Origin of the sequence: Streptococcus sp. 9903 (assembly GCF_013276625.1) — a bacterium.
Classification (GTDB): Bacteria; Bacillota; Bacilli; order Lactobacillales; family Streptococcaceae; genus Streptococcus.
Genome location: NZ_VMLI01000005.1, coordinates 1 through 57,671 on the forward strand (window position 1 = coordinate 1; position 57,671 = coordinate 57,671).

49 protein-coding genes and 1 pseudogene are annotated in these 57,671 nt (G+C 39.9%); 9 read left to right on the forward strand and 41 right to left on the reverse strand.

The features are described from left to right. Positions 1-124: 124 nt before the first annotated feature. The 8 genes from HT696_RS02485 to rpsL all read right to left on the reverse strand — a co-directional run bounded on the left by HT696_RS02485 (position 125) and on the right by rpsL (position 10,197). Positions 125-355, reverse strand: coding sequence for a GlsB/YeaQ/YmgE family stress response membrane protein (locus HT696_RS02485; protein WP_000901572.1), 231 nt, complete (start codon positions 353-355; stop codon positions 125-127). A gap of 9 nt (positions 356-364) precedes the next feature. Next, positions 365-1,606, reverse strand: a complete 1,242-nt coding sequence (locus HT696_RS02490) for an aminopeptidase (RefSeq protein WP_173282981.1) — start codon at positions 1,604-1,606, stop codon at positions 365-367. Between the two features lie 195 nt (positions 1,607-1,801). Then, a complete protein-coding gene (locus HT696_RS02495) occupies positions 1,802-2,080 on the reverse strand; it encodes a type II toxin-antitoxin system YafQ family toxin (RefSeq protein ID WP_042900272.1) in 279 nt (92 codons plus the stop codon). Then, complete coding sequence (locus tag HT696_RS02500; protein WP_000047863.1) at positions 2,073-2,336, reverse strand: type II toxin-antitoxin system RelB/DinJ family antitoxin; 264 nt, start codon at positions 2,334-2,336, stop codon at positions 2,073-2,075. Before HT696_RS02500 ends, HT696_RS02495 begins: the two co-directional genes overlap by 8 nt. A gap of 102 nt (positions 2,337-2,438) precedes the next feature. Beyond that, complete coding sequence (locus tag HT696_RS02505; RefSeq protein ID WP_173282982.1) at positions 2,439-6,830, reverse strand: PolC-type DNA polymerase III; 4,392 nt, start codon at positions 6,828-6,830, stop codon at positions 2,439-2,441. Between the two features lie 103 nt (positions 6,831-6,933). Further along, positions 6,934-9,015: an elongation factor G gene (fusA, locus tag HT696_RS02510; RefSeq protein WP_000090345.1), complete on the reverse strand. Its 2,082-nt coding sequence runs from the start codon at positions 9,013-9,015 to the stop codon at positions 6,934-6,936. 278 nt (positions 9,016-9,293) lie between these two features. After that, positions 9,294-9,764 (reverse strand): 30S ribosomal protein S7, encoded by a 471-nt coding sequence (rpsG, locus tag HT696_RS02515; RefSeq protein WP_000087873.1) that lies wholly within the window; start codon positions 9,762-9,764, stop codon positions 9,294-9,296. A 19-nt stretch (positions 9,765-9,783) separates the two neighbouring features. Beyond that, positions 9,784-10,197 carry a 30S ribosomal protein S12 gene (rpsL, locus tag HT696_RS02520; protein WP_001142332.1) on the reverse strand — a complete coding sequence of 138 codons (414 nt, stop codon included), beginning with the start codon at positions 10,195-10,197 and terminating at the stop codon, positions 9,784-9,786. Between the two features lie 274 nt (positions 10,198-10,471). Between rpsL and HT696_RS02525 the strand changes: the two are divergent. After that, positions 10,472-10,632 (forward strand): annotated as a pseudogene (locus tag HT696_RS02525) (helix-turn-helix domain-containing protein); the annotation flags it as partial. 257 nt (positions 10,633-10,889) lie between these two features. Here the strand turns inward: HT696_RS02525 and HT696_RS02530 are convergent. Then, on the reverse strand, positions 10,890-12,887 hold the full coding sequence (locus HT696_RS02530; RefSeq protein WP_173283274.1) for a thiol-activated cytolysin family protein: 1,998 nt from the start codon (positions 12,885-12,887) through the stop codon (positions 10,890-10,892). 579 nt (positions 12,888-13,466) lie between these two features. Here HT696_RS02530 and HT696_RS02535 point away from each other — a divergent pair. Beyond that, complete coding sequence (locus tag HT696_RS02535; protein WP_173283276.1) at positions 13,467-17,378, forward strand: pullulanase; 3,912 nt, start codon at positions 13,467-13,469, stop codon at positions 17,376-17,378. A gap of 99 nt (positions 17,379-17,477) precedes the next feature. On the opposite strand, the gene HT696_RS02540 is transcribed toward HT696_RS02535, so the two are convergent. From HT696_RS02540 to ruvB, 9 genes are all read right to left on the reverse strand, one after another. Then, the gene (locus tag HT696_RS02540; protein ID WP_173283278.1) at positions 17,478-18,527 is read right to left on the reverse strand and encodes an LLM class flavin-dependent oxidoreductase; all 1,050 of its coding nucleotides are present in this window, start codon (positions 18,525-18,527) and stop codon (positions 17,478-17,480) included. A gap of 118 nt (positions 18,528-18,645) precedes the next feature. Next, positions 18,646-20,454 (reverse strand): glutamine--fructose-6-phosphate transaminase (isomerizing), encoded by a 1,809-nt coding sequence (gene glmS / locus HT696_RS02545; protein ID WP_173283280.1) that lies wholly within the window; start codon positions 20,452-20,454, stop codon positions 18,646-18,648. A 190-nt stretch (positions 20,455-20,644) separates the two neighbouring features. Beyond that, positions 20,645-22,024: a 6-phospho-beta-glucosidase gene (bglA, locus tag HT696_RS02550; RefSeq protein ID WP_173283282.1), complete on the reverse strand. Its 1,380-nt coding sequence runs from the start codon at positions 22,022-22,024 to the stop codon at positions 20,645-20,647. Positions 22,025-22,122: 98 nt separating this feature from the next. Then, positions 22,123-23,976: a proline--tRNA ligase gene (locus HT696_RS02555; protein WP_173283284.1), complete on the reverse strand. Its 1,854-nt coding sequence runs from the start codon at positions 23,974-23,976 to the stop codon at positions 22,123-22,125. A gap of 12 nt (positions 23,977-23,988) precedes the next feature. Further along, positions 23,989-25,248: an RIP metalloprotease RseP gene (gene rseP, locus HT696_RS02560; protein WP_173283286.1), complete on the reverse strand. Its 1,260-nt coding sequence runs from the start codon at positions 25,246-25,248 to the stop codon at positions 23,989-23,991. 21 nt (positions 25,249-25,269) lie between these two features. Continuing rightward, positions 25,270-26,073, reverse strand: coding sequence for a phosphatidate cytidylyltransferase (locus HT696_RS02565; protein WP_173283288.1), 804 nt, complete (start codon positions 26,071-26,073; stop codon positions 25,270-25,272). 8 nt (positions 26,074-26,081) lie between these two features. Further along, positions 26,082-26,840 (reverse strand): isoprenyl transferase, encoded by a 759-nt coding sequence (locus HT696_RS02570; protein ID WP_120769750.1) that lies wholly within the window; start codon positions 26,838-26,840, stop codon positions 26,082-26,084. A 343-nt stretch (positions 26,841-27,183) separates the two neighbouring features. After that, positions 27,184-27,756, reverse strand: coding sequence for a nucleotidyltransferase family protein (locus HT696_RS02575; RefSeq protein ID WP_173283290.1), 573 nt, complete (start codon positions 27,754-27,756; stop codon positions 27,184-27,186). Beyond that, positions 27,737-28,735 carry a Holliday junction branch migration DNA helicase RuvB gene (ruvB, locus tag HT696_RS02580; protein ID WP_084930181.1) on the reverse strand — a complete coding sequence of 333 codons (999 nt, stop codon included), beginning with the start codon at positions 28,733-28,735 and terminating at the stop codon, positions 27,737-27,739. Before ruvB ends, HT696_RS02575 begins: the two co-directional genes overlap by 20 nt. 133 nt (positions 28,736-28,868) lie before the next feature. Here ruvB and HT696_RS02585 point away from each other — a divergent pair, with 133 nt between their 5' ends. Continuing rightward, positions 28,869-28,961, forward strand: a complete 93-nt coding sequence (locus tag HT696_RS02585) for a type I toxin-antitoxin system Fst family toxin (protein ID WP_000969508.1) — start codon at positions 28,869-28,871, stop codon at positions 28,959-28,961. 581 nt (positions 28,962-29,542) lie between these two features. On the opposite strand, the gene HT696_RS02590 is transcribed toward HT696_RS02585, so the two are convergent. The 13 genes from HT696_RS02590 to HT696_RS02650 form a co-directional block, all read right to left on the reverse strand. Continuing rightward, positions 29,543-29,959, reverse strand: a complete 417-nt coding sequence (locus HT696_RS02590) for a GNAT family N-acetyltransferase (protein WP_173283292.1) — start codon at positions 29,957-29,959, stop codon at positions 29,543-29,545. A gap of 11 nt (positions 29,960-29,970) precedes the next feature. Next, a complete protein-coding gene (locus HT696_RS02595; protein ID WP_077804385.1) occupies positions 29,971-30,666 on the reverse strand; it encodes a GNAT family protein in 696 nt (231 codons plus the stop codon). 297 nt (positions 30,667-30,963) lie between these two features. After that, positions 30,964-32,196: an acyl-CoA thioesterase/BAAT N-terminal domain-containing protein gene (locus HT696_RS02600; protein ID WP_173283294.1), complete on the reverse strand. Its 1,233-nt coding sequence runs from the start codon at positions 32,194-32,196 to the stop codon at positions 30,964-30,966. A gap of 56 nt (positions 32,197-32,252) precedes the next feature. Further along, the gene (locus HT696_RS02605; protein ID WP_077804387.1) at positions 32,253-32,708 is read right to left on the reverse strand and encodes a MarR family transcriptional regulator; all 456 of its coding nucleotides are present in this window, start codon (positions 32,706-32,708) and stop codon (positions 32,253-32,255) included. 175 nt (positions 32,709-32,883) lie between these two features. Beyond that, positions 32,884-35,385 carry a leucine--tRNA ligase gene (leuS, locus tag HT696_RS02610; RefSeq protein ID WP_173283296.1) on the reverse strand — a complete coding sequence of 834 codons (2,502 nt, stop codon included), beginning with the start codon at positions 35,383-35,385 and terminating at the stop codon, positions 32,884-32,886. Positions 35,386-35,735: 350 nt separating this feature from the next. Beyond that, a complete protein-coding gene (locus HT696_RS02615; RefSeq protein WP_112444601.1) occupies positions 35,736-36,824 on the reverse strand; it encodes a glycerol dehydrogenase in 1,089 nt (362 codons plus the stop codon). 17 nt (positions 36,825-36,841) lie between these two features. Continuing rightward, positions 36,842-37,510 (reverse strand): fructose-6-phosphate aldolase, encoded by a 669-nt coding sequence (locus tag HT696_RS02620; RefSeq protein WP_173283298.1) that lies wholly within the window; start codon positions 37,508-37,510, stop codon positions 36,842-36,844. Positions 37,511-37,528: 18 nt separating this feature from the next. Next, a complete protein-coding gene (locus tag HT696_RS02625) occupies positions 37,529-39,967 on the reverse strand; it encodes a glycyl radical protein (RefSeq protein WP_000247406.1) in 2,439 nt (812 codons plus the stop codon). A gap of 161 nt (positions 39,968-40,128) precedes the next feature. Continuing rightward, complete coding sequence (locus tag HT696_RS02630) at positions 40,129-41,418, reverse strand: PTS sugar transporter subunit IIC (protein ID WP_173283300.1); 1,290 nt, start codon at positions 41,416-41,418, stop codon at positions 40,129-40,131. A 16-nt stretch (positions 41,419-41,434) separates the two neighbouring features. Further along, positions 41,435-41,743: a PTS sugar transporter subunit IIB gene (locus tag HT696_RS02635; RefSeq protein WP_000238723.1), complete on the reverse strand. Its 309-nt coding sequence runs from the start codon at positions 41,741-41,743 to the stop codon at positions 41,435-41,437. A gap of 33 nt (positions 41,744-41,776) precedes the next feature. Then, positions 41,777-42,097: a PTS lactose/cellobiose transporter subunit IIA gene (locus HT696_RS02640; protein WP_000402908.1), complete on the reverse strand. Its 321-nt coding sequence runs from the start codon at positions 42,095-42,097 to the stop codon at positions 41,777-41,779. A gap of 197 nt (positions 42,098-42,294) precedes the next feature. Beyond that, positions 42,295-43,275, reverse strand: a complete 981-nt coding sequence (locus HT696_RS02645; RefSeq protein WP_173283302.1) for a sugar-binding transcriptional regulator — start codon at positions 43,273-43,275, stop codon at positions 42,295-42,297. A gap of 12 nt (positions 43,276-43,287) precedes the next feature. Then, positions 43,288-44,034, reverse strand: a complete 747-nt coding sequence (locus tag HT696_RS02650) for a DeoR/GlpR family DNA-binding transcription regulator (RefSeq protein WP_000824972.1) — start codon at positions 44,032-44,034, stop codon at positions 43,288-43,290. Between the two features lie 121 nt (positions 44,035-44,155). On the opposite strand from HT696_RS02650, the gene HT696_RS02655 reads away from it, so the two are divergent. The 6 genes from HT696_RS02655 to HT696_RS02680 all read left to right on the forward strand — a co-directional run bounded on the left by HT696_RS02655 (position 44,156) and on the right by HT696_RS02680 (position 51,432). Further along, on the forward strand, positions 44,156-44,932 hold the full coding sequence (locus HT696_RS02655) for a glycyl-radical enzyme activating protein (protein ID WP_000406173.1): 777 nt from the start codon (positions 44,156-44,158) through the stop codon (positions 44,930-44,932). Between the two features lie 174 nt (positions 44,933-45,106). Continuing rightward, positions 45,107-46,756 (forward strand): histidine kinase, encoded by a 1,650-nt coding sequence (locus HT696_RS02660; RefSeq protein ID WP_173283304.1) that lies wholly within the window; start codon positions 45,107-45,109, stop codon positions 46,754-46,756. Beyond that, entirely contained in the window at positions 46,749-47,522 is a 774-nt protein-coding gene (locus HT696_RS02665) for a response regulator (RefSeq protein WP_172923459.1), read from the forward strand. The genes HT696_RS02660 and HT696_RS02665 overlap by 8 nt, the downstream gene beginning before the upstream one ends. A gap of 111 nt (positions 47,523-47,633) precedes the next feature. Next, positions 47,634-48,680, forward strand: a complete 1,047-nt coding sequence (locus tag HT696_RS02670; protein WP_023946787.1) for an ABC transporter substrate-binding protein — start codon at positions 47,634-47,636, stop codon at positions 48,678-48,680. A gap of 12 nt (positions 48,681-48,692) precedes the next feature. Further along, entirely contained in the window at positions 48,693-49,784 is a 1,092-nt protein-coding gene (locus HT696_RS02675; RefSeq protein ID WP_173234365.1) for an ABC transporter ATP-binding protein, read from the forward strand. Beyond that, positions 49,774-51,432 (forward strand): iron ABC transporter permease, encoded by a 1,659-nt coding sequence (locus HT696_RS02680; protein ID WP_173283306.1) that lies wholly within the window; start codon positions 49,774-49,776, stop codon positions 51,430-51,432. The genes HT696_RS02675 and HT696_RS02680 overlap by 11 nt, the downstream gene beginning before the upstream one ends. A 102-nt stretch (positions 51,433-51,534) precedes the next feature. On the opposite strand, the gene HT696_RS02685 is transcribed toward HT696_RS02680, so the two are convergent. From HT696_RS02685 to HT696_RS02730, 10 genes are all read right to left on the reverse strand, one after another. After that, positions 51,535-52,227 (reverse strand): histidine phosphatase family protein, encoded by a 693-nt coding sequence (locus HT696_RS02685; RefSeq protein WP_050261297.1) that lies wholly within the window; start codon positions 52,225-52,227, stop codon positions 51,535-51,537. 244 nt (positions 52,228-52,471) lie between these two features. Further along, a complete protein-coding gene (locus HT696_RS02690; RefSeq protein WP_173234359.1) occupies positions 52,472-53,809 on the reverse strand; it encodes a PFL family protein in 1,338 nt (445 codons plus the stop codon). A 9-nt stretch (positions 53,810-53,818) separates the two neighbouring features. Beyond that, positions 53,819-54,085 carry an ACT domain-containing protein gene (locus tag HT696_RS02695; protein ID WP_000644124.1) on the reverse strand — a complete coding sequence of 89 codons (267 nt, stop codon included), beginning with the start codon at positions 54,083-54,085 and terminating at the stop codon, positions 53,819-53,821. A gap of 263 nt (positions 54,086-54,348) precedes the next feature. Next, entirely contained in the window at positions 54,349-54,735 is a 387-nt protein-coding gene (gene rplQ / locus HT696_RS02700) for a 50S ribosomal protein L17 (RefSeq protein ID WP_000331493.1), read from the reverse strand. An 11-nt stretch (positions 54,736-54,746) separates the two neighbouring features. Then, positions 54,747-55,682 carry a DNA-directed RNA polymerase subunit alpha gene (locus HT696_RS02705; RefSeq protein ID WP_000568988.1) on the reverse strand — a complete coding sequence of 312 codons (936 nt, stop codon included), beginning with the start codon at positions 55,680-55,682 and terminating at the stop codon, positions 54,747-54,749. Positions 55,683-55,724: 42 nt separating this feature from the next. Then, positions 55,725-56,108 carry a 30S ribosomal protein S11 gene (gene rpsK / locus HT696_RS02710; RefSeq protein ID WP_001118385.1) on the reverse strand — a complete coding sequence of 128 codons (384 nt, stop codon included), beginning with the start codon at positions 56,106-56,108 and terminating at the stop codon, positions 55,725-55,727. A 17-nt stretch (positions 56,109-56,125) separates the two neighbouring features. Then, positions 56,126-56,491, reverse strand: coding sequence for a 30S ribosomal protein S13 (gene rpsM / locus HT696_RS02715; RefSeq protein WP_000090781.1), 366 nt, complete (start codon positions 56,489-56,491; stop codon positions 56,126-56,128). Positions 56,492-56,508: 17 nt separating this feature from the next. Further along, entirely contained in the window at positions 56,509-56,625 is a 117-nt protein-coding gene (gene rpmJ / locus HT696_RS02720) for a 50S ribosomal protein L36 (RefSeq protein ID WP_001808836.1), read from the reverse strand. 24 nt (positions 56,626-56,649) lie between these two features. Continuing rightward, complete coding sequence (gene infA / locus HT696_RS02725) at positions 56,650-56,868, reverse strand: translation initiation factor IF-1 (RefSeq protein ID WP_001029883.1); 219 nt, start codon at positions 56,866-56,868, stop codon at positions 56,650-56,652. Positions 56,869-56,984: 116 nt separating this feature from the next. Next, positions 56,985-57,623, reverse strand: a complete 639-nt coding sequence (locus tag HT696_RS02730; RefSeq protein ID WP_084927969.1) for an adenylate kinase — start codon at positions 57,621-57,623, stop codon at positions 56,985-56,987. Between the last annotated feature and the right edge of the window lie 48 nt (positions 57,624-57,671).

A 57,671-nucleotide genomic window follows, 5' to 3' on the forward strand; every position in this document is an offset into this window, starting at 1 on the left:
TCAAAACAGTGTTTTGAACTGACTTCGTCAGTTTCATCTACAACCTCAAAGCAGTGCTTTGAGCAACCTGCGGCTAGTTTCCTAGTTTACTCTTTGATTTTCATTGAGTATCAGATTTAAGAAATTAACTTCCTCGTCTCCAGAAAATCGCTAAGACAATCATGGAACCTAGTACTGCCGGAATGATGGCAGTTCCTGCTATTATCGGTCCCCAAGTCCCAAAAAGCAAATGCCCTATAAAGGCACCAATCCAACCGAGAAACATTTTCCCAAAGCAACCCATTCGCTCTCCACGATTGGTTAGAGTACCTGCTAAAAATCCCACTAGGAGACCAACGAACATACTTCCTAACATATTATCTCCTTAATTTGCCCAATCTCCGTTACGGAAGAGTGGTACACGTGTCCCGTCCTCACGGATACCATCGATATCCATTTGGTTAGAACCAATCATAAAGTCTACGTGAACATCTGAACGGTTAAGCCCCGCAGCTTCAAGCTCCTCTTCGCTCATCTCCGCTCCACCAACAACGCTAGTTGCATAGGCTGCACCGATAGCCAAGTGATTTGACGCATTTTCATCGAAGAGGGTGTTAAAGAAGGTAATGCCTGACTGAGAAATTGGGCTTGGATCTGGTACCAAGGCACATTCACCTAAGGCACGCGCACCCGCATTTTCAAAGACAAGGTCTTTCATGACTTGATCGCCCTTCTCAGCAGTGATGTCAACGATTTGTCCATCCTTAAAGGTTACCTTAATACCTTCGATGATATTTCCATTATAGCTAAGCGGTTTTGTAGAAGTGACATAACCATCTGCACGACGAAAATCAGGCGCTGTGAAGACTTCTTCTGTCGGCATATTTGGCAAGAATCCTTCGCCCTGTGCATTGATAGCACCAGCTGATTCCCAAACGTGGTTCTTTGGCAAACCAAGTGTCAAATCTGTCCCTGGCGCTGTGTAGTGAAGTGCTGAAAATTGTTCTTTATTGAGCATATCTGCTTTGCTCTTAAGGATAGCTACATGCTCTTCCCAAGCCTTAACAGGATTTTCTTCGTAGACACGGCAAGTTTTGAAGATTTGGTCCCAAAGGAGATCGACTGCTTCTTCGTCGCTCGCAGCATTTGGAAAGACTTTCTTAGCCCACTCAAGTCCAGCAGCGGCTGCCACAGTCCAGCTAACCTTGTTGGATTGAGTTGCGATGCGCATTGGCTTCATAGCAAGTCCCATAGCTTTAGCAGAAGCTGAAAGCTTGTCAGCGTCCACACCATTCAAAGCACCTGGATCAGATGAACGAACTCCGAGACGGCTAGCTTTGTTCTCCAAAAGATAGTTCATCTCAGCAATCTTGTATTCTGGCACATTGTCCAGACGCTCCATCGGAGCATGGAGGAATTTCTCACGGTTAATAACATCATCTGTCCACTGAACGATAACCTCATGCGCACCCAAGGTATAAGCTTCCTTCACGATTAGATGCGCCAACTCACGTTGCTCCACATCGATAGAAAGAGCCAAGGTGTGACCAGGTTGCACATTGATTCCATTCGCAACCAATAATTTCGCATATTTTTCTAGATTTTCTTTAAAATTTGGTAAAACCATGTAATTTTCTCTTTTCTATTTTTATTTTTCTTTCAAAGCAGAGAATAATCCTGCTAAAGCAATGGCACCTGACAAAAGTGCTGTTGATAGAAGAATTGTCTGATCAGCAAGTTCTAATTGATATTCAAATATCTTCTCAGCCGGCTTATCTTCCGCGAATATTCTTAAGTTTTTTCCTGAACTCCTTAAAATAGATTAAAATAAATCACTATGACTGCCTGTCCTCAGTAAATTTAAAATCAATTCTTCCTTGTCTACTTTATAAACCAAAAGCCAATCCGGCTGGATATGGCACTCACGAACTCCTTGAAAATGCTTGGATGCCGTCAATTGATGATCACGATATCTAGCAGGAAGTTCTTTTTCTTGAACAAGAAAATTTAAAACTTCTTCTAATAATTCTGCCTTCAAACCACGCTTCATAGCCAACTTAAAATCTTTTTTAAACTGTTTATGATAACGAATCTTAAGCACGCAAATCCTCCATCAAGTCAGAGACTGATTCAAAGGATTGGCTCATATTACGATTTTGGTCTAAATCCGTTAATACCTCAAGCAACTTCCGATTTTCGTCTAGTCTAACATCAAAAGGTAAACCCTGATATTGAATAGCCTGACGAAGGAAAATATTAATAGCTGTTGTCATATCCATTCCCAGATTACTAAACACCTGTTGGGCCTGCTCCTTGACCTCACTATCCAAACGGATACTCATGCTCGTCTTTGACATACTCTCACCCTCTTTCTATAGACTATTTTAACAAAAAAGAAGGCTAATGTAAATCTATTAGATATACGTTAGCCTCTTTGAATAGATGATTAAACAATTTTTTTAAAACAACTCATCAAACAAACTCAACTGGTTATCCTCTGGCATATTGCCCAGAATCCCCATTTCATCCATCTTTTCAACCAAGGTTGATGAGAGTCCGCCACGCTTGCGTAGTTCTGTTTTAGAGAGGAATTCTCCCTCTTCACGCGCTCGCACCAACTGCTTAGCAACGTTCTCTCCCAGACCATCCATAGCAACAAATGGCGGGATGAGGGTATCCCCATCGATAAGGAACTCTGTCGCCTGACTACGGTAGAGATCGAGTTTGCCAAACTTAAAGCCACGCTCCCACATCTCATTGACAATCTCAAGAGTTGTATAGAGATCGATTTCCACATTAGAGGCTTCATTATTCTTCCGTTTTTCAGAGATTTCTTCCATTCTGCGTTTGATGGCATCCAAGCCCGCCCCCATGGTTTTGATGTCAAAAGCCTTAGCACGAATGGAGAAGTAAGCACAGTAGTAATAAATGGGATGGTGAACCTTGAAGTAAGCTACACGCAAGGCCATCATAACGTAGGCTGCCGCATGGGCTTTAGGGAACATGTACTTAATTTTCCCACAAGACTCGATATACCACTCTGGCACCTTATTAGCTTTCATGGCTTCGATGTAGCCATTTCTCTCCTCTTCGGAAATCTTGAGCCACAAGCCCTTACGTACCCGTTCCATGATGGTAAAGGCCATCTTCGGTTCGAGACCCGCGTGCATGAGGTAAACCATGATGTCGTCTCGACAACCGATAACGGTTGATAGGTCCGCAATTCCTTGCTTAATCAGATCCTGAGCATTTCCCAACCACACATCGGTACCATGGGATAGACCTGAGAGCTGTAGCAACTCCGCAAAAGTCGTCGGATGCGTCTCATCGACCATGCCTCGGACAAAGTTGGTTCCAAATTCTGGAATCCCCAACATACCCGTAGGCGTTCCAATTTGTTCAGGTGTTACCCCTAGCACATCAGTCCCAGAAAAGAGAGCCATCACACCTTCGTCATCCATAGGAATTTTATTAGGGTCAATACCAGACAAATCCTGAAGTTTTCGAATCATGGTCGGATCATCATGTCCCAGTACATCGAGTTTGAGGACGTTCTCGTCGATATCATGGAAGTTAAAGTGAGTCGTTTGCCATTCAGCCGTCACATCATCCGCTGGATACTGGACAGGCGTAAAGTCGTAAACATCCATGTAGTTCGGAATAACAACGATTCCCCCCGGGTGTTGGCCTGTTGTCCGCTTGACACCAGCAGCTCCATGGGCTAAACGTTCCACCTCTGCATCACGATAAAACTTGCCATAATCTCTCTCATAGCCCTTGACAAATCCATAAGCGGTCTTGGCAGCTACTGTACCAACTGTTCCTGCACGGAAGGCATATTCTTCACCAAAGATATCACGCACATCCAAGTGGGCGCTAGGCTGATCTTCTCCCGAGAAGTTCAAGTCAATATCGGGAACCTTGTCCCCATCAAAACCTAGGAAGGTCTCAAACGGAATATCCTGCCCATTTTTGCTGAGTTTATGACCACAGTTTGGACAGTCCTTATTGGGCATATCAAATCCTGAACCGTACGAACCGTCTGTGATAAACTCGCTGTATTGACACTGACCACAGACATAGTGAGGAGAGAGAGGATTGACTTCGGTAATCCCAATCATGGTCGCAACGAAACTAGATCCGACAGATCCACGAGAACCAACCAAGTAACCCCGTTCATTGGAACGTTGCACCAGCATCTGCGATGCCAGATAAATCACAGCAAATCCATTCCCCAGAATGGAAGTCAGTTCTTTTTCAATCCGCAAATCGACAATATCTGGCAGTGGATTTCCATAAATCTCAAAAGCTTTCTTATAGGTCAACTCAGCGATTGTTTCTTCAGCCTTCTCGATGAAAGGCGTGTACAAGTCCCCCTTAACAACCTCAACGGGTTCAAAGATTTCTGCCAAGGCATTGGTGTTTTCAATAACCAGTTTACGAGCTAGTTCTTCTCCCAAAAAGGCAAATTCATCTAACATTTCATTGGTCGTTCTAAAATGAACCTTGGGAAGAGGTGCTGGTTGAGCATGTTCACCATGACCGATAGTTCGGTTAATCATCGCCCCCTGTCCCAAACTACGGACGATAATTTCACGGTAAATTTCTTCTTCTGGTTCGATATAGTGGACATTTCCCGTAGCCAAAACGGGCTTGCCAAGACGGTCGCCGACCTCTATCAAACTCTTGATAATGGTCTGGAGTTCTTCCATATCCTTGACCTGCTCCTTAGCAATCAAGGGAGCATAGATAGCTGGTGGCATGACCTCGATAAAGTCATAATACTTGGCCACCTCAACCGCCGCATCCACACCTTGGGAAACGACTGCATCAAAAACTTCACCTTCAGAGCAAGCTGAACCTAAAATCAAACCTTCCCGATGGGCATCTAAAACCGTTCTCGGAATCCGTGGCACCCCTTCAAAGTACTTAGTATTGGACAAAGAAACCAGTTTAAAGATATTTTTTAAACCTACCTGATTCTTGACATAAATGGTCGCATGCTTAATCCGAGCTTTTTTATAAGAATCTGGACTAATCAAATCAATGTTAAGTCTAGCTAAATCGGTCACACCATGTTTTTCTGCTACCTCTTTGATAAAGATGAAAAGCAGGCGACCTGTAGCTTCCGCATCGTAGTTGGCCATGTGGTGATGTTCTAAGGCCACACCAAAACGCTTGGTCAAAGGCCCCAAACCATGACGTTTATACTCAGGATAGAGATTTCTAGCAAACTCAAGTGTATCAATAACTGGCTGACTAATCTTTGGCAGACCATGACGCTCATAGTTGGCATTCATAAATCCAACGTCAAAGGTCGCATTGTGGGCAACTAAGACCGTATCTTTGCAGAATTCTTGGAATTCTTGCAAAACTTGTTCCAGTGGTTTGGCATTTTTGACATGGTCATCTGTAATTCCAGTCAACTCAGTAGTAAAATCTGACAAGGGATGCCCAGGATTGATAAATTCATCAAATTCGGCAATAACATTCCCCTTGTACATCTTAGAGGCCGCAACCTGAATCAAATCATTATAGATAGCTGAAAGCCCCGTCGTTTCCACGTCAAAGACCACGTAGGTTGCTTCCGACAAGTCCATCTCCACTTCGTTATAGACGATAGGGACACGGTCCTCCACGATATTGGCTTCCATTCCATAGATTAGCTGGATTCCCGCTTTCTTAGCCGCCTTATAGCCGTGTGGGAAGGATTGAACATTCCCGTGGTCCGTGATAGCAATCGCCTTGTGTCCCCACTTAGCAGCTGTCGCAACGATTTCTTCAACCTCTGGTAGAGCATCCATGGTCGACATATTAGTATGAGCATGAAACTCAACCCGCCGTTCTCCTTCTGGCATCAAATCCTTCCGCTCATAGTGAACAACTTCCTGCACATCCTGCACGTTCATAGTTAAATCACGTGTGAAGTTATTCATCTCCACATTCCCACGGACTCGGAGCCAAGAATTTTTCTTGATGAGGTCAAATTTCTGAGCCTCTTCTTCATTCTTAACCCACTTTTGCATAGAAAAACTTGAAGTGTAGTCCGTCATTTTAAAGTTGATCAAAACACGCCCTGTTCTGGTCACTTTTTGCTCCACATCAAAAACAACCCCTTCAAAGACCAAACGATTTTCCTCCGTCGTCACTTCAATCATAGGAGTAATCTCTGCCTTATCCAGCTTCGGTTTAGCTGCAGCTTTTTTAGCTTGAAAATCAAAGGATGGTTTCTCTTCCGCTGGAGGAGGTGCCATCTGTTCTAGTTGTTCCATAGCACGGAGCGCTTCCTCATTGGCCGCTTGAACAATCTGCTCATTTTCAGCATGAAATGCTTCTTCCTGCTCTTGAGTCAGCACATCATTCTTCTCGACTTGACAATTAAAAGTTGGAAAACCAAATTTTTCAAGTTGTTTGGCTAAATTAGGAAGATGATTTTTCTTAAAGTGTTCCTTATCAATCGCCTCAGAGCCTTCAATAAAGAGCTGATTGCCCTCCGCACGAACTTGCAAATTTTGATAAAGGGACTTAAAACCTTGACTAGCACATGGCCCCTCAGAAAAAGCCTCTCTATAATAGGCCTGCAAGAGTTGATTTGAAAATTCTTGAGACAGAGCCTTGATTTCGAAAACAGCTTTATTGCCTGTCTTAGAAAATTCTTCGCTCAAACCTCTCTTTAATTCTAAAAAGATTTCAATCGGTAAAATATTAGAAAATACGAAATGAAACTCCCATACCTTACTAATTTTATGAACCACAACTCGCTCAATATCAGCCTGTGATAAAACAGGAGCCTGTCTCATTTCAGCAGGCATCCCCAGTTGATTCATCAAAATTTCAAAACTATTTGACATTCATTTTCCTCACATTATTCTCCTACTATTTTACCATATTTAGAGGTATTTTCTAAAGACAAAAGGAAGCCACTAAGTGACTTCCTTCTAAAGTGAGGACAGATTAGTCTTCACCTTTGTTTTTCTTAATGATTTCTTCTTGTACTGACTTAGGTACATCTTCGTAGTGGTCAAATACCATCATGAATGTACCACGTCCTTGAGATGCAGAACGAAGAACTGTTGCGTAACCGAACATTTCAGCAAGTGGAACGTAAGCACGAACGATTTGGCTGTTACCATGTGCTTCCATACCATCTACACGTCCACGACGAGCAGTTACGTGACCCATAACATCACCAAGGTTTTCTTCTGGAACAGTGATAGTTACAAGCATCATTGGTTCAAGGATAGCTGGTTGTGCTGATTTAGCAGCTTCTTTAAGGGCAAGTGAAGCCGCGATCTTGAAGGCAGTTTCAGATGAGTCGACATCGTGGTATGAACCATCGTAAAGCTTAGCTTTAACGTCAACCATTGGGTAACCTGCAAGAACACCGTTAGCCATAGATTCTACCAAACCTTTTTCAACCGCTGGGATAAATTCACGAGGAACCACACCACCGACGATTGCGTTTTCGAATTCGAATCCTTTACCTTCTTCGTTTGGAGTAAATTCAATCCATACATCACCAAATTGACCTTTACCACCAGACTGACGTTTGAAGAATCCACGTGCTTGAGTAGAAGCGCGGAATGTTTCACGGTAAGATACTTGAGGAGCACCTACGTTCGCTTCAACTTTGAACTCACGGCGCATACGGTCAACAAGGACGTCAAGGTGAAGCTCACCCATACCAGAGATAACTGTTTCACCAGTTTCAACGTTTGTTTCAACGCGGAATGTTGGATCTTCTTCAGCCAATTTTTGAAGGGCGATACCCATCTTGTCTTGGTCTGCTTTAGATTTTGGCTCAACCATCAATTGGATAACTGGTTCTGGAACGTTGATTGACTCAAGGATGATTTTAGCTTTTTCATCTGTCAATGAGTCACCAGTTGTAGTATCTTTCAAACCAACGGCAGCAGCAATATCACCTGAGTAAACAGTGTCGATTTCTTGACGGCTGTTGGCGTGCATTTGAAGGATACGTCCGATACGTTCACGTTTACCTTTAGAAGTGTTCAATACGTAAGAACCTGATTGAAGCACACCTGAGTACACACGGAAGAATGTCAAACGACCTACGAATGGGTCTGTCATGATCTTGAAGGCAAGAGCTGCAAATGGCTCTTCGTCAGATGCTGGACGAGTTTCTTCAGCGTCTGTATCTGGGTTAATACCTTTGATCGCTGGGATGTCAAGTGGGCTTGGAAGGTAGTCAATAACCGCATCAAGCATCAATTGAACACCTTTGTTTTTGAAGGCAGAACCACACAATACTGGGAAGAATTCAACGTTGATAGTCGCTTTACGGATACCAGCTTTCAATTCTTCGTTAGTGATTTCTTCACCTTCAAGGTATTTCATCATCAATTCTTCGTCAGTTTCAGCAACTGCTTCAATCAATTTTTCACGGTATTCTTGAGCTTGGTCAAGGTATTCAGCTGGGATGTCTTCTTCAAGGATATCTGTACCAAGGTCGTTCGTATAGATTTCAGCTTTCATCTTAATCAAGTCGATGATACCACGGAAGTCATCTTCAGAACCGATTGGCAATTGGATTGGGTGTGCATTTGCTTGAAGACGATCGTGAAGTGTGCTTACAGAGTAAAGGAAGTCAGCACCGATTTTGTCCATTTTGTTGGCAAATACGATACGTGGAACTCCATACTCAGTTGCTTGACGCCAAACTGTTTCAGTTTGAGGCTCAACACCTGATTGTGAGTCAAGAACGGTAACCGCACCATCCAATACACGAAGAGAACGTTGTACTTCGATTGTGAAGTCCACGTGTCCTGGTGTGTCGATGATGTTTACGCGGTGGTTGTTCCATTGAGCTGTTGTTGCAGCAGATGTGATAGTGATACCACGTTCTTGCTCTTGCTCCATCCAGTCCATTTGTGACGCACCTTCGTGAGTTTCACCGATTTTGTGGATTTTACCAGTGTAGTAAAGAATACGCTCAGTAGTTGTTGTTTTACCGGCATCGACGTGAGCCATGATACCGATATTACGAGTTTTTTCAAGTGAAAATTCGCGTGCCATGAGGTTTGTTTCTCCTATTTATTTTTGATTTCTATTCTATTATAACACGATTTTAATAAAAACGGATAGGCAGGACCTACCCGTTCTCAATCTTTTCATGCTATTGTTGGTTTCGACTTACGAGATGGTAAGTTGAGTTATAGCTAATACTAATCGATTTAGCTAATTTGAACCCGGGCTAAAAGCTCGGAAAATAGATAAGCTCTCCTAGAATCTTCGATTCTTCGTCAAGCTTCCTAATTTTCAGTCGCTTTTTTAACGCCCTTAGTATCTTAATCTTACCAACGGAAGTGTGCGAATGCACGGTTAGCTTCAGCCATACGGTGAGTGTCTTCACGTTTCTTAACTGCTGCACCAGTGTTGTTAGCAGCATCCAAGATTTCTTTTGCAAGACGGTCTTGCATTGTGTGTTCACCACGAAGACGAGCGATTGTTACCAACCAACGAAGCCCAAGTGTTGTACGACGTTCTGGACGAACTTCAACTGGGACTTGGTAGTTAGAACCACCAACACGACGTGCACGTACTTCAAGTACAGGCATGATGTTTTCCATAGCTGTTTCAAATACTTCAAGTGCATCGTTGCCAGTAGCTTCTTTGATTTGCTCAAAAGCACCGTAAACGATTGAAGCAGCTGTACCACGTTTACCATCAAGCATAACGCGGTTGATAAGACGAGTAACTAGTTGTGAATTGTAAAGCGGATCTGGCAATACGTCACGTTTTGGAGCTCTATTTTTACGACTCATTTCTCTTTATCCCCTTTCCTTATGCTTTTGGACGTTTAGTACCGTATTTAGAACGGCCTTGTTTACGATCGTTAACACCTGCAGTATCAAGTGCACCACGGACGATATGGTAACGTACCCCTGGAAGGTCTTTTACACGTCCACCACGAAGAAGAACCACGCTGTGCTCTTGCAAGTTGTGTCCGATACCTGGGATGTAGGCAGTAACTTCGATAAGGTTGCTCAAACGTACACGAGCGAATTTACGAAGGGCTGAGTTAGGTTTTTTAGGTGTCATTGTTCCAACACGAGTTGCAACACCACGTTTTTGTGGTGAAGAAACGTTTGTTTGAACTTTTTTATGACTGTTGTAACCAACGTTCAAAGCTGGTGATTTAGATTTTTCTACTTTTGATTTACGCGGTTTGCGAACCAATTGGTTAATTGTAGGCATCTACATACTCCTGTGTTTTTTTATTTTTGGTGATGATACACTTGGTGACAGCTATCATCTGTGTGTACTTTTGCAACATTTGTCAGCACGTCCCTGTACACTTTTGAGAGACCAAAAGTAAAAAGTACCGTCTATTATTGTAACAAAATTTTCCCTTGCTTGTCAAGATGTTTTTCTTTTTTATTGCTAATCTTTTCACTGGCTAACTTCTCAAACTAACTTCCACTTGATTAGCCGAAGTGGAAATTAGTCTAAAACGGATTTTTATGGTGGAATTAAGTGTGAGACTTTCCGTTCCATCGTTGAGAAGATGGGAAAAGGTCCGTCAACGATTTCAAAGGAAATTAAGCGCAATCGCATCATGCATCCAACATCCGTCAAATCTGATTGCACGGATTGCCCACTTCTCAAAAAGCTCCTTATGTCTGTAACAACGCGTTTTTCTCATACTAAAAGCTAGGTTGTGGAAAACTGGAAGTTAGTTTTATATTGAATTGAAATAAGACATGAACAAATCTATTGGGAAAGTCAACTTAATTTCTAGAAATGTTTTAATAGCAGCAACGTACTATTCTAGTTTCAAGCTGCTATAGAAGTTACCCTTTTCATTCTCTCAAAAGTCAATCATAAAAGAGGAGAAATCGAAGTTCCTCCTCTTCACTGTTTACTATCGAATCAAGTAAATCAAATCGTTACTCATTCACAATTTTTTCATCAACTTTAGGGTTTAGAGTTGTTCCCCAATGTGTAATTGTACGCTGTTGTACTAGTGGTAAGTCTGTGCGGTTGTAAACTGTACGCCATGGTTCCCATACAAGACCCGTCTTTTCTTGAACCTTGATGCGAAGATTACGGACATTTCCTTTAAATTGAATCTCTGTTTGGAAGCCTGAAGTTCTGTTTTTTCCGTTATCTTCCCATTGACGTGAACGGATTTCTGGATTTCCTTGTTCATCATATGTAATTTCATCCCAATAGATGTAGTAACGCGCAACATAAGCACCCTTATGATGAAGTTTCAAGAAGCCATTTTTGTAAGAAGTAACCTTCGTTTCGATATAGTCTGTACTATTTTGTAAAGTTGCTTGGGCATTATCTTTTAGGAAGGCAGTCTTATATGAGATTGGCACAGCTGGACTTTGAGCGCTAAAGTTAGCTCCTTCTCTGATGAGTTCCTTCAAGTTTTCGACTGTTCCTGTGACAACTTTGGCGGCACCGCTAGCATTACCTCCTACAATTACCGCTGTTACAGAAGTATTCTTCAATAGACGGCTCCATTCAGAATTTGGAGCAATTGTTGCGCCTTTGATAACCGCATTGATAGCTGCTTTTAATTCAGTAGACTTACTTGTTGACTCAAACTTAACATAGATTTGACGTCCGTAAGAAACGTTTGATACATATACAGGTGGAGTTTGTGAATCAACGCCTCTTTGTTTTAAATCTTCAGGTGTCAAACTCTTGTCAAATACAGCCGCTGGATTGGTCGGTGCATCAAATGTCGCTGTATAGTAGATTTGTTTGAAGTTTACAACTTCAATTTGCTTTTCACCCTTTTGCACAGCCTCAAAGTCAATCTTGAGCGGTGCACCTGCTTTTTCAAAGTCTGCACCAAATTTTGCTTTCAATTGGTTCATGCTATAGGCTGTAGTTGATTCATACTGAACACGGGCAGGAACGGAATGGCTAGATGAGTAATTCTTTGTCCATCTTTCAACCAAGGTATTCATCGCAGACTGCATACCACTAGTTGTAGGATCTGCTTCAATTCGGCTGTCAGACTGAATCATACCAGGTAAATCGACGCTGACTGTCCCCTTTGCACGGGCAAGACTAATCAATTCTGGCTGATTTTCTAGCAGATTTTGGTTTGCCTTATACAAGCCACCTAGGAAGACATTTTGATTTCCATTGATGGAAACATCTGCTGTGCCTGTAGAGAGGGTTTTCTTGATTTTTTCTACAACGACAAACTCTCCATTTTGTTCCTTAGCACTTGTGTTGTAGCGATTTTCTAAGGTTTCTCCTTTGCGAGTTAAAATATCCAAAGGATTATAAGTCAAGCCAAAAAGGTAGTCTTTCAGTGCTGATGTTTGATCTACTACTGGTGCAGTTCTATCCTGTCCAACTTGAGTTGTTGCTGAACGGAATACTTCCACTTCTGCCAAACTCAATGGGGTATTTTTAGTTTTCAACTCCACTTTTACATAACGAGCGCCTTTGGCGGTGAAGAAAACTTCAAGTTCTGCCTTCCCATTCAAACTATCAAAGTGTTGACGAGCAACTTCTTGTTTTGCTTCATTTAACAAAACAACATCAAAATTGGAAAGACGATTAGCTACATTCCCATCTCCACGATTGTAAAGTTTAACTTTTCCAACATTCTCTGTTTTTCCAAGATCAACTTGCCACCAAGCATTGTCTTCAAAGTTTGTATGCGTTACAGAATGGTGCCCATAATCACTATCAACATTACCATCCACTGCTCGTGTAGCAGCTCCTCCATAAGCAGTAGAACTTTGACTAGCTTGTTTTCCACGAGCAATGTTTTCTGTCTCAACTGGACGATTCCCTTGCTCTGTAGCCAAAGCTACTCCCTGAGCGTTCAATAAAAAGGCCGCAACAACAGCACTACACACACCGAGTCCACACTTTTTGACAAAGCGATGCAAACGTTTTTCTTGATTCATTCCTTATTCCTCCGTTTTTAAATGAATACGTTTTCCTATTTGTTTATAGTCTATCAAATTTCAAGTAAAAGTCAAGCACAAACCAGCAAAAAAGTCAAGAAAATAAGAAGAAAACGTTTGCTGAATTTTTCTGATATTTTCTTTAGATTTCCAGTAAATACTATAGTTTGGAAACTAGATAAAACTTGAGAAGCGCTAGCTTTTTCTCTTCCTATTTATAGTTTCGCTAGATGAACTTTTTAAAGAAATATTAGAGAGCAATTTCTGAATAAAAATAGCTGAGAACACATCCTCTTCCTAATAATACGTCTTGTCTTATGTGACATTTTTATACTCTTCGAAAATCTCTTCAAACCACGTCAACGTCGCCTTGCCGTACTCAAGTACAGCCTGCGGCTAGTTTCCTAGTTTGCTCTTTGATTTTCATTGAGTATTATCTCCATCATTTATACTGATATATAAAATAGTACGGAAAACTTCTCAAAAGTAAGAATTTCTTTTACAAATCAAAGAAAACGCTTGCACTATTTCCTACTGCATGCTATACTGGTATAAAAATTTATTGATTGGAGAATCATTATGAGAAAAACACCAGCTCAAACTGAGAAAAAAATGGTCTACAGCATCCGTTCCCTCAAAAATGGAACTGGTTCTGTCCTTATCGGCGCAAGCCTTGTCCTACTTGCCATGGCCACACCAACTATCTCAGCCGACGAAAGTACAACAACCACTAACGAACCCAGCAACGGAAATACAACCATCCTTGCCCAACCTCTTACTGATACAGCAGCTGGCTCTGGTAAGAAGGAAAGTGATATTTCTTCACCCGAAAATGCAAACGCTTCCCTAGAGAAAAAAGAAGAAAAACCTGTAACAGAGCCAACTACTCCTGTTGCAAGCCCAGCCGATTCAGCACCGCAAACCGGACAAGATCGTTCAAGTGAGCCAACTACTTCTACTAGTCCAGTAGCAACTGAAACTAAGGCAGAAGAACCCATCGAAGACAACTACTTCCGTATCCATGTCAAAAAACTTCCTGAAGAAAACAAGGATGCTCAAGGACTATGGACTTGGGACGATGTTGAAAAACCATCTGAAAACTGGCCTAACGGAGCCTTGTCCTTTAAGGATGCCAAAAAAGATGACTACGGCTATTACCTAGATGTCAAATTAAAGGGAGAACAAGCCAAGAAAATTAGCTTCCTCATCAATAATACAGCTGGAAAAAATCTAACCGGCGATAAATCTGTAGAAAAACTAGTTCCACAAATGAACGAGGCTTGGTTAGACCAAGATTACAAGGTTTTCTCTTACGAACCACAACCTGCAGGAACTGTTCGCGTCAACTACTACCGCACAGATGGCAACTATGACAAGAAATCTCTCTGGTACTGGGGAGATGTGAAAGAGCCAAGTAGTGGTGAATGGCCTAACGGAACAGACTTTACGGCTACTGGCAAATATGGTCGCTATATCGATATTCCACTCAAAGATGCAGCTAAAGATCTTGGATTTTTATTACTAGACAGAAAGAAACAAGGAGACGACGTGAAAATCCGTAAAGAAGATTATAAGTTCACAGATTTGAAAAATCATAGCCAAATTTTCCTAAAAGACGATGACGAATCGATTTACACAAATCCATACTATGTCCATGATATCCGTATGACAGGAGCCCAACACGTAGGCACTTCTAGCATTGAAAGTAGTTTTTCAACACTTGTCGGTGCTAAAAAAGAGGATATCCTCAAGCACTCCAACATCACTAATCACCTAGGAAACAAGGTAGCTATCACCGATGTTACAATCGATGAAGCTGGTAAGAAAGTGACCTACAGCGGAGATTTCTCTGACACAAAACATCCCTATACTGTTAGCTACAATTCCGACCACTTCACTACCAAAACAAGCTGGCGTCTGAAAGATGAGACTTACAGTTATGATGGCAAACTGGGAGCTGACCTAAAAGAAGAAGGAAAACAAGTTGATTTGACCCTTTGGTCACCAAGTGCTGATAAGGTTTCTGTCGTTGTCTACGACAAGAATGACCCTGACAAAGTAGTTGGAACTGTCGCTCTTGAAAAAGGGGAAAGAGGAACTTGGAAACAAACTCTAGATAGCACAAACAAATTAGGAATCACGGATTTCACTGGATACTATTATCAATACCAAATCGAGCGTCAAGGGAAAACTGTTCTTGCACTCGATCCTTACGCTAAATCTCTCGCTGCTTGGAACAGCGATCTTGCAAAAACAGACGCTTCCCATAAAGTGGCTAAAGCTGCCTTTGTAGATCCAGCCAAACTAGGACCGCAAGACTTAACTTATGGTAAGATTCACAACTTCAAGACTCGTGAAGATGCCGTTATCTACGAAGCTCATGTGCGTGACTTCACTTCAGATCCTGCCATCGCAAAAGATTTGACTAAGCCATTTGGTACTTTTGAAGCCTTTATCGAAAAACTAGACTACCTCAAAAACTTGGGTGTAACCCACATCCAGCTCCTTCCAGTCTTGTCTTACTACTTTGTCAATGAGTTGAAGAACCACGAACGCTTATCTGACTATGCTTCAAGCAACAGCAACTACAACTGGGGATATGACCCTCAAAACTACTTCTCATTGACTGGTATGTACTCAAGCGATCCTAAGAATCCAGAAAAACGAATCGCAGAATTCAAAAACCTCATCAACGAAATCCACAAACGTGGCATGGGAGCCATCCTGGACGTAGTGTATAACCATACAGCCAAAGTCGATATTTTTGAAGACCTAGAGCCAAACTACTACCACTTTATGGATGCTGACGGAACACCTCGAACTAGCTTTGGTGGTGGACGTTTGGGGACAACTCACCATATGACCAAACGCCTCCTAGTTGACTCTATCAAATATCTAGTTGATACCTACAAAGTGGATGGCTTCCGTTTCGATATGATGGGAGACCATGATGCCGCTTCTATCGAAGAAGCCTACAAGGCTGCACGCGCCCTCAATCCAAATCTCATCATGCTAGGTGAAGGTTGGAGAACCTATGCTGGTGATGAAAATATGCCTACTAAAGCTGCTGACCAAGATTGGATGAAACATACCGATACTGTCGCTGTCTTCTCAGACGACATCCGTAACAACCTCAAATCTGGTTATCCAAATGAAGGTCAACCTGCTTTTATCACAGGTGGCAAACGTGATATCAACACTATCTTCAAAAATCTGATTGCTCAACCAACCAACTTTGAAGCAGACAGCCCTGGAGATGTCATCCAATACATCGCAGCCCATGATAACTTGACCCTCTTTGACATCATCGCTCAGTCTATTAAAAAAGACCCAAGCAAGGCCGAGAACTATGCTGAAATCCACCGTCGTTTGCGACTTGGAAATCTCATGGTCTTAACAGCTCAAGGAACTCCATTTATCCACTCTGGTCAGGAATATGGTCGCACCAAACAATTCCGTGACCCAGCCTACAAGACTCCAGTAGCAGAGGACAAAGTTCCAAACAAATCTCACTTATTGCGTGATAAGGACGGCAATCCATTTGACTATCCTTACTTCATCCATGACTCTTACGATTCTAGCGATGCTGTCAACAAATTTGACTGGACTAAAGCTACAGATAGAAAAGCATATCCTGAAAATGTCAAGAGTCGTGACTATATGAAAGGGTTGATTGCCCTTCGTCAATCTACAGATGCCTTCCGACTCAAGAGTCTTAAAGATATCAAAGACCGTGTTCGTCTCATCACTGTCCCAGGCCAAAATGGCGTGGCAAAAGAGGACGTAGTGATTGGTTACCAAATCACTGCTCCAAATGGAGATATCTACGCAGTCTTTGTCAATGCGGACGAAAAAGCTCGCGAATTTAATTTGGGAACTGCCTTTGCACATCTAAGAAATGCTGAAGTTTTAGCAGATGAAAACCAAGCAGGACCAGTTGGAATTGCCAACCCGAAAGGACTTGAATGGACTGAAAAAGGCTTGAAATTGAATGCCCTTACAGCTACTGTTCTTCGAGTCTCTCAAAGCCGTCCAGCTATGGAAGATAAACCAAAATCTGACCTTCCGAATTCTAGACAAGAACAAGGTCAAGGTCAAGAGCACAGTACAAGCAATATTCCAAACCTATCAAACAAACCTGAACATCAAAATCCAGATCCAGCTCCAGATCCACAAGCTAAATCTGATTCTGCAAAACCAGATGCGAAAGTAGCTGATACAGAAGATAAACCTAGCCAAGCTCCAACTGATTCACAAACTACACAAGTTTCACAACCAGCACAAGAAGCACAACCATCATCTGTAAGTGAAGCTATTCAAAACGGAGCTGTAGAAAACTCTAGCAAGGAAAATATACCTGCAACCCCAGCTAAACAAGCTGAACTTCCAAATACAGGAACCAAAAACGATCACAAACTCCTGTTGGCAGGAATCAGCCTCCTTGCCCTTCTAGGTCTCGGGTTCTTGCTAAAAAACAAAAAAGAGAACTAAACTAGCCCTCCTATAGAACAATCCCCCAAGCATTAAGTCTAGGGGGATTATTTTTTGTACAATATTTGTGGTTATAATACATTTGATTAGTATTTTTTATTAAACCTCTTTCATGGCAAAGTAAGCCCGAACTTTGGGTGCTACTTGTGTTCCGAAGAGTTCAATAGCTCTTAGAACTTGTTCATGAGGCATAGAACCAAGCGGTAGATGGAGCATGAAACGGTCCAAACCTAAATCCTCTATCATGCGAATCAATTTTTCTGCCACCTGATCTGGATTACCCACAAACATAGCACCATTTGGCCCAACTTGCTCCAAATATTGCTCATAACGCAACTCCTGCCAATGCGGACGGTCTTTGGAAATAGCATCCACCACTTGCTTGGTTGGATGGAAATAATCTTTCACCGCCTGCTCGCCATCTTCAGCAATCCAGCCCCAAGAATGGGCTCCAACCTTTAGTTCATGACTGGCATGACCCGCTTCGCTCCCAATCTCACGATAAGCCTGAATCAACTTTTTAAAATAACGCGGATTGCCACCAATAATGGCATAAACAATCGGTAGGCCTGCCTGAGCAATCTTCACTGTTGATTCGACATGACCACCTGTCGCTATCCACAAGGGTAATTTGTCCTGAACTGGACGAGGATAAACTTCTTTGCCAGAGATTGTTTGGGTCAAGCGACCTTGCCAATCTAGTTTTGTCTTCTCATTGACTAATTGAAGCAAGTCTAATTTCTCATCAAAAAGGGCTTCGTAGTCTTTCAAATCATATCCAAACAAGGGAAAAGATTCCGTGAAAGAACCCCTTCCAGCCATAATCTCTGCACGTCCATTAGACAAGGCATCGATAGTGGCATACTGTTGGAACAACCGAATAGGATCCATACTTGAGAGAATGCTGACTGCACTGGTCAAACGGATTTTCTTGGTATTAACTGCCCCAGCGGCCAGAACAATCTCTGGGGCTGATACTGCAAAATCTTCTCGATGGTGCTCCCCAACCCCATACACATCCAAACCAACCTTGTCAGCCAGCTCAATCTCCGCCACCAACTGGCGAATACGTTCGGCATGACTATAAGTCTGTCCAGTCCCTTCAAGCTCCGTTGTTTCCCCAAATGTTGAAATTCCCAATTCTACCATTGCGATTCTCCCTGTCTATTTCTGTCCTTCATTTTGAAAAATTATTCTAACACGAAACTTGAGTACAAGCAACCCATTTGCTCATTAGAAAAAGCCTAGATAACTAGACTTTTTTAGCTTATTCTACCGTTACTGACTTGGCAAGGTTACGTGGTTTATCCACATCAAGCCCACGGTGTAGGGTTGCAAAGTAAGCGACTAATTGCGTTGGCACGACCATCGAAATTGGTGAGAGGTAAGGATGTACGGTCGTAAGGACGATATCGTCTGTCTCTTTAGCAACATTTTCTTCTGCGATAGTGAGGACTTTGGCACCACGGGCTGCCACTTCTTGGATATTTCCACGAGTGTGGTTGGCAAGGACTGGATCTGACAAGAGGGCCAAAACTGGCGTTCCTTCTTCAATCAAGGCAATAGTTCCATGCTTAAGTTCTCCTGCCGCAAAGCCTTCACACTGGATATAAGAAATCTCTTTAAGTTTGAGACTTGCTTCCATGGCTACATAGTAATCTTGACCACGTCCGATGTAAAAGGCGTTACGAGTTGTTTCAAGAAGATCACGAACCTTGGCTTCAATGGTTTCTTTCTCTGAAAGAGTTGATTCGATAGACTGAGCTACGATTGACAACTCATGAACTAAATCAAAGGCTTGCGCTTTGGTATTGCCATTTGCTTCTCCGACTGCTTTTGCAAGGAAGGCAAGAGCTGCAATTTGCGCTGTATAGGCCTTGGTCGATGCCACGGCAATTTCAGGACCTGCATGAAGAAGCATGGTATGGTTAGCTTCACGAGAAAGAGTTGAGCCTGGTACGTTTGTCACTGTCAAGCTTGGGATTCCCATTTCATTAGCCTTAACCAAAACCTGACGGCTATCCGCTGTTTCACCAGACTGACTGATAAAGATGAAGAGCGGTTTCTTGCTGAGAAGTGGCATACCATAGCCCCACTCAGATGAGATTCCAAGTTCAACTGGTGTATCTGTCAATTCTTCCAACATTTTCTTAGAAGCAAATCCTGCGTGGTAAGATGTCCCAGCTGCAAGGATGTAGATACGGTCTGCGTCTTGAACAGCCTGGATGATAGCTGGGTCTACGACAACTTGACCAGCCTCATCTGTGTAGGCTTGGATGAGTTTACGCATAACCGTTGGTTGCTCATCGATTTCCTTAAGCATATAGTAAGGGTAAGTTCCCTTACCGATATCAGACAAGTCAAGTTCCGCAGTATAGCTAGCACGTTCACGACTGTTGCCATCATAGTCTTGAACTTCCACACTATCAGCCTTGACGATTACCAACTCTTGGTCATGAATTTCCATGTATTGGTTGGTCTCACGAATCATAGCCATAGCATCTGAGCAAACCATGTTATAGCCTTCCCCAAGACCAATCAAAAGTGGAGATTTGTTCTTAGCCACGTAAATGACTTCAGAGTCTTGTGAGTCAACCAAGGCAAAAGCATAAGAACCACGGATGATGTGAAGAGCTTTTTTGAAGGCTTCAAGAACTGAGAGGCCTTCTTCTTCCGCAAATTTTCCAATCAAGTGAACTGCGATTTCCGTATCTGTTTGCCCCTTGAAGTGGTGTCCTGCAAGGTATTCTTCCTTGATTTCAAGATAGTTCTCAATGACCCCATTGTGAACCAAGACAAAACGTTCTGTCTCAGAGCGGTGTGGGTGAGCATTGTCCTCAGTTGGTTTCCCGTGAGTTGCCCAACGAGTATGTCCGATACCAGTTGTTCCCTCAACACCAGCTGTCTTAGCAGACAATTCTGCAATACGGCCAACCGCCTTAACCAGATGGTTTTCAGCACCACCTAGGACAAAAATCCCCGCAGAATCATAGCCACGGTATTCGAGCTTTTCCAGCCCTTGAATCAAAATATCAGTTGCATTTGTGTTTCCAACAACACCAACAATTCCACACATAGTATATACGACACAGACCAGCTGTGCTTTCTCCTTAAATTGGTATAGTCTAATTCCTCTTTTATAGAATCAGCAAAAACAGTATATACTTGTTTCTTTCACTTGTCAAGAGTAAAAATTGGTATAGTTCATATCAACTTCTTGTAAACAAAAAACTCTGACCAATTAGGATAATCAGTCAGAGTCCTTTTTAAAATCCATTATTATCGCTTAGTTCCTTGAACCAGTGCCCTGATTTCTTCAGACGGCGTTCTTGCGTTTCCAAGTCTAATTCGACCAAACCATAGCGATTTTTATAGCTATTGAGCCATGACCAGCAATCGATAAAGGTCCAGATTAAGTATCCTTTACAGTTGGCTCCGTCTTCAATGGCACGGTGCAGTTCACGAAGATGACCTTTTACAAAGTCAATACGATAATCATCTTGAATCATCCCATCTTGACGGAATTTTTCCTCTCCTTCAACACCCATACCATTCTCTGTCAACATCCACTCGATATTACCATAATTTTCCTTGATATTTTGGGCAATGTCATAAATCCCTTGCTCATAAATCTCCCAGCCACGATGAGGATTGATTTTACGTCCAGGCATAACATAAGGTTCGTAAAAATGTTCTGGTAAGAGTGGACTCTCTGGATGCTTAGCAAATCGAGGAGCCATAACACGCAAAGGTTGATAGTAGTTGACACCAAGGAAGTCCACCGTATTGTCACGAATGAGCTCCAACTCCTCCTCTGTAGCATCAGGCAAGAGACCGTGTTCATGCAAGATTTCTACTAACTCCTGTGGATAAGTACCCAAAACGGACGGATCTAAGAAAGATTGGGCCTGAAAAAGGTCCGCAATACGAGCAGCCTTAACATCAGCAGGATGCTGGCTACGTGGATAAGCCGGTGTCAAGTTGAGGACAATCCCAATCTTGGAGTCTGGCAAAAGTTCATGACAAGCCTTAACCGCCCGACTGCTAGCCAATTGTGTATGATAAGCTACTTTAACGGCTGCCTCTGCATCCACCTTATGTGGATAATGGGCATCGTAAAAATAGCCAAACTCTACAGGAACGATGGGCTCGTTAAAGGTAATCCATTGATCCACTAAATCTCCATAAGTCTCAAAACAAAAACGAGCATAGTCTTCATAGGCTGAGACAGTCGCCTTATTTTCCCAACCATCACCATCTTCTTGAAGGGCAAAAGGCAAATCAAAATGATAAAGATTGACTAAAAGACGAATCCCTTTGGCCTTAATAGCCTCAAAAACCTTACGGTAAAAGTCTACACCTTGAGGATTGAATTTTCCACGCCCTTGTGGAAAAATCCGTGACCACTGAATAGAAGTTCGAAAGGCAGTGTGACCAGTCTCTAACAAAAGCTCAATATCCTGCTCCCAATTCTCATAAAAGGTCGATGTCTTATCTGGACCAATCCCATTATAGTAACGATTTGGCTCCACTTGGTACCAATAATCCCAGAGATTATCTCCCTTACCGTCACCAGCTACACGTCCTTCTGTTTGTGGTCCAGAAGTAGAGGATCCCCAGACAAAATCCTTTGGAAATCTTAGCATACATTTACCTCTTTATCTACTCATTTTTCCCATTATACAGAAAAAACAAGGTAAAAACTAGTTACATTTTTTCCTTGTTTTTCTTCTGATTATAGTTTTTATTTCTTGCTGAGAATTTCAAGCGTTTCAAGTAAGTTATCTGCATGAACTTCGATGGTGTCACCAGTCGCTTTAATCTTCACTTCTACGATGCCATCGGCCGCTTTTTTACCAACAGTAATACGGATCGGCAATCCAATCAAGTCGCTATCACTGAATTTGACTCCGACACGTTCGTTACGGTCATCCGTCAAGACTTCGTAACCTGCTCCCATCAAGCTTGCTTCAAGTTTTTCTGTCAAGACTTGCGCTTCTTCGTCCTTGACATTGACAGTGATCAAGTGAACATCAAATGGCGCCAATTCTTTAGGGAAGTTGATTCCCCAAGCGTAACGGTATTCACCTTTTGGCGTTTTGTTAACAAAGAGGCGAGCGTGTTGCTCCATCACTGCTGAAAGGAGACGGCTAACACCGATACCGTAACATCCCATGATGATTGGCACAGCGCGACCATTTTCATCCAAAACATCTGCTCCCATGCTTGCTGAATAGCGAGTGCCGAGTTTAAAGATGTGACCAATTTCGATACCACGCGCAAAGTTAAGGACACCTTGTCCGTCTGGAGAAATTTCACCCTCACGAACTTCACGGATATCCACATATTCTGCAGTAAAATCACGACCTGGATTCACACCAGTCAAGTGGTAGCCATCTTCGTTAGCACCGACCACTGCATTGCGAACATCTTGCACCTTACGGTCTGCGATGATTTTAATATTCTCTGGCAAACCAACTGGTCCAAGTGAACCGAACCCTGCTTGAACAAGATTCGCCACTTCTTCTTCACTAGCAACGTCAAAGAAATCTGCTCCCAAATGGTTTTTCAACTTAACTTCGTTGAGTTGGTCATTTCCAACTAGAAGGGCCGCAACAAGTTCACCATCTGCCATGTAGAAGAGGGTTTTGATCGTTTGTTCTTCTGGAACATTGAGGAAGGCTGCAACTTCATCAATTGATTTAACATCTGGTGTTGCAACACGAGTCACTTCTTCTTCAGCGACAACACGGTTGCTTGGTTTGTACTCGTTTGTTGCCATTTCCAAGTTAGCCGCATAGCTAGATTCACTTGAGTAAGCAATGGTATCTTCACCAGAAACCATCCATTTGAGCAATTCTGCCTTGATTTCTTCTTGCACCTCTGCAGGAATCTCATCAAATGAGGCAACTGACTTGTCCAAGACAACCCAGCGGTCAAGGTCTGTACGGGCAGGTGTAATGGCCATAAATTCTTGGCTGTCCTTACCACCCATGGCTCCACCGTCACCGATGATAGCCTTGAAATCTAAACCACTACGAGTAAAAATACGCTCATAAGCAGCCTTGTACTCATCGTAAACACTGTCCAAGCTATCATAGTTAGCGTGGAAACTGTAAGCATCCTTCATGATAAACTCACGTGTACGGAGAAGTCCATTACGTGGGCGTTTTTCATCACGATACTTAGGCTGGATTTGATAAAGATTAAGTGGCAATTGCTTGTAAGACTTAACAGAATCACGGACAATAGCTGTAAAGGTTTCTTCGTGAGTTGGACCTAGGATAAAGTCTGATTTTTCACGGTTTTTTAGTTTATAAAGGTCCTCACCATAAGTTTCGTAACGACCTGATTCGCGCCACAATTCTGCACTAAGAAGGGCAGGAGCCAACATCTCAACTGCACCAATCTTATCAAATTCTTGGCGCATGATGTTTTTAGCTTTTTCAATCACACGGTTGGCAAGTGGTAGATAAGAATAAACACCTGCTGAGACTTGACGAACATAACCAGCTCGCAACATAAGAGCATGGCTAATAACTTGAGCATCGCTTGGCATTTCGCGAAGCGTTGGGATAGGCATTTTACTTTGTTTCATAATATTCCTCGATTATCTAAAAAAGAGTCGCATGATGTCATTCCAGGTCACAGCAATCATCAAGACAACCATGATGACCACTCCGGCCAAGGTGACATAGGTTTCAATTTCTTGTTTCAATGGTTTGCGGCGAATGGCTTCCAGGATATTGAGCACAATCTTACCACCATCCAGAGCTGGAATCGGAATAAGATTAAAAATCCCGATATTGATAGAAATCATTGCCAAGAAGTACAAGACATTCTCAATTCCATTTTTAGCGGCATCACTACTTGCCTTAAAGATGGCAACAGGTCCACCCAGCTTGTTCAAATCCGGTTGGAAAATCAGATTTTTCAGAGCTGATAGGATTCGGAGAGCCGAGTCGGCTGCAGTTGTAAAACCACCTACAAACATGGATAGAAAATCTGACTTAATTCCCGGTTGAACACCTAGAAGGTAACGGCCTTGACTTTCTTCCGGAGTAACCGTAACTTGTTTGTCACTACCCTTTTCAGAAATAGTCACATCCAAGGTCGGGGCTGTCTTATCTTTGGTTTCTGTTTCCACAGCCTGAATCAAACTTTCCCAGTTGCTAACCTCATGTGAGTCAATCTTGGTAATTTGTGCCGTTTCTGGCACTCCCACCTTAGCCAAGGCCCCTTGGGGCATGATATGAAACTGGTTGGTATCAACATCTCTGACACCACCCTGCATGAAGATTAAAATCCAGAAAACAACGACACCTAAGATAAAGTTATTCATAGGGCCTGCAAAGTTGGTAATGAGTTTCCCCCAGATAGTCGCATTTTGATATTGAACATCTAAAGGTGCAATCCGAACCTCAGTTCCATCTGCTTCTACAACCGTTGCATCGTGATCCACTGCAAAAGTTTTTTCTTCTTCCAGAACCAATCCTTTGATAAAGAGCTTGTCTTCAAAGTCAAACTGGGTCACCTGCATAGGAAGAGCTGTTTGATCCAATTTTTTACCTGAGAGATTGATTCGTTTAACCTTACCATCATCAGCAAGAGTCAAACTGACAGGCGTTCCTGTCTTGATTTCAGTTGTATCATCACCCCAACCTGCCATACGAACGTAGCCACCCAAAGGCAAGATCCGAATGGTATAGGCCGTTCCATCCTTGCCAATGTGAGCAAAGATTTTAGGTCCCATTCCAATGGCAAATTCACGCACTAGAATTCCTGATTTCTTGGCAAAGTAGAAGTGTCCGAACTCGTGCACCACTACAATAATCCCAAAAACCAGAATAAAGGTTAAAATTCCGAGCATAGTATTTCCTCCGTCTTTTGATTAAAAGAGTCCAAACAAGTGCATGATTGGAAATACAAGCAACATACTATCGAAACGATCCAAAACACCACCATGTCCAGGGATAAATTTCCCAGAATCCTTGACACCAAAGTGACGCTTAATCGAACTTTCTAGTAAATCACCAAATTGTCCAGCAATGCTAAAGAAAATAGCAAAGACCGACATCTTGTACATTCCATACGGAAGAGCAACTGTACTGTCAAACATCATAAAGATGATGGTTACTAAAATAGCACCTAAAATACCACCCAAGGCACCCTCAAAGGTTTTGTTTGGAGAAACGGTCGGAGCTAATTTTCGTTTACCATAGTTCATACCAACAAGATAGGCACCACTGTCTGTCGCCCAAACAATACACAAGGCCAATAGAGCCTTATCTAAACCTGCAACGCGAGCATCTAGTAAGGCATTAAATCCAAAGCCAACATAGAAACTCATAGCAAGAGGGAAAACAGCGTCCTCAATCGTATAAGACTTGCTAAAAACGGTCGTTCCTAACATGATTGAAATCAAAACACTATAAGCAACCACATTCCCATCAACTGGCAAAAAAGTCAGGTAATTCTCCAAGGGAATGGTCAAGGCAAAGGTTGCAAAGAGGGTCAAGAGGCCCTCCATCGTCATGGTCTCTAAACCTCTCATCTTCAAAAGTTCATGCATGGCTAGCATGGCTATGATTCCAATTGCTATCTGAAGCAAGAGGCCCCCAATCATTAAAATTGGTAGGAAAATAGCCAGGGCAATCCCCGCAAACAAGGTTCTTTTCTGTAAATCCTGTGTCATATTTCCTCCTAAACTCCTCCAAATCGGCGATGACGACGATTGTAGGCAAGAATGGCTTCCTGCAAGGCCGCCTCGTCAAAATCAGGCCACAAGGTATCCGTAAAATAGAGCTCACTATAGGCTCCCTGCCATGGAAGGAAATTGCTCAAACGCAATTCTCCACTAGTACGGATAATCAAGTCTGGATCTCGTACATCCTTAGGCAAATGCTGGGTGAAGAGATAGTTGCCAATCAATTCCTCTGTGATGTCACCTGGGTTGATTTTGGCATCTAAAACATCCTGAGAAATCAACTTAAGAGCCTGTGTAATCTCAGCACGTCCACCATAGTTGAGGGCAAAATTAAGAATTAATCCTGTGTTGTTCTTAGTTAATTCCTCAGCCTTGGTCAGAGCTTCAAAGGTTTGCTTAGGCAGGCGGTCCGTTTCCCCAATCATTTGAATCTTAACATTATTCGCATGCAATTCCGGGACATAATTATCATAAAACTCTACTGGCAAGTTCATGATAAACTTGACTTCCTGATCTGGACGGGTCCAATTTTCCGTAGAAAAAGCATAGACCGTAATCACCTTAACCCCCAGTTTGTTGGCTGCCTTGGTCACAGTTTGCAATGCTTCCATGCCCGCCTTGTGTCCGAAGACTCGCGGTTGCATACGTTTTTTAGCCCAACGGCCATTGCCATCCATGATGATGCCGATATGAGCAGGAACCTGTGTCGGAACCTCTACTTCCACAGCCTTATCTTTCTTAAAAAATCCAAACATGATCTTATTCCTATTCAAAAATCTATCGTTTCATTATACCATATTTCCCTATTTTCTTCTATCACTAAGCTATTTATACTCTTCGAAAATCTCTTCAAACCACGTCAGCTCTATCTGCAACCTCAAAACAGTGTTTTGAGCAACCTGCGGTTATCTTCCTAGTTTGCTCTTTGATTTTCATTGAGTATTATTCTCAGGCACAAAGCCCATTTTTCAAAAAAATAAGTCGCCTGATTGGGCGACTCTATCTTATAGGGAGATTATTATGAAAAAGTTTTAGGAGTTTAAGTTAAGGTCTTCTTAACTTATGGACTTAGTATACACTTCCTAGCTTAAAGTTTCCTTAAGTATTTTTAAAAATCAAATTTTTCCATTTTTCCTGCCAATTTTTCTTGGATAATCGTGTTTGATAGAGAACCATTCGGTCTTGATTCTCTAAAAAATAAGGAGTTGGACGAACTTGAAAATTCAAAATATCCTCCAAACCATAAGGTGCATAGAGTTCAAAATCTAATTCTTCATTCAAGCGCAGTCCAACTGCCGTACACCGTTCTGGATACTTACTCATAGCATCACAAGAGCTGCTATAGGGAGCAGTATGAGGGCTGTGCTGGTGCATATAGACCTGATTTTTCAACTCCCACTGGTACTGAGGAAAATCCGCTCTCAGCTTTTTCTCCAGTAATAAGGTCTCCTCATAAGAAATATCCGGATCAAAGAAAATCACATCTACATCTGTTTCACAGTCAAAAGGGGATTTGTCTGACAAGAGATTCCAGATGAAATTTCTGACAGAACCCGCTGCCAACCACGAGTCTTTTAAGCCAAGATCTCGGATGATAGTCAGAATAGCCATCATATCTGAATTTTTTCTAAAAGCCTCTAGAATTTCTTGCTTATTTTTCATTGTACTCATACCCCAAATGATCATATGCCTTAGCAGTCGCCACCCGTCCAGAACGTGTCCGCATGATAAAACCTTTTTGAATCAAGTAAGGCTCATACATGTCTTCGACAGTCTCGCGCTCCTCGGCAATATTAACAGAAAGAGTTCCTAAGCCGACAGGGCCACCACCGTACATCTCAATCATGGTCCGGAGAATTTTTTGGTCCACATAGTCCAAACCTTCATGGTCAACATCCAGCATAGTCAAAGCCTTATCCGTAATAAGATCATCGATAACCCCATCCCCCATAATCTGGGCAAAATCGCGCACGCGCTTGAGGAGACGATTGGCAATACGAGGGGTCCCACGGCTACGTAGGGCTAACTCAGACGCTGCCTCATGAGTGATTTCCATCTCAAAAATATCTGCCGTCCGCTCGACAATTTCTGTCAAATCAGCATGAGCATAATACTCCATATGACCTGTAATTCCAAAACGTGCCCGTAGCGGATTTGAGAGCATACCAGCCCGAGTCGTCGCACCAATCAAGGTAAAAGGTGGCAACTCCAAATGAACACTGCGACTACCTTCACCAGCCCCAATCATGATATCAATGTAGAAGTCCTCCATGGCACTATAAAGCACCTCCTCCACCGACATGGGCAAGCGATGAATCTCATCAATAAAAAGGACATCCCCAGGCTCTAAGTCATTCAAAATCGCTACTAGATCACCAGCTTTTTCAATGACTGGACCCGAAGTCTGCTTGAGATTGACACCTAGTTCGTTGGCAATAACAAAAGCCATAGTCGTTTTTCCCAAACCTGGAGGCCCAAATAAGAGGACATGATCCAGCGCTTCATCCCGCATTTTGGCAGCCTCGATAAAGATTTGAAGCTGGTCCTTGACTTTATCCTGCCCAATATATTCACGTAAATACTGAGGACGGAGCGTGCGTTCTACTAACTCCTCATCTCCCATTATCTCATTATCTAAAATTCTACTCATGGCTCTATTATATCAAAAAACCAAGCCACAAACAAAAAAGCCACCCGATTGGGTGACTCCCGACTTTAGCACATATGTGGTATAATATTGTTCGGCACTGCTACACCGCCTACGAAAGGAGGTGAGATAGCCCATGATGGATACAATACTTAAAACTATCATCGGACCAATTGTGGTCGGTGTCGTTCTTCGGATAGTCGATAAATGGCTAAACAAGGACAAATAGTGTCAAAAAGACCCCAAGCTTATTTGGACGTGAGCTTGGGGTCTTTTCTAGCCTATGATATAGACACAATACTTAATTACTTTTTATTATCCCATAGTTCACACATTTTGTCAAAGGTTTATATCTTCATCAATTCAGCTTCTCCAACTTTAGAATCTGTCCAATAAAGTTTATAAGATTAAGTAAAAGTTATCGGAAAATGATGTTTAAAATAGTCCCCAAAAGCCTGAAATAGAGCCAAAAAACTCCACCTGATTGGGTGGAGTTAAGGGAGATTATGATGAAAAAGAAAAGTTTAGGATTTTATTAAATAAAGTTAGGAGGTCTTTATTTAATAACTATATGATACATGACGAAGCTTAAAACTAGCTTAACTTTTCGCAGATTCTACCACTTTTCAAAAAAATTTCTATTACCATCACCTCACCCCACAAAAAAGTCACCTGATTGGGTGACTTCATTAGGAGATTATGATGAAAAAAAGTTTTAGGATTTCATTAAATAAAGTTAGGAGGTCTTTATTTAATGACTATATGATACTAGACCATCCTTAAACTTTGCTTAAGAAAAAACAAGTTTTGTTATTTTTCTCGATTCGTCCAAGTCATTCCTATACAATCATAGGTGGATAAGACTTCAAAACCTATAGAACGATAAAATCTTACGTTTTTTTCTGTCTCTTCTGTCACCAGCTGGACTTGATAGGCATCTTTGTAATACTCTAAAGCCTCTTTCATCAAGAGACTACCAATCCCTTGACGCTGATAGATAGGTAAAACGATTAAATCCTGAACCAATACTGATGAGAATCCATCTCCAACCAAACGAATCAAGCCCACCACAGCATCGCCATCAAGTGCCACATAAATCGCTAATGAATGAGACAAGGCCTGCTCCAGCATCTCTGGTTGATGGGTATAATTTGTCCAACCGACAGCCTGATAGAGATGCAAAACATCCTCTAGCTTGACAATTTCTTGCTTTTTAATAGTGATCATCTCAACACCTCTTAGAGTTCTCTCAAGCTCTTGTGCTGTCGTCCATTTTTATCAAAATTTTCAGGACTCAACCACGTTTCCAAACGAGCTTTGACTTGTGGCCAGTCCTTATCAATCATAGACAACCAATCCGTATCTCTCGTACGCCCCTTATAAATGACTGCCTGACGGAAGGTTCCTTCATAGACAAAGCCCAAACGTTCCGCAGCTCGTCTTGATGGCAGGTTAAGAGCATCGCATTTCCACTCATAGCGACGATAGTTAAGCACTTCAAAGACATAGCGAGCCAGTAGATACTGGGCTTCTGTCCCTATCCGTGTCCCCCTGAGCTCTGGAGAAAAAGTGACAGCTCCCACTTCTATGACTCGATTATTCTGATCAATTCGCATGAGAGAAAAAGTTCCCAAAGCCTTACCAGTCGCCTTGTCTATGATTGCATAGTAAAAACGGTCCTTACGAGCCAACATCTGATTTAAAAGAGTAACCAGTTCCTCTCTGTCTGCCACTGGTTCCTGAAAGAGGTAGGTCCACATCTCCCGAGGCGTATCAGGGCCATAAACAGCTAATAAATCCTCCGCATGCTTTTCTACCGAGAGAGCCTCTATTCGAGCATAACACCCTTCTAAGAAATCAATAGAAGGCAGTGCACCGGGTGTATAACCTTCCATTGACTCACCAATCATCTGACCATATTCGTTTACTGGCATAGCTTTCTCCTTACTCACTTATTGAATATAGTATAACATATCTCAATGAAAATTTTAGGAAACACTTGGTTTTCTATTCAATAATGCAAACTCCTCTTATAAAAATCATCCATCCACTTTATGGAGGAATAATCAAATATGGGAACGAGTGAGTTAATGTCCCTTATGCTTCTCTCTATTTTTTACTGTTTGTATTCAAATTTCTCTTGTTTTAGTGTTTGCTTTTGTAGACTGGACTACCAACCAGAACTGTGTTTTTATCTTAGTTGGGACTATTATAGTACGGTTCAGCACTATCTACAAATTCTTCAGATGTGTATCAAAAAAATTTATCGTAACAAGCCAAGAGTCTACACTTTCTTTCATTAATAAGCGCCAATCTTTTCGATAACGATGATTCGGTTGATAAGCAACCGTCAACATATGCCCTGTTTCATGGTATTTTTTAAACAAAATGGATTCCCCTTTATAATGTGAAATGATATCATCTATCGCGGATGATGCATTCCATATTTCATCAACATCGCTTCCTAGTAATAATAAAGGAGAGGAAATTTTACTCACATCAATCTGAGCCCTACTATCTTCAGGAATGTGTTTTCCAAAAAACTTGTTTAACAAATAATTTCCTAACTGAAATTTTTGATACGGAAGTTCTTTTTGCAAATATGTCCAAGAAGATGAATGAGAGTTGAGTTTTCCCTTTATTCCCTCAAATATTACATTTGAGGGGGAATTGAGTACCAAACATTGCACATCTTCCAAAGTACTTTGTCCAGCCAGAACAAGCTCTGCTCCTTTAGAGCGACCATATATTCCTATTTTTGTATTATCAACTTGAGGATGATGATATAGAAAATCTTTCGCTTCCTCCAGACATTCTATTGGAATTCGTTCTAAATTTTGGGGTAATCCCTCTAAACCAAAATAAGCTATTGCAAGACAAATATAGCCTCTAGAAGATAAAAGTTGGGCAATATTCTGAGCTTTTTCAATTCTTCCCTCACTACCGCTAACAATAATCACGGCTGGCGCCCTTCTTAACTTTTCATCATAAAATAATCGACCTTGAAAATGCTTGTCATAGATATCTTGATATCTTACTCCCAGATTCATATAACGCCTTACAAAACTTTGCTCCGCGACCATATCTTTCCCCAGCCTGATTTTAATTTCAACACCAAAACAATCTCGTAATGGAATTCTATCAAGAGAACTCGGTAATCTCCTTTTCCTGTTCTTCAACGGTTTCGCATTAAAGAATAATCCCATTTCTGAAACTCCTTTATAAGATCCCGAAATAGATGCTGTCTGAGAGGTATCAATCATACCGTCCTGATCAGATAAAAAAATTGCGGTTGATTTCCATATAACATCATGATCTAAAAGCAAAGGAGCATTTATACAGTAATAATCAGACAGGTACATTTCTACACAATACATTGCCCTTGGTTCTAAACCATTAATAGCAATATAAAAAGATTCATCCGCTAAATCTGTTTGTGAAATCAGTTCTATGTTTACAGTCATATCTTCTCCTTTTTGTTAATCTGCTTAACAATTATATTTGAAATTTACCGTGACTTTTACCACGGTAATTCTCCCCACACCTTTTCAATATCATCCATCAATTTCACAACTGTTTTAAGTTCCACCTCGCTATAGTTGTTTAAAACTGAAAAGATTGATTTTTCAATATATTCTTGTTGCTCCTTATGGATTTTAAAAATTTCGATGCCTTTTTCAGATAATCTCAAATATTTATTTTTCCCATTATTCGGATCAAAATCAAAAACAACTAAATTTTTTTGAATCAATCTCCTAACACTTTGAGTTATTGCACTTCTTGAAATTTCTAATAATTCAGATAATTTTACTAGATTTAAGGGCTGATTTTTCCCAATCACAACAATCAAATGTACCTCATTCAACGTAATGGATTTGTCAACACCACTTTTATGTTGATTTTTTTTTAACTGGTCAAACGCTAAAATAAATCTATTGAAACGATTATTAAATGCAATAAATTCTTTTTTATCCATAATCTCTCCCCTTTGTTAATCATATTAACAAAATAGAAACTTCCTGTCAAATAAAAAATCCCCCAGATTCTACTCTGAAGGATTCCTATCTTATTTCACAATAATATTAACCAATTTAGTTGGCTTCAATAGTCCAGTGGACTATTGAAGGTGGCAGATAGAGCTAATAAACTCGTTATTTAACGACGATATTAACGAGTTTGTTAGGCACCGCAATCACTTTCACGATTTCCTTACCGTCAATTTCTGCTTTGACTTTTTCATCAGCGAGAGCAATTTCTTGTAATTCCTCACGTGATAGGTCTTTAGCGACCATGAGTTTGGCACGAACTTTACCTTTGATTTGGACGACGATTTCGACTTCGTCTTCAACCAATTTGCTTTCATCCCAAGTTGGCCAAGCTACATAAGAGATAGATTCTCCTGTTGCTGCAACTGTTTGCCAGAGCTCTTCTGCCAAGTGAGGTGCAAATGGTGCAATCAACTGAACGAAGCCTTTGGCATAGTCAACATAGAGCTTATCTTCCTTGTTAGCCGCATTGACAAAGACCATAAGTTGGGCAATAGCTGTGTTGAATTTCAATGATTCAATTTGTTCTGTGACAGCTTTGACAGTTTCGTTATAAACCTTGTCGAGAGAACCATTGTTTTCTGAAGCAATTTCCTTGCTTGTAATCAAACGGTAAACACGGTCAAGGAACTTACGGCTTCCTTCCAGACCTTCTTCTGACCAAGCAATTGAAGCATCAAGTGGTCCCATGAACATTTCATAGACACGAAGGGTGTCAGCACCGTATTGCTCCACCACGTCGTCTGGGTTAACAACGTTCTTGAGGGATTTAGACATCTTGGCTGGTGCTTGCTCCAACTCTTCCCCTGTTTCCACATGGAAGAAAGAACCGTCACGTTTTTCAACCTTATCGGTTGCCACAAGAGCGCCACGATGGTCACGGTAGCTTGTTCCCAAGATCATCCCTTGGTTAAAGAGTTTTTGGAATGGTTCCTTAGTCGGAACAACACCGAGGTCATAGAGGAATTTATGCCAGAAACGAGCATAGAGCAAGTGAAGAACGGCATGCTCTGCTCCACCCACGTAGATATCCACTGGCAACCATTGTTTGAGGAGATCCTCGTCAGCTAATTTCTCAGTATTGTGTGGATCAATATAGCGGAGGTAGTACCAGCTTGAACCAGCCCACTGTGGCATAGTGTTTGTTTCACGACGACCCTTGACGCCATCTTCACGAGTCACTTCAAGCCAATCTGTCAAGTTAGCTAGCGGACTTTCACCAGTACCTGAAGGACGGATGTCCTTGGTTACAGGCAAGACAAGTGGCAATTCACTTTCAGGAACAGCTGTTGAAGTTCCATCTTCCCAATGAATGATAGGAATTGGCTCACCCCAGTAACGTTGACGGCTAAAGAGCCAATCGCGGAGACGGTAGGTAACCTTCTCTTGTCCACAGCCTTTTTCTTCCAACCAAGCCACGATCTTAGCAATAGCGTCTTCTTTGTTGAGTCCATCTAGGAAGTCTGAATTAACGTGAAGGCCATCTTCTGTGTAGGCAGCTTCTTCAACGTTTCCACCTTCAAGTACTTCGACGATTGGAAGGTCAAATTGTTTGGCGAATTCCCAGTCACGTTGATCGTGGGCTGGAACAGCCATAACAGCACCTGTTCCATAACTAGCAAGAACATAGTCCGCAATCCAGATTGGGATTTCCTTACCATTGACAGGATTGATGGCATAAGCACCAGTCCAAACACCAGTTTTTTCTTTGGCAAGATCTGTACGAGCCAAGTCTGATTTCAGACTGGCTTGGTGTTTATAGTCTGCTACTGCTTCTGCTTGCTCTGTGCTTGTGATGGCGTCTACTAATTCATGTTCAGGAGCCAAGACAGTGAAAGTCGCACCGAAAAGAGTATCAGGACGAGTGGTGAAGACAGTGAATTCCTTATCTGTTCCCTTAACTTTGAAAGTTACATTTGCACCAGTTGATTTCCCGATCCAGTTGCGTTGCATGTCCTTGATAGACTCTGGCCAATCTAGTTTATCTAAGTCATTGAGCAAGCGCTCTGCGTAGGCCGTGATTTTGAGCATCCATTGGCGCATTGGTTTGCGTACAACTGGATAGCCTCCACGCTCAGATGTTCCGTCAGGAAGAACCTCTTCATTGGCGATAGCTGTTCCTAGTTCCTCAACCCAGTTTACTGGCACTTCAGCTTCATAGGCCAAACCTTTTTCGTAAAGCTTGGTGAAAATCCATTGAGTCCACTTGTAGTAATTTGGATCTGTTGTATTGACTTCACGGTCCCAGTCATAAGAAAATCCAAGCGCATTGATTTGGCGTTTGAAGTTGGCAATATTTTCCGCTGTAAATTCTGCTGGGTCATTACCAGTATCCATAGCATATTGCTCTGCAGGCAAACCAAAAGCATCCCAACCCATTGGGTGAAGGACATTGTAGCCTTGCGCACGTTTGTAACGGCTGAGAATATCGGTTGCAGTATAGCCTTCTGGATGTCCTACGTGCAGACCCGCTCCAGACGGATAAGGGAACATATCAAGAGCATAAAACTTCGGTTTTGATGCATCTGTCCCTGTCTTAAATGTATGATGTTCTGCCCAGTAGCCCTGCCACTTAGGCTCAATTTCTTTATGATTGTAAAAACTCATGGTCTCTCTCCAATTTTGTGATGTTACTATTATACCATTTTTGAGGGAATTTGAAATGTGTTAAAAGAAAAAACTGTATACTGTATTTCATTAATTTTGATGGCTCTGAATTGCTCTATCACCCACTTTTTTATCTTATTGTTATGCGAGAAATCAAAGAGCAAAACAAGAAGCTTATCTCTTATAACATAAAATACTGATTTTAGACCGAAGATACGACTGGAATGCTAATTAATGTATTTATAATAAATAGCCGACAACCTATGTCGCTTTTTGATTTATGAAGAACGTCGGATTCAATACGAGGATCAATAAAAGACTACCATTTGGAAAACAGTAGTCCTTATTGTTTATTTTGAATTTACATAGGCGTCTACAGCGATGATAGCTTGAGCAACATCTGAAGGCGAAATCTTAAACGGCATCTGATGGATTGTCTCACCCTCCATAGTTGCTTGTTTACCAACTTTTATTAAATCATCATATCCAACTTGATCTAAATGCATTTCTTTTAGAGTTGTTGGCATACCAATTTTTTTGTAAAACTCAATATACTTATCAAGTTCTTCTTTAGGTCTATTTTCCAATAAAAGTTGTACCAAAGTTCCATAAGCTACTTTTTCACCATGTGTTAAATGATGAATGTCACCCGTCAATGCAGTAAAACCATTATGAATTGCATGCGCCGCAGCTAATCCTCCACTTTCAAAACCTAGGCCACTCAATAAAGTATTAGCTTCAACAATATTTTCTAATGCTGGTGTCACCACTTTAGCTTCACAAGCTGCCATAGCCTGTAAACCATCTGCAAACAGCGTTTCTTCACATTTCTTCGCAATTGCAACTCCAGCCAACGTTTGCTGTTGTCCTAACATAGTTTTTCCATTTGCCTGCATAACCGCACGCGCCTCAACCCAAGTTGCTAAACCATCTGCAATACCAGACGCTAATAAACGCTTAGGGGCTTGTGAAATAACTTTTGTATCAACCAAAACTAAATCTGGATTTTTAGAATAAAATAGATAATGATCAAATGCACCTTCATCTGTATAAATAACAGATAAAGCAGATACAGGTGCGTCGGTCGATGCAATTGTTGGAGCAATAATAACAGGCTTTTCAATCAAATCTGCAATAGCTTTTGCACTATCAATCGTCTTTCCACCACCAAGACCGATAATACTATCACAATTTTCTTTCTCAGCCAAGGCAACAACTCGATTGATTTCATTGTCAGAAGCTTCACCATTAAACTGGGCTAGAACAATATGGAAACCATACCTATGTAGGTAATCTTCAAATCGTTTTCCAACAATATCATAAACCAACTGATCGCATAATAGAATCGGACGATTTCCCAAATCCAATATTGATTTGGCATTTTCGAACAAGGCATTCTCCCCTTGAATATATCTCGAAGGACTAGCAAAAATTCTCATGTTTGTTTCCTTTCTACCTAAATGGAACGACTATTTTGAATAACAAACCAATCGTCAGAAAAATCATCAACCGCCTTTTGGATAGATGGCATGGCGAAAGCTGATTCAAAAACATCTGCTCCTGCTGTAACAGCATGCGCACCTGCAGCTAAAGCATTATTTACTTGTGCTACATTTTTAAAGGATGCAGCTAAAATCTTACTAGGAGAGTTCTGTCTATCAATAGCAAGAGCTAATTGACGAATGACAGAATTTGAATCAATGTTCAGATTTTCCATTCTATTATAATATGGAGCTAGGTAATCAGCTCCTGCTTCGATAGCTAATAATCCCTGAATAACTGTATAAATAGCTGTTGCAGTGATAGGGTAGCCCTCTTTTTTTAGCACCTTTATTGCACGTAATCCAGCTGGAGTAACAGGTACTTTGATAAATATATCATCTCCTGCTTGTCTCCGAATTTCATGAGCATCCTTTAAGATGCCTTCAAAATCTTGAGAAATCACCTGAACATGAATAGAGGGTGTAGAGCCAATCAATTCTCTTACATCTTTGATTCGTTCAAAAAAATTAATAGAACCCTCTCTTTTGGCAATAGTGGGATTTGAAGTTACCCCAGCTAGCGGTAAAATTTCAGACCACTTTTTAATCTCATCTAAATTTAATGTGTCAAGCATAAATTCCATAAAAAGAACCTCTTTATTTTACAATGTATGCTCAGTACGTCCTATAATATCATCTTGGGTTGCCTTAGAAAGAACATTGAAGAATGCAGAGTATCCTGCAACACGAACAATTAAATCTCTGTGTTTTTCAGGATGTTTCTGAGCGTCAATCAACGTCTCTCTGGAAACAACATTGTATTGAATATGGTACCCATGTAAACGATTAAAGAATGTTCGTAACAAAGCAATTAGTTTTAATTTATCTTCTTCTTTGGCTAACGTTTGAGGATTTACTTTCTGATTTAAGAGAACCCCACCTACGATTTCATCTGTTGGTAATTTTGAAACCGATTTTAAAACAGATGTAGGGCCGTGTTGATCCATATTATGTGATGGTGAACAACCCTCTGCTAACGGTGTACCCGCGTTGCGTCCATCTGGCGTTGCTAATGTTCCACGTCCCTGTCCTACGTTGGCTGAGATAGAAGATGTTCCTGAATAACGAATTCCTCCAATAGGACCTCTTCCATAACGTGTATTAGGATATTTAGCAATTTCATCAACATAAATGTCATAAGCAGCAGTAACCAATTTGTCAGCATAATCATCATCATTACCGTACTTAGGTGCATCATGAATCAACATTTCTTGAATGACCTTACCTTCTTCTCCGGCATAATCTGTTTCCAGTGCATGCCAAAGCTGACTTGGGCTTATACGTTCTTCCTCAAATACCAATTTTTTAATTGCAGCTAATGAATCCGACAAATTTGCAATTCCAACTTGCAAACCTGATATATAATCATATACTGCTCCACCTTCTTTCAGGTGTTTTCCACGACCAATACAATCATCAGTCAATGCTGAACATAGAATATCAGGAACTTCTCGTTCCAATGATAAATCAATAGAATTTTCAACAATAACACTCATTCGTGTCAAATATCTTAGTGTTTTATCCCAAGCATTTTCTAATTCAGAAAAGTTCTTCATATCCTTAAAATGTCCAAAGCTTGGTGCAAACCGTTTACCCGAAGCCGGATCAATTCCATCATTCATCGTGATAAGTAGAACCTTAGGGAAGTTCATATAACTCATACCTGTGCAACGATAGCCCCACTTCCCTGGAACTGCCGTTTCAACACATCCAATGGCACTGTAATCATAAGCATCATCTTCCAATACTCCTTTTGCAATAAAAGAAGGAATAATAATCTCATCATTATTAAATGCAGGCATACCAAAACCAAGTTTCATTACTTCAATACACTCATTCATGAAACGAGCATCTAAACCTGCATGGTAACGTACAGTTAGATTAGGTTGTGGTAGATGGGTTTGTGCAACTGATTTTAATACCAAATAAGATAATGGGTTAACAGCATCCTTCTTATCTCGAGTCTGTCCACCAATTGTAACATTTTGATATAAAGGACTTCCTGCTGAAGAAAATGTATGTGCTTGACTGCGAACCTTATTAATTGTAATTGTCTTAATCCAAAGATTTGTCAGACGTTCAACAATGCTATCTTCTGTTTCTTTACCACTTTCTAAATCAGCCTTCATATATGGATACATATATTGATCAAAACGACCATATGAAAGAGAGTGGCCATTAGATTCAATTTGTAAAATACATTGAATAAACCAAACTGATTGAATAGCTTCTGCAAAAGTAGTTGCCGGTTCATATGGGACTCTAGAGCAAATATCTGCAATCTCAAGTAATTCTTTCTTACGTTTAGGATTTGCATTTTCGGCTAAATTTTTAGCAAGAGCAACAAAGCGATTTGCATATACTTTAATAGCATCGATTACGATAAATATAGAGTCGTAAAAATGATATTTATCAATACTTGCTGGATCTGTTAAATCTAGAGCTGCTTTCGCTTTACGAGCTCGCTCTTCAAAACCTCTTAAACCAAATTGCAACAGTTTCTGATAGTTAACTGCTAAGTGAGCATCTCCAGAATTCATCTTACCTTCCATACCGAAGAATCCTGTTTCCATATAAACAGACACTTCTTCAGGTAACAAGGCACCAGCTCTAGCACGTAAATTATTATTTTCCCAAAACGGAGCAATACTTCTAAGTTGTTCTTTTGTTTCTTCAGTAATATAGAAAACATCTCCATCACGCTTTTCAAAAAGATCCAACTCATTGAGAACAAATTCTAGCGTATATTCTGGAAAAATAGGAGCATCTTTATTGGAAGAAGCTTGATTTCCCGCAATCATAGATTCTTCTTCGATATAGATAGTCATATTTTCCAAAATTTCTTTCAGCATATAGGCGCGTTTTAGGACATTAGGTTGTTCCTTATATCGATCATAAGCGCGTGTTGCTAGAACCGCTCTCTCAGCATCAATATAAGGTTTTTTATTTAAAACATCTTCTCGATATTTGTTCATCCTTTCAGTAAGGCTACCAAAATATTCTGTCTTAATTGTCGTTCTTGCTACTTCTTTATTTACCATAATAAGCACCTTTCTTTCGAAAATATTTTTGTTTCTTTCGAAAATATAATACCTGGTTTTTTAGAAAATTTCAAGCTTTTAACTAGAAAAAGTTTAACTCTCTAATTTTTAGCACAAATGTGTGTGTTTAATGATAATACACAAATGTTTTTTTAGAATTATCATGCTTCATTCTGATAAGCTAAACGATCCTGTACTTTAAAGAATGGGAAATAAACTAATGTAGACATCGCTAATATCACCAGCTGAGTAATAACTCCTTGCCATCCACCAACCATAAATCCTGATATAATAGCTGGGGTGCTCCAAGGTAATGTAACTCCTGAAAATGGCTGCATGAAACCTGTTGCAATAGCTCCATATACTATAACAGCTGCAAGTACAGGAACAAGAATGAAAGGTACAAACATAACTGGATTCATAACAATCGGAAATCCAAATACAACTGGCTCATTTACGTTAAATATTGCTGGAAAAGCTGCTACTTTCCCTAACGCTTGGTACTGTTTAGATTTTGATGCAAAAAGCATCGCAACTACAAGTCCAAACGTAATCCCTGAACCAGATAGAATTAAAAATGAATCTAAAAATTGTTGAGTAACAATATGTGCACCATTTTCTAATGATAGATTACCAGAGGCTAACATAGCTTTATTAGCATCAAGATTAGATAAAAGCAGAGCTGTCACTACTCCATTTACTACCGATTGTCCATGGACACCAAACCACCACAAAAATGATATAAAGAATGCAATTCCAATTGCACCATACAAAGATCCAGTTAAACCTTGCAATGGAACTTGAATAACAGAATAAATCATTTCAATAAATGTTCCGCCATTAGTCAATGACTTCGCTAAAATATATACAATCATAGAAGATAAGAAAATTACAAATGCTGGAATCATTGCTTCAAACTGTTTGGCAATAGCTTGTGGAACTTGTTCTGGCATCTTAATAACAATTTTTCTCTTTATAAAGAAGGTATAAATACTTCCTACTACCAAACCTATAATGATAGCACCGATAATTCCTTGACCTCCAAACCAAACTTTACTAATAGCATCCCCAATTGCCTCACCTTGTTTAGGGATATAAGATGATCTTAGCAAAATAAAGAATGCAGATACAGATAGAACCCCAGCTGGCAAAGCCTCTACTCCGCTATTCTTAGCATAAGAATAGGCAATTGAAAAACAAGAAATTAGACCCATAATCGCAAAAGTTCCTGAATATACTTGCATAAACGGCTCTGTCCAATTTGCTCCAAATACACTAGCAATACTTTGATTCAATCCTTCAAATGGCAATTGTCCCATAATCAAGAATAAGCTACCAACTACTGTCAATGGCAAAATTGCTAACATACCATCTTTTAGAGCTATAATACCACGCATATTCACAAACTTCATCATAGGTGCAATGATTTTTTGAACATCCATCTTTGCCATAATAAATCTCCTTTTCTTACCCACTAATCAAAGATAGGGCCAAATCTAATACTTTTTTCCCATCTAACATACCATAGTCCATCATCGGAATAACAGCTATCGGAACATCACACTTATCACAAATTTCTTTTGATTTATCTAATGTATAAGCAACTTGAGGTCCCAACAGTGCAACATCTAGATTTGGGGCATAATCCGCTAATTTAGACTGAGAAAACGCCTCTATTTCTGCCTCAACTCCACTAGATTGCGCTGCAATTTTCATATTATTTACAAGCATACCAGTAGAAAAACCTGCTGCACAAAACAAACCAATCTTCACCATTATATTTTCCTCCTCTATGTTAATACTCTAGTATTATTTTTTATGAAGTTCTTTTCTCAAACTAATAATTTCTTTGATTAAATTAATCTCCGTCATACTAGTCATGAGATGATCTTGTGAATGAACAAAGAGAGCTGTTATTTCTGTCTTTGTACCAGACGCTTCCTGTGCCAAGAATTTTGTTTGTAGATTATGGGCTTCTAATAAGGCTGCATCAGCTAACTGGATTTCTTCTTCACATCGTTCACATGTACCGTTTTTTATATAATCTAACGCTTTATAAATATGTTGTTTCGCATCGCCAGCATATAAAATTAAACCCATGATAATTTGATCTGGAACAATAATTTCCATAAATTCCTCCTCATTTCACTATGTAAAAAGCTTTTTTCATTTGAAATTTTAAAATTTTCTTTTGTAACTATAGAATACAACTACATAAGAAACTTGTCAATCCAAAAATCAACAAATAAACAATTTTTATTTATATAAGCACAAATGTGCAATTGATTAAAAAGAAAAAACGATAAACTGATATCAGTCTATCATTTTCACTCACATAAAATATTTCGAAAAGAAAAATCACCATCTTCTTCCAAAACTTTTAAAATTGTATTTTTATCTATAATCAAATGATTTACTAAATTAGCACGCAAGACAGAAAGAATCGAAGATACTTTCGTATCACCGTAAGCAACAGCTAAACTTTTAGGAATATTTTTTAAATCTTCCAAAGAGATTGCTATCGTTCTTTCCTGTAAGTTTTCATAGACTTCTTTACCTTTTGAATCAAAAAATCGACAACAAATTTCTCCTACAGTTTTAACTTTGGTTAATTCTTTAAAGTCATCCTCTGTAAGCATGTCTAACCATTGATGTTTTCCCTTATTACTAAAATCACCAATCCCAACCACAGCTATATCTAAATCTTTCCAACTATTTTTCAAATCTTCAAAATATCTTGATTGCAAAATACCATCTGCTAACAATTTATTTTCTTGCACAATTGTTGCATTCATAAATGTACACTCTCCATGAAATTTTCTAGACATTTCATAAATCAGTGTATTCACATGGTATTTAGCGTGTATGTGACTAGGACCACCTGCTAGAGGATAGAAGTGAACATTTCGGACACTTTTGCTGTGGATTAAATCTACTAAATTACTTAAACTTTTCCCCCAAGAAAAGCCAATTTTCATATTATCATCAATTAGATTCCTAAGGACACCTGCTGCAACTTGAGAAATTCTTTCAGATAAAATTGTTGGAGTATCATCAAATTCATTTGGAATAATTTCTAAACTTTCCAGACCATATTTTTCTTTTACATAATTTTCCAACTTAAACATATTGGTATCAAAATTCTCTATTTCAATTTTAACAATTCCTGCATTCCTTGCTTCTGTTAGCATTCTACTAATAGAGGTTCTATAAATTCCTAATTTTGCTGCTATTTGTGACTGATTTAAGTTTTCAATATAATACAGATAAGCAATTTTAGAGAGCAGTTTATTCCTATCTTGATTCATACACTTAACCTCTTACGAAACTACCTTAACCATTATCCCAGCATTTTCTAATGTAGCTATATTTTGTTTAGATAATGCTTCATCTGTTATCACTTCATATACTTGACTTAAAGCAAATCTTCTTACTGTACCCCTTTTATCAAATTTACTTGAGTCAGTTAGCACAATGACTTTATCCGACGCTGCTGAAATATATTGAACTACCTCACTGCGCATTAAATCTTTTCCTGTAAAGCCCATCTCTTTATCGTAGCCATCTGTCCCAACAAAAGCTTGACGCACATGAAAAGTCTGTATCATTTCTTTTAATAAAGGTCCTACGGTAACCTGTGAATCTTTCTGAAACTCTCCACCAAGAACAATAACACGACATGAATCATAACCTCTTACAAAATTTGCTATAAAAAATGAATTTGTTACAATAGTGACATTTCTTTTTTGCTTGCAAATTTCCTCAGCAAGTAAAGCACAGGTTGAACCAGATTCTATCATTATTGTTTCATTATCTGATACCAATTTTACTGCTTCTTGAACAATTTTTCTCTTAATTTCATAATTAATTGACAAACGTACATTTAAGTCATCTCCACTATTTAACACAGCATATCCATGCTCTCTGTGTAATAAGCCTTTTGACTCTAATTTATCTAAATCTTTTCTAATCGTTACTTTCGATACATTTAATTTTTCCGATAATGTATTAACATCAATCTTTTCATATTCTGATACTAATTTAATAATTTGTTCCAATCTTTTCATTTTACACCTCCGTTTTATTCTACCAAAATAAAAAGCAAAAAACAACAAATTAAACTTTCGTTCGTAATTGTTTTTCTTTCGTTTTTGTGATAGGATAGAATTATAAAGAGGAGGAACTCTTATGGAAATATCTAAAGGAATTATTTTTAATATTCAACACTTTTCAATTCATGACGGTCCGGGTATTCGTACAACTGTTTTTTTAAAAGGATGTCCTCTGCGCTGTCCATGGTGTTCTAATCCTGAATCTCAAAGAATGAAACCTGAAAAAATGAAAGATGCTCAACGAGAGAAATTCACTTTAGTAGGTGAAGAAAAAACTGTAGAAGAAATTATTACAGAGGTATTAAAAGATAAAGAATTTTACGAAGAATCCGGTGGAGGTTTAACTTTATCAGGGGGTGAAATATTTGCTCAGTTTGAATTTGCTAAAGCCATCTTAAAGTCAGCTAAAGAACATCACATACACACTGCCATTGAAACCACTGCCTTTGTTGACCATGAAAAATTTGTTGATTTAATCCAATATGTGGATTTTATCTACACAGACCTAAAACATTATAATTCTATAAAACATAAAAAAGTGACTGGGGTTTTTAATCAAATGATTATTAAAAACATTCATTATGCTTTTTCTCAACATAAAACGATTGTTTTAAGAATCCCGGTTATTCCTGATTTTAACAATAGTTTAGAGGATGCAGAAGAATTCGCTACTCTATTTAACTCATTAAATATCGACCAAGTTCAACTACTCCCTTTTCATCAATTTGGTGAAAACAAATATCGTTTATTAAATCGGAAATATGAAATGGATGGAGTCAACGCACTTCATCCCGAAGATCTTATTGATTATCAAAAAGTATTTCTGAACCATCATATTAATTGTTATTTCTAGTTTATTTCCTTGAAATGCTCTAGCTATTTGCAGATAACAATCATCTATAATACATACTTAACTTTTCAAAAGGTTTAGCTAAAAAATTTTAGCCAAACCTTTTCTATTTTACCTTGCTCTAGAATTTTTAAACTGCTATACTTATAACAGAAAACCCTTCCAAGGAGGTAGCGGATGTCTCATTCCTTTAAAAAATCTCTCCAAAAAGAAATTCTCCATAGAAGCTCTATCGCAGCCTTTATGACCTCTCTTTTACTACTCATTTTACTTTTTGGTTTTTCCTATTTTTTACAAAAGCAGCAACTCTCTAAAGATACGAGACAGATTGTAAAACAGGTTCAAGAAATGAAAGAAGCAAATAATGAGCTCCTGACTACTATGAACCATAAAATGATTCCTGAATTTTTGGACGGCAAACACACAGAGCGAGAAGTATTTAGCTTATTTTACGAGACAAAAGCTAGATTGAAGCTTAGTTCTGACCTCATTATTCTAAGCGATACAGGTGAATTACTATTTAGTACCAATCGAAATCATCAAGAAAGTATTTTATCTCCCTACTATCTAAAACTACTCATTCAAAATCCTTCTCAAGAAAAAGTGACAGAAAAAATTGCACTCTCTTCAGACAAGCGACATTACACACTCTTTATCAAACCACTACTTCAAGACCAACGAATTAAGGCCTATACTATTGCTTTCGTAAATGAGAATGATTTCATCTCAAGTTTCCCAATGATAAATTCTAAATACATCATTACCGATAGCTTTGGAAATATGTTTTCCAACAATACAAATCAGTTTACTCGTTCCACTCTTGAAAAATTGGATGAAAAACTCCTACACTCTCGCACCCACTGGTATGCGAATGAACCGCTTATTGTTCAAAAAGAAAAAGTCGGTGCTATTTTTTCAATCTATACTTTTCAATCCTTCTTTCCCATTCCTAGCTTACTCGGCCTAGCCTCCGTCCTCACCTTATGTATATTCTTCCTCTACTTCTGGCAAGCAAGACGAATTGCTCATAAGATTGCTACACACAACGCTGTTCCTATTGAAAGCTTAGTTTACCAACTTCAAGAAATTCCTAAACAAGCAGAAAAAAGGCTTTCTCTACAAACAGGTGATGAGTTTGAGTTTATGGCAGAAAAAATAAACAATATGTTGTACGAATTAGATCAACTTCATCAAAAAATGTTGACCATCGAAAAAGAAAAGTGGATTTTTGAAAGAAAAATGCTGGAAGCTCAGTTCAATCCTCATTTTCTCTACAATACACTTGAAACGATTAAAATCACTTCTTTAATGGATGCCGCCCTCACACAAGACCTAATTCAAAATCTCACGCGCATTCTTCGCTACAGTATCACCGATTTAGAAAAAGAAACAACCATTTGTCAGGATTTAAAGATTATAGAGGATTACCTGATGATTCATAAGATTCGTTTCGAGCACTTCTCCTATGATATTGTCTGCCCAGAAACTGTTGATAATCAGCCTATTCCTAAACTTTTCTTGCTTCCTCTAGTAGAAAATGCTATAAAATATGGGATGCAATACCGTATTGATCTTCATATTGATATCCAAATTACCTTGGAATCAGATTCTCTAACTTTTTTAGTCAAGGATAATGCTGGAGGACTCACAAAACAAGAGCGACTCGCTATTTTAGACTCTTTAGAAAGCCCTCATACCCAGCATGGCATCGTGAACAGCTACAAACGATTGAGCAATTTCTTTTCTGATGTCCAGCTAGATTTAGGAGTCAATCGCCAAGGAGAAACTTGGGTCAAATTTGTAACGAAAGGACTAACTCATGTTTAAGCTCATTATCGTAGAAGACGAACACCTCATTCGAAAATGGCTAGAGATTGCCGTAGACTACTCTGCCTTAGGTATCCAAGTCGTAGGAACTGCCAGTCACGGTCAAGAGGGAATGAAACTCATCCAAGAAAAAGAACCTCATATTGTCTTAACAGACATCACAATGCCAATTATGGATGCTTTTATGATGTTCGAAGCTACTCGTACCCTTTCTTATGAAAAAGTTATCTTATCAGGTTATAACGATTTTCAAAATGCCAAAAAAGCCATGCAATATGGAGCAGTTGATTTCTTATCCAAGCCAATTGATACCAAGGAATTGACAGAATGTCTTCAAAACATTGTTTTGCGATTACAAGGTAGCACCTATCAAGAAACTCCTTTTTTAGAAGAATATCAAACTTTACTCACCTCTATCCAACAGGTTGATACACAAAACCAAATCATTCAACAAATTATTTCCTTTGTCCACAAGCATTATGCAGAGCATTTTACGATTGCGACTATTGCTGAAGCTTTAAACTATAGCGAAAGCTATCTATATAAAGTTATCAAAGAAGACTTCCCCATGACTCTAAATGAATATATCTTACAATATCGTCTGAAACAAGCTATAGAGAAGATGGCTGAATCTCCCAACTCCCCTCTAAGCGACATTTCTGATCAAGTTGGATTTTCAGACTATAAATATTTTGCCAAAGTTTTTAAAAAGTATCTCCATATTTCTCCAAAGGAATTGAAATCACTCGGAAGAATAGTAAAATAAGCTATTCTTCTTTTTGTAGAGAATTTTACTCTAATAGAATAGAATTGTCGGTTTTTAAAACGCTTACATTGTTTTAAAATAAACTTAAATAACACAACGGAGGTATCCATCATGAAAAAGAAATGGATGTATTATGCTGCTTGCGGACTAGCTCTTTTTGGTCTTGCTGCTTGTTCTTCTAATGAATCTGCCGATGGCGATTCATCTGATAAAGGAGACGGCGGTTCGCTAGTCGTTTATTCACCAAACTCAGAGGGCTTAATCGGAGCAACTATTCCTGCCTTTGAAGAAAAATATGGTATCAAAGTAGAACTGATTCAAGCTGGTACTGGAGAACTTTTCAAAAAACTAGAGTCAGAAAAAGAAGCTCCTGTAGCTGATGTCATCTTTGGTGGTTCTTATACACAATATGCTACCCACGGAGAACTCTTTGAAAACTATACTTCAAAAGAAAATGATAATGTTATCAAAGAATATCAAAACACAACTGGCTACTCTACACCTTATACACTAGATGGTAGTGTTTTAATCGTCAATCCTGATTTAACGAAAGGCATGAACATCGAAGGATATAGCGACCTTCTCAAACCTGAACTAAAAGGAAAAATCGCAACTGCTGACCCAGCAAACTCTTCTAGCGCCTTTGCTCAATTAACAAATATGCTACAAGCTCAAGGTGGTTACAAAGACGATAAAGCTTGGTCTTATGTAAAAGATCTCTTCACACTTATTGATGGGAAAATCGGTTCAAGTTCATCTGGTGTCTATAAAGCAGTCGCTGACGGAGAAATGGCTGTTGGTCTCTCTTATGAAGATCCAGCAGTTAAACTCTTAAATGACGGAGCTAATATCAAGGTAGTCTATCCAAAAGAAGGAACAGTCTTCCTACCTGCTAGTGCTGCTATCGTTAAAAAAGCTAAAAATATGGAAAATGCCAAGAAATTTATCGATTTCATTATCTCTCAAGAAGTACAAGATACACTTGGTACAACCACTACTAACCGGCCTGTTCGTAAAAATGCTAAAACAAGCGAAAATATGAAACCAATTGACAAAATCAAAACACTCACTGAAGATTATGATTATGTCATCAAGAATAAATCAGATATCGTTAAGAAATACAACGAAGTCTTTACAGATATCCAATCTAAACAGTAAAAGAGGTTCACTATGAGTGAGATCAAAATTATTAACGCCAAAAAAATCTACCACGATGTCCCTGTTATTGAGAATTTGAACATTACAATTCCAAAAGGAAGTCTCTTTACCCTTCTTGGACCCTCAGGGTGTGGGAAAACGACCCTTCTTCGTATGATTGCAGGTTTCAACAGTATCGAAGGCGGAGAATTTTACTTCGATGATACAAAAATCAATAATATGGAACCCAGCAAACGCAATATCGGGATGGTTTTCCAAAACTACGCTATTTTCCCACATTTGACTGTCCGAGATAATGTTGCTTTTGGTCTCAAGCAAAAGAAGGTTCCAAAAGAAGAATTAGTACAACAGACCAATAAATATCTTGAACTCATGCAAATTGCTCAATATGCGGATCGAAAGCCTGATAAACTCAGTGGTGGACAACAACAACGTGTCGCCTTGGCACGTGCCTTAGCTGTTAATCCAAGTGTTCTCCTCATGGACGAGCCGCTCAGTAACCTAGATGCCAAACTTCGCTTGGATATGCGTCAAGCTATTCGAGAAATCCAACACGAAGTGGGAATTACAACCGTTTATGTGACCCACGACCAAGAAGAAGCCATGGCTATTTCAGACCAAATTGCTGTTATGAAAGACGGAGTTATCCAACAAATCGGTCGGCCAAAAGAACTCTATCATAAACCAGCTAATGAGTTTGTAGCAACCTTTATCGGACGCACAAATATTATCCCTGCTAATCTCGAAAAACGGAGCAACGGCGCTTATATCGTTTTTTCAGATGGCTATGCCCTTCGAATGCCAGCTCTTGATCAGGCTGAGGAGCAAGCTATTCATGTAAGTATTCGTCCTGAAGAGTTTATCAAAGATGAATCTGGAGATATTGAAGGAACTATTAGCGATAGCGTCTATCTTGGACTAAATACGGAGTATTTCATTGAGACAGGTTTTGCCTCAAAAATTCAAGTTAGCGAAGAATCAACTTTTGAAGAAGATCTACAAAAAGGCGATCGTATTCGTCTACGAATCAATACCCAAAAATTAAACGTCTTTTCTGCAGATGGTTCGCAAAACCTGATAAAAGGAGTCAACCATGGAACGTAAAAAACTAAATATTTGGACAGCCTCCTCTTTCTTCATCTTTCTTACCTATCTTGTCTTTCTGGTTTATCCTATCGTTACCGTGCTCAAGCAAGCACTCATACATGAAGGACAATTTTCACTAGCTAATTTTGTCACTTTCTTTGGTAAAGCCTACTACTCTGAGACACTTGTCAACAGTTTCAAGGTTTCCATTACCGCTACTGTCACTTCCTTAGTTGTAGGAACCCTATTAGCTTATCTCTTCTCTATGTATGACTTCAAGGGAAAGAAATTTCTACAAATATTGATTATCATTGCTTCTATGTCAGCTCCTTTCGTGGGAGCCTACTCCTGGATTCTCTTGCTGGGACGAAATGGGGTCATTACTAAATTCCTGACAAATGCCCTTCATCTTCCAGCTATCGATATTTATGGATTCAAAGGAATTGTACTTGTCTTTACACTGCAACTATTCCCACTGGTATTTCTATACGTTGCTGGGACAATGAAAAGTATTGACAATTCTCTACTTGAAGCTGCTGAAAGCATGGGGTCCTTCGGATTTAAGCGTATCGTAACGGTTGTTTTACCTCTCCTCGTTCCAACCTTACTAGCTGCTGCCCTACTTGTATTTATGAGAGCATTCTCAGACTTTGGGACACCTATGTTAATTGGTGAAGGATATCGGACTTTCCCAGTCTTGATTTATACCCAATTTATTAGCGAGGTTGGAGGAAATTCTGCTTTTGCATCTGCTTTAGCAATTATGGCGATTATCATTGCCTTGGCGATTTTCCTTATCCAAAAACACATTGCAAATCGCTACAGTTTCAGCATGAATTCGCTCCATCCAATTGAGCCTAAAAAAACTACAAAAGGAAAAATGGCTGCCATTTATACAACAGTCTACGGAATTATCTTTATCTCTGTTTTACCTCAAATCTACTTGATTTATACCTCTTTCCTAAAAACATCAGGTATGGTATTTGTCAAAGGTTATTCTCTAAATAGTTACAAGGTAGCTTTCAATCGTATGGGCTCTGCTATTTTCAATACTATTCGTATCCCTTTGATTGCCTTAGTTCTAGTTGTCCTATTCGCAACATTTATCTCCTACCTAGCCGTTAGAAAACGGAATTTGTTTACAAACTTAATTGACAGCCTCAGTATGGTACCTTATATTGTACCAGGAACCGTTCTAGGGATTGCCTTCATTTCTTCCTTCAATACTGGCCTATTTGGAAGTGGATTTCTTATGATTACAGGAACTGCTTTCATCTTGATTATGTCCCTATCTGTCAGAAGATTGCCTTATACTATTCGCTCATCTGTTGCTAGCTTACAACAAATAGCCCCAAGTATTGAAGAAGCCGCGGAAAGCTTAGGAAGTAGCCGTCTCAATACCTTTGCCAAGATTACAACTCCAATGATGCTATCTGGTATTATTTCTGGAGTCATCCTATCTTGGGTCACAATGATTTCAGAACTCTCTACTTCTATCCTCCTCTACAATGTCAAAACAAGAACAATGACTGTAGCTATTTATACAGAGGTTCTCAGAGGAAATTACGGTGTAGCCGCAGCCTTGTCAACTATCCTGACTGTTCTAACAGTAGCTTCCTTGCTCTTGTTCATGAAAATCTCTAAAAGCAACAGCATTACACTTTAGTTTTCCCCATCAAAAACAGCCGAAAGGATTACCCTCGGCTGTTTTTTCTTATCTTGATATTCCTATCAAATCCCTAGCTCATGGCAAGTAAGTCTAAACTGATTAAATAGAGGCTTCCTCCATCTTCTCACGTCCTAGTTCCCGGTAACTACGGTCGCCGACAACTTCTACGCTAAACTGACCGTCCTCATATTCAAGAATCGTCACGCTACCATTATCGAGACCATGTGGATGCATACCATTGATCAGATAAACAATGGTTCCAATGGTCATTCCATGGCTGACAACGAGAGCATTGCCCCCACCTTGCTCTTCCATTTCTTTGGCAATCGCTTCAAAACCTTCCTTAATTCGGCCACTGAGTTTTTCCCAGCCCTCAGCCCAACCAGCTGTATCGACCTCTACCAAACCCTCAGCCAGTTCCGCATAAGATAATTGGTGAACGTGGTCCACATTAAAGATACGAGGAATAATGCCCATGAAAAGATCGCCATCGTAGGCTCCATCAAAGCTACCAAAACACCATTCTCTGATACGCTTGTCCATGCGATAAGGGATTTTCCCCTGCAAACCAAGTTCATCAAGGATAATTCCCATTGTCTGAATGGTGCGACCAGAATCACTGGAATAAGCGCGCTCAAACTGTAGACCAGATTCTCGCAAACCGATTCCTAATTCTTGAATCCCTCGTTCACCTTCAGTTGTTAAGGGAGTATCGCTCCAACCTTGCGCGCGACCAATCGTGTTAAACATAGTCTTGCCATGACGTACCAAATACAATCGTACTTTTACCATTTTCCGTCCTCCGTTTGCTTCTATTATATCATGGATGATAAAACAAAAGCCACCCAGACAGGTGACTTTTGCAGGAGATTATTATGAAAAAGTTTAGGAGTTCTATTAAATAAAGATATTAGATGAAAATCAAATTCAAACTAAATCAGTGTTATCTGTTTCAAATAATATTAGGAGGTCTTTATTTAATGATTATAGTATACACATCCAACCTTAAATAGAACTTAAAATTTCTCTTATTTTTTTAATTTTTAAAACTATGAATTGGTGCTGGGATTTGTCCTCCACGAGAGATGAAATCAACAGACGAAGCCCCATTGACTTTCATAACTGGAGCTGTACCAAGAAGACCACCAAATTCAATCATATCGCCTTCTTTTCCTTTTGGAATGATACGAACAGCTGTTGTTTTCATGTTAATGACACCAATTGCAGCTTCATCTGCAATCATGGCCGCAATGGTTTCAGCAGGTGTATCCTCCGGAATGGCAATCATATCCAAACCAACGGAACAGATAGCCGTCATAGCTTCTAGTTTTTCCAAATTAAGAGAGCCATTTTGCACTGCAGCAATCATTCCCTCATCCTCTGAAACGGGGATAAAGGCACCAGACAAACCACCGACTTGGTTGCAGGCCATCACTCCGCCTTTCTTAACTTGGTCGTTCAAGAGAGCCAAGGCAGCTGTCGTCCCGTGTGTTCCAACTGTCTCAAGTCCCATTTCTTCTAGGACACGTGCTACAGAATCTCCAACCGCAGGAGTTGGCGCCAAACTCAAGTCCACAATACCAAACTCCACACCCAGTCTCTCACTAGCCATCTGACCAACCAATTGACCGATACGAGTGATTTTAAAGGCAGTCTTCTTGACTGTTTCTGCTACTACATCAAAACTCTCTCCACGAACTTTTTCCAAGGCACGTTTCACCACACCAGGACCAGAAACTCCAACATTGATGATAACATCTGCCTCCCCAACACCATGGAAGGCACCTGCCATAAATGGATTATCCTCAACAGCATTAGCAAACACAACCAACTTAGCTGCCCCCATATCAGATAGAGTTGCTGTTTCCTTGATAACTCGTCCCATATCTGCGACAGCCGTCATATTGATACCAGACTTGGTTGAGCCTATATTGACTGACGAGCAGACCTTGTCCGTTTCAGCCAAAGCACGAGGAATAGAATTGATAAGAATCTCATCTCCCTTTTGGTACCCCTTTTGTACCAAGGCAGAGAAACCACCAATAAAATCCACACCGATTTCTTTCGCAGCCTTATCAAGCGCTTTTGCCAGAACCACGTAGTCCGTCGCATCTGTCGCTGCCCCTATCAGAGAAATAGGTGTCACCGATACACGCTTATTAACGATAGGAATTCCCAACTCAGCCGCAATTTCATCACCAACAGCTACTAAATTAGCCGCCTTGGTCGTAATTTTTTGATATATTTTCTCCGCAGCACGATTGATATCTGGATCGATACAGTCCAAAAGAGAAATCCCCATGGTAATGGTTCTAATATCGAAGTTTTGCTCCTCAATCATGGCGATGGTTTCAGTAACTTGTCTAATATCCATGATGACCTCCTAGATATTATACATAGCTTCGAAAATCGCTGCACTCTGAATATTGATTTTTACATTCAAAGTTTGCCCAAAAGCTTCAAATTCATTACGAAGATAGGTAAAATCTTGCTTTTCATCACTAGATACAACAGCCATCATCGTAAAATATTCATCCAAGACAGTTTGAGAGATATCGTCAATATTCAATCCTAATTCTGCAATTTTACCAGAAACACCTGCAACAATTCCAGATTTATCTTTACCAACAACAGTTATAATCGCTTTCATAAGCAAACTCCAATTCTTCTTTTAATAGGAAACCTGAACATTAAACAGGATTCTTTTCAAATAGTATAGCATAATTCTAACGAAAATACTCAAAAACGCCTGCTTACGAAGTTGTTCTTAAGAAAAAAACAATTTCGTAAACAAGCGTCTACTATCCCAACTTATGATGAGTGTTCCCGCTAGGACCGAAATCCTAGCGGTAGACCAGAGCTAGACTAAGAGCACAAGACTCCATCATCATAACACTCAACAAAATTGATGATTTATACTAATTCGATGATCGCCATTGGCGCTGCATCACCACGACGTGGTTCAGTTTTAAGGATACGAGTGTATCCACCGTTACGTTCAGCATAACGAGGTGCGATTTCTGAGAACAATTTTTGAAGTGCTGTAGTAGAAGTGTACTTATCAGTTGCTTCATCATAGTTTTCAGATGCGATTTCATTACGTACGAAAGCAGCTGCTTGACGACGTGCATGCAAATCACCACGTTTACCTAGAGTAATCATTTTTTCAACAGTTTTACGGATTTCTTTAGCACGAGCTTCAGTTGTCACGATTGATTCGTTGATCAAAAGGTCAGTTGTCAAATCGCGAAGCATTGCTTTACGTTGTGAGCTAGTGCGTCCTAGTTTACGGTAAGCCATGTATTCCTCCTTTATTTATCTTTTAATCCAAGACCCAAATCAATGAGTTTGAGTTTCACTTCTTCCAAACTCTTGCGTCCAAGATTTCGTACTTTCATCATCTCTGCTTCAGATTTTTCTGTCAAATCATGCACAGTATTGATACCGGCACGTTTCAAACAGTTGTATGAACGCACAGACAAGTCCAGTTCCTCAATCGTACGATCCAAGATACGGTCGTCAGATTCAGTATCAGCTTCTTTCATCACTTCAGTTGACTTAGCAATCTCAGTAAGATTTGTAAACAAATCAAGATGTTCTGTCAAAATACGTGCTGAAAGCCCTAAAGCATCTTCTGGAATAATTGTTCCATTTGTCAAGATTTCAAGGGTTAATTTGTCAAATCCATCATTGCTACCTACACGAGCAGGTTCCACTTGATAGTTGACTTTTGTAACTGGTGTATAAATAGAATCTACAGCAAGTGTTCCAACTGGTGCATTATCTTTTTTATTTTCATCAGCAGGTACATATCCACGACCACTGTTAACAGTCATAGTCGCTTTTAGAGAAGAACCTTCACCGATTGTAAAGAGATAATGATCTGGATTTACAATTTCAATATCGCTATCTGTCAAAATGTCACCAGCTGTTACTTCAGCAGGACCTTCAACATCCAGTTCGATGATTTTTTCGTCTTCAACGTACGATTTCACTGCAATTCCTTTAATGTTCAGAATGATTTGCATCACGTCTTCACGAACACCTGGAACTGTGTCAAACTCATGTAACACACCATCAATGTTGATAGATGTCACAGCTGCTCCTGGTAGAGAAGCTAGAAGTACACGACGAAGAGAGTTACCAAGAGTTGTACCGTAGCCACGTTCAAGTGGTTCAATTACAAACTTGCCATAATCTTTATTTTCATCAATTTTTGTTATATTTGGTTTTTCAAACTCGATCATTTAGTTACTCCCTCTTAAACGAAAAGCAGTGTAATGCGATGATTATACACGGCGACGTTTTGGAGGACGAGCACCATTGTGTGGCACTGGAGTCACATCACGAATTGCTGTTACTTCAAGACCAGCGGCAGCAAGCGCACGAATAGCTGACTCACGACCAGAACCTGGACCTTTTACAGTAACTTCAACTGATTTAAGACCGTGTTCTTGTGCAGATTTAGCAGCAGCTTCAGAAGCCATTTGAGCAGCGAATGGTGTAGATTTACGAGAACCTTTGAAACCAAGAGCACCAGCTGATGACCAAGCAATTGCATTACCATGCACATCAGTAATCATAACAATAGTGTTATTAAATGTAGCGTGAATATGAGCAATACCAGATTCGATATTCTTTTTCACACGACGTTTACGTGTTGGTTTAGCCAAGACTTTTACCTCCTATATTATTTTTTCTTACCAGCAATCGCAACAGCTTTACCTTTACGAGTGCGAGCGTTGTTTTTAGTGTTTTGTCCACGGACAGGAAGTCCACGACGGTGACGGATACCACGGTATGAACCGATTTCCATCAAACGTTTGATGTTCAAGTTTACTTCACGACGAAGGTCACCTTCAACTTTGATTGCATCCACTTCACGACGGATAGCATCTTCTTGATCTGATGTGAGATCACGTACACGAACATCTTCTGAGATTCCAGCAGCAGCCAAAATTTTCTTAGATGTTGCAAGTCCGATACCATAAACATAAGTCAATGAGATTACTACGCGTTTGTCATTTGGAATGTCAACTCCAGCAATACGAGCCATGTTTTCTCCTTTCTATCTTATCCTTGACGTTGTTTGTGTTTTGGATTTGCTGGGCAAATTACCATAACACGACCATTACGACGAATAACTTTACAGTATTCGCAAATTGGTTTGACCGATGGTCTTACTTTCATTTCTTATCCCTCCAAGTTTTTCGATTATTTAAAGCGGTAAGTGATACGTCCACGTGTCAAGTCATATGGACTCATTTCGACAGTAACACGATCTCCCGCTAAAATACGAATATAGTTTTTACGAATTTTACCAGAAACTGTTGCTAAAATCTGATGTCCATTTTCAAGTTCAACCGTAAACATTGCATTCGGCATTGTATCAACTACTTTGCCTTCAACTTCAATCACATCGTCTTTTGCCACGCAAAAGCACCTCCATAAATTTCGATTCGATGCCTCTAGACACAGAGACAACAATTATAAGTCAGACTATCTCAGTATAACATTTGTAGCGGATTTTTGCAAGTGTGAAAAACGCTTTATTTCAAATTTGTCAATACTTTTTCGATATCTGAGAAGACATCATTGATATCTTGATTACCTTCGATGTCATGAACCAAACCTTTGGCACGGTAGTGAGCAATGATTGGTTCCCCTTGAGCAATATTCACATCCAAACGACGTTTGACTGTCTCAGGTTTGTCATCTTCACGTTGGTAATAATCTTCTTCTTTATAGTCAACTGGTGGGTTAAAGATCTTGTGGAAAGTTTCTCCAGTTACGCGGTGGATAATACGACCACTCAAACGTTCCAAAAGGCTGTCAGGATTTACTTCAATGTTGATAACACCTTCTAGTTCAATGCCAAGTTCAGCCAATGTTTTGTCCAAGGCATGAGCTTGTTCGATTGTACGTGGATAACCATCCAACAAGAATCCTGTTTCTTTAATATCATCTTGTGAAAGTCGTTCTTTTACGATTCCGTTTGTAACTTCATCAGGAACTAATTCACCCTTGTCAATATATGACTTAGCAAGAACACCCATTTCAGTTTGATTTGCCATTGCAGCTCGGAACATATCACCTGTTGAGATATGTGCAACATGGAATTGTTCTACGATTTTTGCTGCTTGAGTTCCCTTACCTGCACCAGGTAAGCCCATAATCAAAAGATTCATGATTTGATCTCCTTATTTTATTTTTAAATAGAAGCAAAAAATCTTTTC

Excerpts from the sequence above, each read along its gene's own strand:
- rpsL (WP_001142332.1), bottom strand. The coding sequence starts at position 10,197 with ATGCCTACAATTAACCAATTGGTTCGCAAACCGCGTAAATCAAAAGTA.
- fusA (WP_000090345.1), bottom strand. The coding sequence starts at position 9,015 with ATGGCACGCGAATTTTCACTTGAAAAAACTCGTAATATCGGTATCATG.
- rplQ (WP_000331493.1), bottom strand. The coding sequence starts at position 54,735 with ATGGCTTACCGTAAACTAGGACGCACTAGCTCACAACGTAAAGCAATG.
- HT696_RS02595 (WP_077804385.1), bottom strand. The coding sequence starts at position 30,666 with ATGCCAGTAAACGAATATGGTCAGATGATTGGTGAGTCAATGGAAGGT.
- HT696_RS02695 (WP_000644124.1), bottom strand. The coding sequence starts at position 54,085 with ATGAAAGCGATTATAACTGTTGTTGGTAAAGATAAATCTGGAATTGTT.
- HT696_RS02655 (WP_000406173.1), top strand. The coding sequence starts at position 44,156 with ATGGAAATATCTAAAGGAATTATTTTTAATATTCAACACTTTTCAATT.
- rpsM (WP_000090781.1), bottom strand. The coding sequence starts at position 56,491 with ATGGCTCGTATTGCTGGAGTTGACATTCCAAATGACAAACGCGTAGTA.
- HT696_RS02485 (WP_000901572.1), bottom strand. The coding sequence starts at position 355 with ATGTTAGGAAGTATGTTCGTTGGTCTCCTAGTGGGATTTTTAGCAGGT.
- HT696_RS02630 (WP_173283300.1), bottom strand. The coding sequence starts at position 41,418 with ATGGCAAAGATGGATGTTCAAAAAATCATTGCACCTATGATGAAGTTT.
- HT696_RS02605 (WP_077804387.1), bottom strand. The coding sequence starts at position 32,708 with ATGGATAAAAAAGAATTTATTGCATTTAATAATCGTTTCAATAGATTT.
- HT696_RS02660 (WP_173283304.1), top strand. The coding sequence starts at position 45,107 with ATGTCTCATTCCTTTAAAAAATCTCTCCAAAAAGAAATTCTCCATAGA.
- HT696_RS02565 (WP_173283288.1), bottom strand. The coding sequence starts at position 26,073 with ATGACACAGGATTTACAGAAAAGAACCTTGTTTGCGGGGATTGCCCTG.
- HT696_RS02665 (WP_172923459.1), top strand. The coding sequence starts at position 46,749 with ATGTTTAAGCTCATTATCGTAGAAGACGAACACCTCATTCGAAAATGG.
- HT696_RS02645 (WP_173283302.1), bottom strand. The coding sequence starts at position 43,275 with ATGAATCAAGATAGGAATAAACTGCTCTCTAAAATTGCTTATCTGTAT.
- glmS (WP_173283280.1), bottom strand. The coding sequence starts at position 20,454 with ATGTGTGGAATTGTTGGTGTTGTTGGAAACACAAATGCAACTGATATT.
- HT696_RS02530 (WP_173283274.1), bottom strand. The coding sequence starts at position 12,887 with ATGAATCAAGAAAAACGTTTGCATCGCTTTGTCAAAAAGTGTGGACTC.
- HT696_RS02730 (WP_084927969.1), bottom strand. The coding sequence starts at position 57,623 with ATGAATCTTTTGATTATGGGCTTACCTGGTGCAGGTAAGGGAACTCAA.
- leuS (WP_173283296.1), bottom strand. The coding sequence starts at position 35,385 with ATGAGTTTTTACAATCATAAAGAAATTGAGCCTAAGTGGCAGGGCTAC.
- HT696_RS02585 (WP_000969508.1), top strand. The coding sequence starts at position 28,869 with ATGATGGATACAATACTTAAAACTATCATCGGACCAATTGTGGTCGGT.
- HT696_RS02625 (WP_000247406.1), bottom strand. The coding sequence starts at position 39,967 with ATGGTAAATAAAGAAGTAGCAAGAACGACAATTAAGACAGAATATTTT.
- HT696_RS02685 (WP_050261297.1), bottom strand. The coding sequence starts at position 52,227 with ATGGTAAAAGTACGATTGTATTTGGTACGTCATGGCAAGACTATGTTT.
- HT696_RS02555 (WP_173283284.1), bottom strand. The coding sequence starts at position 23,976 with ATGAAACAAAGTAAAATGCCTATCCCAACGCTTCGCGAAATGCCAAGC.
- HT696_RS02600 (WP_173283294.1), bottom strand. The coding sequence starts at position 32,196 with ATGACTGTAAACATAGAACTGATTTCACAAACAGATTTAGCGGATGAA.
- HT696_RS02500 (WP_000047863.1), bottom strand. The coding sequence starts at position 2,336 with ATGTCAAAGACGAGCATGAGTATCCGTTTGGATAGTGAGGTCAAGGAG.
- rpmJ (WP_001808836.1), bottom strand. The coding sequence starts at position 56,625 with ATGAAAGTAAGACCATCGGTCAAACCAATTTGCGAATACTGTAAAGTT.
- HT696_RS02620 (WP_173283298.1), bottom strand. The coding sequence starts at position 37,510 with ATGGAATTTATGCTTGACACATTAAATTTAGATGAGATTAAAAAGTGG.
- HT696_RS02575 (WP_173283290.1), bottom strand. The coding sequence starts at position 27,756 with ATGAGTACAATGAAAAATAAGCAAGAAATTCTAGAGGCTTTTAGAAAA.
- HT696_RS02670 (WP_023946787.1), top strand. The coding sequence starts at position 47,634 with ATGAAAAAGAAATGGATGTATTATGCTGCTTGCGGACTAGCTCTTTTT.
- HT696_RS02615 (WP_112444601.1), bottom strand. The coding sequence starts at position 36,824 with ATGAGAATTTTTGCTAGTCCTTCGAGATATATTCAAGGGGAGAATGCC.
- HT696_RS02705 (WP_000568988.1), bottom strand. The coding sequence starts at position 55,682 with ATGATCGAGTTTGAAAAACCAAATATAACAAAAATTGATGAAAATAAA.
- HT696_RS02690 (WP_173234359.1), bottom strand. The coding sequence starts at position 53,809 with ATGGATATTAGACAAGTTACTGAAACCATCGCCATGATTGAGGAGCAA.
- HT696_RS02650 (WP_000824972.1), bottom strand. The coding sequence starts at position 44,034 with ATGAAAAGATTGGAACAAATTATTAAATTAGTATCAGAATATGAAAAG.
- HT696_RS02640 (WP_000402908.1), bottom strand. The coding sequence starts at position 42,097 with ATGGAAATTATTGTTCCAGATCAAATTATCATGGGTTTAATTTTATAT.
- HT696_RS02680 (WP_173283306.1), top strand. The coding sequence starts at position 49,774 with ATGGAACGTAAAAAACTAAATATTTGGACAGCCTCCTCTTTCTTCATC.
- bglA (WP_173283282.1), bottom strand. The coding sequence starts at position 22,024 with ATGCTAAGATTTCCAAAGGATTTTGTCTGGGGATCCTCTACTTCTGGA.
- rseP (WP_173283286.1), bottom strand. The coding sequence starts at position 25,248 with ATGCTCGGAATTTTAACCTTTATTCTGGTTTTTGGGATTATTGTAGTG.
- HT696_RS02535 (WP_173283276.1), top strand. The coding sequence starts at position 13,467 with ATGAGAAAAACACCAGCTCAAACTGAGAAAAAAATGGTCTACAGCATC.
- HT696_RS02505 (WP_173282982.1), bottom strand. The coding sequence starts at position 6,830 with ATGTCAAATAGTTTTGAAATTTTGATGAATCAACTGGGGATGCCTGCT.
- HT696_RS02675 (WP_173234365.1), top strand. The coding sequence starts at position 48,693 with ATGAGTGAGATCAAAATTATTAACGCCAAAAAAATCTACCACGATGTC.
- ruvB (WP_084930181.1), bottom strand. The coding sequence starts at position 28,735 with ATGAGTAGAATTTTAGATAATGAGATAATGGGAGATGAGGAGTTAGTA.
- HT696_RS02570 (WP_120769750.1), bottom strand. The coding sequence starts at position 26,840 with ATGTTTGGATTTTTTAAGAAAGATAAGGCTGTGGAAGTAGAGGTTCCG.
- HT696_RS02635 (WP_000238723.1), bottom strand. The coding sequence starts at position 41,743 with ATGGTGAAGATTGGTTTGTTTTGTGCAGCAGGTTTTTCTACTGGTATG.
- HT696_RS02590 (WP_173283292.1), bottom strand. The coding sequence starts at position 29,959 with ATGATCACTATTAAAAAGCAAGAAATTGTCAAGCTAGAGGATGTTTTG.
- rpsG (WP_000087873.1), bottom strand. The coding sequence starts at position 9,764 with ATGAGTCGTAAAAATAGAGCTCCAAAACGTGACGTATTGCCAGATCCG.
- HT696_RS02540 (WP_173283278.1), bottom strand. The coding sequence starts at position 18,527 with ATGGTAGAATTGGGAATTTCAACATTTGGGGAAACAACGGAGCTTGAA.
- HT696_RS02490 (WP_173282981.1), bottom strand. The coding sequence starts at position 1,606 with ATGGTTTTACCAAATTTTAAAGAAAATCTAGAAAAATATGCGAAATTA.